The sequence below is a fragment of the Polaribacter sp. KT 15 genome (assembly GCF_900143115.1).
In the GTDB taxonomy this organism is placed as follows: Bacteria; Bacteroidota; Bacteroidia; order Flavobacteriales; family Flavobacteriaceae; genus Polaribacter; species Polaribacter marinaquae.
The window spans coordinates 2,894,558-2,952,228 of sequence record NZ_LT670850.1 but is presented as its reverse complement, the minus strand read 5'-3'; the positions used below and the strand labels follow the sequence as shown (position 1 = coordinate 2,952,228).

53 protein-coding genes (2 of these 53 running past the window's edge) are annotated in these 57,671 nt (G+C 29.0%); 30 read left to right on the top strand and 23 right to left on the bottom strand.

Annotated elements, in window-relative coordinates; genetic code table 11:
- Nucleotides 1-144, bottom strand: the 5' portion of a protein-coding gene (locus B5464_RS13030; RefSeq protein WP_079738728.1) for a uracil-DNA glycosylase. 519 nt of this gene lie to the left of the window's left edge; the window shows 144 of its 663 coding nt (coding positions 1-144); its start codon is at nt 142-144; its stop codon lies beyond the left edge, outside the window.
- Nucleotides 145-333: 189 nt separating this feature from the next.
- Here B5464_RS13030 and B5464_RS13025 point away from each other — a divergent pair, with 189 nt between their 5' ends.
- From B5464_RS13025 to B5464_RS13000, 6 genes are all read left to right on the top strand, one after another.
- A complete protein-coding gene (locus B5464_RS13025; RefSeq protein WP_079738727.1) occupies nt 334-4,047 on the top strand; it encodes an MBG domain-containing protein in 3,714 nt (1,237 codons plus the stop codon).
- 275 nt (nt 4,048-4,322) lie between these two features.
- Complete coding sequence (locus B5464_RS13020) at nt 4,323-6,530, top strand: DNA mismatch repair protein MutS (RefSeq protein ID WP_079738726.1); 2,208 nt, start codon at nt 4,323-4,325, stop codon at nt 6,528-6,530.
- A 179-nt stretch (nt 6,531-6,709) separates the two neighbouring features.
- The gene (locus tag B5464_RS13015; protein WP_079738725.1) at nt 6,710-9,607 is read left to right on the top strand and encodes an FAD-binding and (Fe-S)-binding domain-containing protein; all 2,898 of its coding nucleotides are present in this window, start codon (nt 6,710-6,712) and stop codon (nt 9,605-9,607) included.
- 31 nt (nt 9,608-9,638) lie between these two features.
- Nucleotides 9,639-10,862: a nitrate/nitrite transporter gene (locus B5464_RS13010; RefSeq protein WP_231963606.1), complete on the top strand. Its 1,224-nt coding sequence runs from the start codon at nt 9,639-9,641 to the stop codon at nt 10,860-10,862.
- Entirely contained in the window at nt 10,855-11,859 is a 1,005-nt protein-coding gene (locus B5464_RS13005) for an aldo/keto reductase (RefSeq protein WP_079738723.1), read from the top strand. The genes B5464_RS13010 and B5464_RS13005 overlap by 8 nt, the downstream gene beginning before the upstream one ends.
- 161 nt (nt 11,860-12,020) lie before the next feature.
- Nucleotides 12,021-12,470, top strand: coding sequence for a hypothetical protein (locus tag B5464_RS13000; protein ID WP_079738722.1), 450 nt, complete (start codon nt 12,021-12,023; stop codon nt 12,468-12,470).
- 3 nt (nt 12,471-12,473) lie between these two features.
- Here B5464_RS13000 and B5464_RS12995 read toward each other — a convergent pair whose 3' ends face one another.
- Nucleotides 12,474-13,289: a 1-acyl-sn-glycerol-3-phosphate acyltransferase gene (locus B5464_RS12995; RefSeq protein ID WP_077809151.1), complete on the bottom strand. Its 816-nt coding sequence runs from the start codon at nt 13,287-13,289 to the stop codon at nt 12,474-12,476.
- Nucleotides 13,290-13,346: 57 nt separating this feature from the next.
- Entirely contained in the window at nt 13,347-13,976 is a 630-nt protein-coding gene (locus B5464_RS12990) for a CoA pyrophosphatase (protein WP_079738721.1), read from the bottom strand.
- 83 nt (nt 13,977-14,059) lie between these two features.
- On the opposite strand from B5464_RS12990, the gene B5464_RS12985 reads away from it, so the two are divergent.
- The gene (locus B5464_RS12985) at nt 14,060-14,326 is read left to right on the top strand and encodes a hypothetical protein (protein ID WP_079738720.1); all 267 of its coding nucleotides are present in this window, start codon (nt 14,060-14,062) and stop codon (nt 14,324-14,326) included.
- Here B5464_RS12985 and B5464_RS12980 read toward each other — a convergent pair.
- The 7 genes from B5464_RS12980 to B5464_RS12950 all read right to left on the bottom strand — a co-directional run bounded on the left by B5464_RS12980 (nt 14,323) and on the right by B5464_RS12950 (nt 19,789).
- Complete coding sequence (locus tag B5464_RS12980) at nt 14,323-14,634, bottom strand: DUF6787 family protein (RefSeq protein ID WP_079738719.1); 312 nt, start codon at nt 14,632-14,634, stop codon at nt 14,323-14,325. The two genes, B5464_RS12985 and B5464_RS12980, sit on opposite strands and share 4 nt — an antisense overlap.
- A gap of 8 nt (nt 14,635-14,642) precedes the next feature.
- Nucleotides 14,643-15,476 carry a prolipoprotein diacylglyceryl transferase gene (gene lgt, locus B5464_RS12975; protein ID WP_079738718.1) on the bottom strand — a complete coding sequence of 278 codons (834 nt, stop codon included), beginning with the start codon at nt 15,474-15,476 and terminating at the stop codon, nt 14,643-14,645.
- A 61-nt stretch (nt 15,477-15,537) separates the two neighbouring features.
- Complete coding sequence (gene yidD, locus B5464_RS12970; protein ID WP_077809146.1) at nt 15,538-15,771, bottom strand: membrane protein insertion efficiency factor YidD; 234 nt, start codon at nt 15,769-15,771, stop codon at nt 15,538-15,540.
- Nucleotides 15,772-15,821: 50 nt separating this feature from the next.
- On the bottom strand, nt 15,822-17,300 hold the full coding sequence (gene cysS, locus B5464_RS12965) for a cysteine--tRNA ligase (protein WP_079738717.1): 1,479 nt from the start codon (nt 17,298-17,300) through the stop codon (nt 15,822-15,824).
- A 99-nt stretch (nt 17,301-17,399) separates the two neighbouring features.
- Entirely contained in the window at nt 17,400-18,779 is a 1,380-nt protein-coding gene (locus B5464_RS12960; protein ID WP_079738716.1) for a hypothetical protein, read from the bottom strand.
- Nucleotides 18,760-19,317 (bottom strand): hypothetical protein, encoded by a 558-nt coding sequence (locus tag B5464_RS12955; RefSeq protein WP_079738715.1) that lies wholly within the window; start codon nt 19,315-19,317, stop codon nt 18,760-18,762. The genes B5464_RS12960 and B5464_RS12955 overlap by 20 nt, the downstream gene beginning before the upstream one ends.
- The gene (locus B5464_RS12950; protein WP_231963603.1) at nt 19,301-19,789 is read right to left on the bottom strand and encodes an RNA polymerase sigma factor; all 489 of its coding nucleotides are present in this window, start codon (nt 19,787-19,789) and stop codon (nt 19,301-19,303) included. The genes B5464_RS12955 and B5464_RS12950 overlap by 17 nt, the downstream gene beginning before the upstream one ends.
- Before the next feature lie 164 nt (nt 19,790-19,953).
- Here B5464_RS12950 and B5464_RS12945 point away from each other — a divergent pair, with 164 nt between their 5' ends.
- Genes B5464_RS12945 through B5464_RS12935 form a run of 3 tightly spaced genes read left to right on the top strand, consistent with a single transcriptional unit; the run spans nt 19,954 to nt 22,191 of the window.
- A complete protein-coding gene (locus tag B5464_RS12945; protein ID WP_079738714.1) occupies nt 19,954-20,565 on the top strand; it encodes a hypothetical protein in 612 nt (203 codons plus the stop codon).
- A 37-nt stretch (nt 20,566-20,602) separates the two neighbouring features.
- Nucleotides 20,603-21,670 (top strand): methylmalonyl Co-A mutase-associated GTPase MeaB, encoded by a 1,068-nt coding sequence (gene meaB / locus B5464_RS12940; protein WP_079738713.1) that lies wholly within the window; start codon nt 20,603-20,605, stop codon nt 21,668-21,670.
- Between the two features lie 11 nt (nt 21,671-21,681).
- The gene (locus tag B5464_RS12935) at nt 21,682-22,191 is read left to right on the top strand and encodes a DUF3124 domain-containing protein (protein ID WP_079738712.1); all 510 of its coding nucleotides are present in this window, start codon (nt 21,682-21,684) and stop codon (nt 22,189-22,191) included.
- Between the two features lie 99 nt (nt 22,192-22,290).
- Here B5464_RS12935 and B5464_RS12930 read toward each other — a convergent pair whose 3' ends face one another.
- The 4 genes from B5464_RS12930 to B5464_RS14535 all read right to left on the bottom strand — a co-directional run bounded on the left by B5464_RS12930 (nt 22,291) and on the right by B5464_RS14535 (nt 27,206).
- Nucleotides 22,291-24,516, bottom strand: coding sequence for a TonB-dependent receptor plug domain-containing protein (locus B5464_RS12930; RefSeq protein WP_079738711.1), 2,226 nt, complete (start codon nt 24,514-24,516; stop codon nt 22,291-22,293).
- Nucleotides 24,517-24,535: 19 nt separating this feature from the next.
- Nucleotides 24,536-25,831, bottom strand: a complete 1,296-nt coding sequence (locus tag B5464_RS12925) for a tetratricopeptide repeat protein (RefSeq protein WP_079738710.1) — start codon at nt 25,829-25,831, stop codon at nt 24,536-24,538.
- 131 nt (nt 25,832-25,962) lie between these two features.
- On the bottom strand, nt 25,963-26,523 hold the full coding sequence (locus B5464_RS14540) for a DUF4331 family protein (RefSeq protein ID WP_079738709.1): 561 nt from the start codon (nt 26,521-26,523) through the stop codon (nt 25,963-25,965).
- Between the two features lie 26 nt (nt 26,524-26,549).
- Nucleotides 26,550-27,206, bottom strand: coding sequence for a DUF4331 family protein (locus tag B5464_RS14535; RefSeq protein ID WP_079738708.1), 657 nt, complete (start codon nt 27,204-27,206; stop codon nt 26,550-26,552).
- Between the two features lie 192 nt (nt 27,207-27,398).
- On the opposite strand from B5464_RS14535, the gene B5464_RS12910 reads away from it, so the two are divergent.
- The 4 genes from B5464_RS12910 to B5464_RS12895 are packed head-to-tail and all read left to right on the top strand — an operon-like array spanning nt 27,399 to nt 30,959.
- Entirely contained in the window at nt 27,399-28,223 is an 825-nt protein-coding gene (locus B5464_RS12910; protein WP_079738707.1) for an ion transporter, read from the top strand.
- A complete protein-coding gene (gene miaA / locus B5464_RS12905; protein ID WP_079738706.1) occupies nt 28,224-29,135 on the top strand; it encodes a tRNA (adenosine(37)-N6)-dimethylallyltransferase MiaA in 912 nt (303 codons plus the stop codon).
- Nucleotides 29,136-30,401: a DUF2254 domain-containing protein gene (locus tag B5464_RS12900; RefSeq protein WP_079738705.1), complete on the top strand. Its 1,266-nt coding sequence runs from the start codon at nt 29,136-29,138 to the stop codon at nt 30,399-30,401. It begins immediately after the preceding gene.
- A 36-nt stretch (nt 30,402-30,437) separates the two neighbouring features.
- On the top strand, nt 30,438-30,959 hold the full coding sequence (locus B5464_RS12895) for an OmpH family outer membrane protein (protein ID WP_079738704.1): 522 nt from the start codon (nt 30,438-30,440) through the stop codon (nt 30,957-30,959).
- A 67-nt stretch (nt 30,960-31,026) separates the two neighbouring features.
- Here the strand turns inward: B5464_RS12895 and B5464_RS12890 are convergent, their stop codons facing one another.
- The 3 genes from B5464_RS12890 to B5464_RS12880 form a co-directional block, all read right to left on the bottom strand.
- Nucleotides 31,027-31,251 (bottom strand): hypothetical protein, encoded by a 225-nt coding sequence (locus tag B5464_RS12890; protein ID WP_077809130.1) that lies wholly within the window; start codon nt 31,249-31,251, stop codon nt 31,027-31,029.
- 49 nt (nt 31,252-31,300) lie between these two features.
- Nucleotides 31,301-32,695 (bottom strand): MATE family efflux transporter, encoded by a 1,395-nt coding sequence (locus tag B5464_RS12885; protein WP_172830887.1) that lies wholly within the window; start codon nt 32,693-32,695, stop codon nt 31,301-31,303.
- A gap of 127 nt (nt 32,696-32,822) precedes the next feature.
- Entirely contained in the window at nt 32,823-33,389 is a 567-nt protein-coding gene (locus tag B5464_RS12880) for a fasciclin domain-containing protein (protein ID WP_079738703.1), read from the bottom strand.
- Nucleotides 33,390-33,561: 172 nt separating this feature from the next.
- Between B5464_RS12880 and tpx the strand changes: the two genes are divergently transcribed.
- Genes tpx through ribB form a run of 6 tightly spaced genes read left to right on the top strand, consistent with a single transcriptional unit; the run spans nt 33,562 to nt 40,296 of the window.
- The gene (gene tpx, locus B5464_RS12875) at nt 33,562-34,059 is read left to right on the top strand and encodes a thiol peroxidase (RefSeq protein ID WP_079738702.1); all 498 of its coding nucleotides are present in this window, start codon (nt 33,562-33,564) and stop codon (nt 34,057-34,059) included.
- A 4-nt stretch (nt 34,060-34,063) separates the two neighbouring features.
- Nucleotides 34,064-34,444: a diacylglycerol kinase family protein gene (locus B5464_RS12870; RefSeq protein ID WP_077809127.1), complete on the top strand. Its 381-nt coding sequence runs from the start codon at nt 34,064-34,066 to the stop codon at nt 34,442-34,444.
- Nucleotides 34,445-34,475: 31 nt separating this feature from the next.
- Nucleotides 34,476-36,947: a DNA translocase FtsK gene (locus B5464_RS12865; RefSeq protein WP_079738701.1), complete on the top strand. Its 2,472-nt coding sequence runs from the start codon at nt 34,476-34,478 to the stop codon at nt 36,945-36,947.
- Between the two features lie 30 nt (nt 36,948-36,977).
- Complete coding sequence (locus tag B5464_RS12860; protein ID WP_079738700.1) at nt 36,978-37,634, top strand: outer membrane lipoprotein carrier protein LolA; 657 nt, start codon at nt 36,978-36,980, stop codon at nt 37,632-37,634.
- Between the two features lie 60 nt (nt 37,635-37,694).
- The gene (locus tag B5464_RS12855) at nt 37,695-39,143 is read left to right on the top strand and encodes an LptF/LptG family permease (protein ID WP_077809124.1); all 1,449 of its coding nucleotides are present in this window, start codon (nt 37,695-37,697) and stop codon (nt 39,141-39,143) included.
- Nucleotides 39,144-39,150: 7 nt separating this feature from the next.
- Nucleotides 39,151-40,296, top strand: coding sequence for a 3,4-dihydroxy-2-butanone-4-phosphate synthase (gene ribB, locus B5464_RS12850; RefSeq protein ID WP_079738699.1), 1,146 nt, complete (start codon nt 39,151-39,153; stop codon nt 40,294-40,296).
- A 170-nt stretch (nt 40,297-40,466) separates the two neighbouring features.
- Here ribB and pepE read toward each other — a convergent pair whose 3' ends face one another.
- On the bottom strand, nt 40,467-41,168 hold the full coding sequence (pepE, locus tag B5464_RS12845) for a dipeptidase PepE (protein ID WP_079738698.1): 702 nt from the start codon (nt 41,166-41,168) through the stop codon (nt 40,467-40,469).
- A 98-nt stretch (nt 41,169-41,266) separates the two neighbouring features.
- Between pepE and B5464_RS12840 the strand changes: the two genes are divergently transcribed.
- From B5464_RS12840 to B5464_RS12795, 10 genes are all read left to right on the top strand, one after another.
- Complete coding sequence (locus B5464_RS12840; RefSeq protein ID WP_079738697.1) at nt 41,267-42,052, top strand: hypothetical protein; 786 nt, start codon at nt 41,267-41,269, stop codon at nt 42,050-42,052.
- Between the two features lie 75 nt (nt 42,053-42,127).
- Nucleotides 42,128-42,916: a carboxypeptidase-like regulatory domain-containing protein gene (locus tag B5464_RS12835; RefSeq protein ID WP_079738696.1), complete on the top strand. Its 789-nt coding sequence runs from the start codon at nt 42,128-42,130 to the stop codon at nt 42,914-42,916.
- Between the two features lie 83 nt (nt 42,917-42,999).
- Nucleotides 43,000-43,800, top strand: a complete 801-nt coding sequence (locus B5464_RS12830) for a hypothetical protein (RefSeq protein WP_079738695.1) — start codon at nt 43,000-43,002, stop codon at nt 43,798-43,800.
- A 30-nt stretch (nt 43,801-43,830) separates the two neighbouring features.
- A complete protein-coding gene (locus tag B5464_RS12825) occupies nt 43,831-44,328 on the top strand; it encodes a DUF6702 family protein (protein ID WP_079738694.1) in 498 nt (165 codons plus the stop codon).
- Nucleotides 44,329-44,357: 29 nt separating this feature from the next.
- Nucleotides 44,358-46,487, top strand: a complete 2,130-nt coding sequence (locus B5464_RS12820; protein ID WP_079738693.1) for a M1 family metallopeptidase — start codon at nt 44,358-44,360, stop codon at nt 46,485-46,487.
- Between the two features lie 147 nt (nt 46,488-46,634).
- Nucleotides 46,635-48,839, top strand: a complete 2,205-nt coding sequence (locus B5464_RS12815; RefSeq protein ID WP_079738692.1) for a M1 family metallopeptidase — start codon at nt 46,635-46,637, stop codon at nt 48,837-48,839.
- Between the two features lie 288 nt (nt 48,840-49,127).
- On the top strand, nt 49,128-49,868 hold the full coding sequence (locus B5464_RS12810; RefSeq protein WP_079738691.1) for a fibrobacter succinogenes major paralogous domain-containing protein: 741 nt from the start codon (nt 49,128-49,130) through the stop codon (nt 49,866-49,868).
- A gap of 153 nt (nt 49,869-50,021) precedes the next feature.
- Nucleotides 50,022-50,426 carry a hypothetical protein gene (locus B5464_RS12805; RefSeq protein WP_154066974.1) on the top strand — a complete coding sequence of 135 codons (405 nt, stop codon included), beginning with the start codon at nt 50,022-50,024 and terminating at the stop codon, nt 50,424-50,426.
- A 183-nt stretch (nt 50,427-50,609) separates the two neighbouring features.
- Nucleotides 50,610-51,008: a hypothetical protein gene (locus tag B5464_RS12800; protein ID WP_154066973.1), complete on the top strand. Its 399-nt coding sequence runs from the start codon at nt 50,610-50,612 to the stop codon at nt 51,006-51,008.
- A gap of 131 nt (nt 51,009-51,139) precedes the next feature.
- A complete protein-coding gene (locus B5464_RS12795; RefSeq protein ID WP_079738688.1) occupies nt 51,140-52,495 on the top strand; it encodes a TlpA disulfide reductase family protein in 1,356 nt (451 codons plus the stop codon).
- A 205-nt stretch (nt 52,496-52,700) separates the two neighbouring features.
- Here the strand turns inward: B5464_RS12795 and B5464_RS12790 are convergent, their stop codons facing one another.
- From B5464_RS12790 to B5464_RS12770, 5 genes are all read right to left on the bottom strand, one after another.
- A complete protein-coding gene (locus B5464_RS12790) occupies nt 52,701-53,126 on the bottom strand; it encodes a hypothetical protein (protein WP_079738687.1) in 426 nt (141 codons plus the stop codon).
- A gap of 292 nt (nt 53,127-53,418) precedes the next feature.
- Entirely contained in the window at nt 53,419-54,528 is a 1,110-nt protein-coding gene (locus B5464_RS12785) for an efflux RND transporter periplasmic adaptor subunit (RefSeq protein ID WP_079738686.1), read from the bottom strand.
- 19 nt (nt 54,529-54,547) lie between these two features.
- A complete protein-coding gene (locus tag B5464_RS12780; protein WP_079738685.1) occupies nt 54,548-55,792 on the bottom strand; it encodes an ABC transporter permease in 1,245 nt (414 codons plus the stop codon).
- 2 nt (nt 55,793-55,794) lie between these two features.
- Nucleotides 55,795-57,027, bottom strand: coding sequence for an ABC transporter permease (locus tag B5464_RS12775; protein ID WP_079738684.1), 1,233 nt, complete (start codon nt 57,025-57,027; stop codon nt 55,795-55,797).
- 1 nt (nt 57,028) lies between these two features.
- Nucleotides 57,029-57,671, bottom strand: partial view of an ABC transporter ATP-binding protein gene (locus tag B5464_RS12770; protein WP_079738683.1) — the 3' portion only. It continues 56 nt past the right edge of the window; 643 of the gene's 699 nt are visible here — the last part of the coding sequence; its start codon lies beyond the right edge, outside the window; the stop codon is at nt 57,029-57,031.

The following is a 57,671-nucleotide window of genomic DNA, read 5'->3' as shown; positions in this document are numbered from 1 at the left end:
AGCAGCAAAAATATCTTCTTTTTTAGGAAAACATTGATGATTTTTATATTCTTCATCTACAAAATTGAGCAACTCTTTAAAATAAGTTTTATCAAATTCATTTTGTAAAATATTTTTCCAGCTATCGGCTATTTTTAGTTGCATTCGAAATTTAATTAAGTTAATGATACACTTTCTAAGATTTCAAAATTAATATACTTTATGAAAACATTAAATTTATATAACTAATTATTTTAAACTGAAATTCCAGTTATATCCCAAAAATAAAACAGGTAAAACCCTCATAATTAAAATTATAAAATAAGTAATATTTGTTTAAATAAAACAAAAGCTATGAAATCAAAATTACTATTTTTTGCAATTATTACTTTATTAATATCTAATTATTCACAAAGTCAGAATGTAAATATTCCAGATAACGAATTTAAACAGGCATTACTAAATTACACACCTACTATAGATACAAATAACGATTACCAAATTTCATTATCAGAGGCCCAAGCTGTAACCTCTTTAAATATCTCTTACTTTCAAAGTGTTGAAGATATGGGAGGATTTTGTCCGGATCCAAATGATCCAAACTGTGTTGGTGGTGGTGGAATTATATCATTTGGAATTAGTGATTTTACAGGTATAGAAGCCTTTACAAATTTAACTTCTTTGATCTGTAGTAATAATGAATTAACAAGTTTAGACGTTTCTGCATTAACTAATTTAACATATTTAGATTGTTCTAATAATCAAAATCCGAATGTTACTATTAATTATTACCCCGGAATAAGTAATTTAATTTTTCCGAGTTCTGGTAGTTTAGAAACTTTAATATGTCATACAAACGATTTAGTAACATTAGATGTATCATCTCAAACATCCTTAAGTGTTTTAACTAGTAATTATAACCAAATTAATTCTTTAATACTGCCTACTACAAACACTTTAACTAACTTAGACATTAGTAGAAATCGATTAACAACCTTAGATCTTTCTGCGCAAACAAATTTAATTAATGTAACCTGTAATAATAACTTAATTACTGCTTTTACTTTACCAATTACCAATACAGTAACATCTATAAACTGCCAAAGAAATCAAATTACCTCTTTAGATGCTTCTTCTTACACTTCTTTAACCAGTTTAATTTGCGATAATAATTCAATTAACTCTTTAATATTACCAAACACAAATACTCTTACAACATTAAAATGTTTTGTTAACCAAATATCTAATTTAGATATAACTAACAACACAGGATTAACTCATTTAGATTCTAGAAATAACCCACTAATAAATTTAAATTTATTGCAAAATGCTGCTTTAGAAACATTAAATTGTTCGACCACACAATTAACAAATTTAGACCTAACAAATAATACGCTATTAAAAACATTGGCCTGTGGTAGTAACCAAATTACAAGCTTAGATTTATCTAGACAAACAAGTTTACACACATTATACGCTAACAATAACCAATTAACTAGTTTAAATATTAAGAACGGAAATAATTCTGCAATAACCAACAACAGGTTTAACGTTTTAAATAATCCTAATTTAAAATTAATATGTGTAGATAATTTAGCTTATGCAAATTCAACTTTTACAAATAAAAATGGATCATCATTTTATTCTGATATATGCTCTTTTATTCCAACAAATTCTAATACCATTACAGGTACAGTTTCTTTTGATTTTAATAACAATGGTTGTGATGCATTAGATACTAAATCTATAAACACCAAATTAACAAATACTAGCACTAATTCTGCCAATGTAGCGTTTACAAATTCTAACGGAGAATACATACTTTACACACAAGAGGCAACAAATACAGTTGAAATTTTATTAAATTTACCTAGCTTTTTTTCCGTTACTCCAACAACTCAATCAAAAACATTTACAGGTTCTGGTAATACCGAAGTAATTGATTTTTGTATTACAGCAAATCAAGTTGTAAATGATGTTAAAATAACGGTAATACCTACATCTGAAGCAAGACCTGGTTTTGACACTTCTGTAAGAGTTTTTTATGAAAATATAGGTTCTAGTACTTTATCAGGTTCTGTAGATTTAGAATTTCCAGATAATCAACTAAACTTTTTAAATGCTAGTATTGCTCCTGATTCTCAAACAAATACAATTTTAAGTTGGAATTACAACAATCTACTTCCATTTGAAAAGAAATTTATTGATGTCAATTTCAATATAAATACTCCTGTTGCGACTATAAACCCTGTAAATGGAGGTGACTTAATAACTTATACCAGTAATATTAGTAGTACAGATACAGATGTTAACCCAACAGACAATACAAGTTCGTTTACAGAAACTGTAGTAAATTCTTATGATCCTAATGATATTATTTGCTTTGAAGGAAACTATATAGACGCTATAGAAGTCCCTAATTTTTTAAATTACAGAGTTCGTTTTCAAAATACAGGTACTGCATCCGCTATTAACATTGTAGTTAAAAATGAATTAGATGCAGATTTAGATTGGTCTACCTTTACACCTGTTTCCGCAAGTCATGATTACAGAACATCTATAAAAGAAGGTAATAAGGTAGAATTTATTTTTGAAAACATTCACTTAGCAGATAGTTTATCTAACGAACCAGAAAGTCATGGCTGGATTTTCTTCAAAATAAAACCTAAAAGTAGTTTTAGTATAAATGATATTGCAGAAAATACCTCGTACATTTATTTTGATTATAATGCTCCTATAATAACGAACACAGCTTCAACTCAATTAACTAGAATTGCAACATTAACAACAACAGCAGCAACTAACATTACTCAAAGTAGTGTAAATTTATCAGGTAATATTTCTAACAATGGTGGTGCCTTGGTTACTGATAGAGGAATTGTTTACGCAATAAGTGCAGAAAATAGCAATCCAGAAATTAATGGAAACGATGTTGTAAAAATAAGTGACGGAACTGGAATTGGAACTTTCGGTAAAACTATAACGAACTTAGATACAAATACGCAATATTCATTTAAATCTTACGCAATTAATTCTGCAGGAATTAATTATGGTAATTTAGAAACCTTTACAACCAACGCTCTTTTAGCACCAACTATAACATTTTCGGACATTTACAAAACTTATGGAGATACAGATTTTCAATTAAACGCTACATCAGATTCTTCTGGGGAGATTAGCTATACAATAGAAGGAAACGCAAATGGAACCTCTTTAAGTGGTACAAATAATAACATAATAAATATTGGAGACGCAGCCTTAGTAACCATTAGAGCTAATATTGCGGCAGACAACATTTATAAAGCAGGTTTTAAAGATATTACTTTAACAATTAGCAAAGCTAATTTAAACGTTACAGCAGATGACTACTCAAGAAATTACGGAGATGCAAACCCTACTTTTACATACCAGTATTCAGGTTTTATAAATGGAGAGAATGCGACTATGTTAGATGAAGAACCAAAAATTTCTTCTGTAGCATCACAAAGTTCTAATATTGGATCTTATAGCATAATTTTAACAGAGGGTTCCGACAACAACTATTCTTTAAATTTTATAAACGGAACTTTAAATATTACAAAAAGACCAATTAGCATTTTAGCAGATAATATAACAAAATCTTTAGGAAGTGTAGATCCAGATTTAACGTATCAAATTATCAATGGTAGTTTAATAAATGGCGATGTTTTTACTGGAAACATGACTAGAATTCCTGGAGAAACTATTGGCACATATGCAATACAAAAAGGATCTTTATTTATAAGTAACAACTATCAAGAAAACTTTACAGAAGGTGTTTTTACAATTTCTTCAACGGCAGGTTTAGATTCTAATTTTATTGATAAAAATATAATTATCTATCCAAATCCTGTTGAAGATATACTTTCACTAAAAGTTAACAATAATATTAAAATAAACGAATTTAGCATTTATAACATTCAAGGTAAAGTATTAAAAAACAATCTTAAAAAACAAAGAATCAATATTTCTAACTTGCCAGCAGGTATATATTTCATTAAAATAAATACCGATAAAGGAAGTGGAATAAAAAAAATAATTAAACTTTAAAAAAACACATAAAAACATCAGAAGTTATTGTTTCAAAAACTTATTTTAAAATTGTTAAAAGAGCTTATACTACTACCATTAGTATAAGCTCTTAACAGTATAATTGAGTTTTAATTGAAACTTTTTTATCTATTAAAATTTAAAAATATTAGTTCTTAAAAAACAACTAATTACAAAAAGGTTTTCATATTTAATAGAACTGTAAAAAAGAACGTCATTTTATAAAACCTACCAAAAGAATTTATAAATTTGTTAGATAAATAAAAACACTTTTGTTGAGAACAAATATTTCAGAAAAAACATTACAAGATTTAGAATTTACGACTGTTTTACAGCATGTTTCAGAACATTGTATTAGTGGTCTAGGTAAAGAAAAAGTTTTTAATACAACACCTATAGAAAGTAGAAAGCAATTGTTTAGAGAATTGCATTTGGTAAACGAATATTTATCTTCTTTTGAGAGTGAAAACAGAGTGCCAAATCATGGTTTTGATAATGTTACAGAAAATGTAAAACGTTTGGCAATAGAAAACAGTTTTATAGAAACAGAAGCTTTTTTAAAAATTGCAACGACTTCTTTAACTGTAAATGAATTGATTAAATTTTTTAAAAAATTTAAAGTTCAGTTCCCAACATTTTTTGAAGTTTCTCAAAAAATAGAATTTACAACCTATGTAGATGATGAAATAAAAAAAATTATTGATATTTCTGGTGAAGTAAAAAACAATGCTTCTGCCGCATTAAAACAAATTAGAAGAGACATTAATAACATTAGAGGTAAAATTGGTGCAAGTTTTTCTAGTGCTTTATCAAAAGCAATTTCCGCAGGTTATTTAGATGATATTAAAGAAACAATTGTAGATAATCAGCGAGTATTGGCTGTTTCTGCAATGCACAGAAGAAAAGTTGCTGGTAGTTTATTGGGCGCTTCTAAATCTGGTAATATCGTTTATATAGCGCCACAAGCAACTTTAGCATATAGTAGAGAATATCAAAATTTAGTGTACGAAGAAAAGCAAGAAGTAATTAAAATATTACGTGCTTTAGCAGAAACAATTCGTCCTTTTACGCCACTTCTAGAAGAATATTTAGATTTTTTAGTTCATACAGATGCTGTTGGTGCAAAAGCGAAGTATTCTAGAGAAATGAATGCTGTGTTGCCTAAAATTACGAAAGAAAAAAGAGTTTATTTTAAAAACGCTTATCATCCTATTTTATGGAAAAAAAATAATGCGCAAAACTTAGAAACCATTTCGCAGTCTATAGAATTAAATGAAAAACAGCAAATTATAGTAATTTCTGGACCAAATGCAGGTGGAAAAAGTATCACTCTAAAAACAATAGGTTTGCTACAATTAATGTTGCAAAGCGGTTTATTAATTCCGGTTGATGAAAGAAGTCAAACCTATATTTTTGATACAATTTTAACTGATATTGGAGATAATCAATCCATAGAAAATCAATTAAGTACTTATAGTTATCGCTTAAAAAATATGCGCTATTTTTTAAGAAAATGTAATGAAAACACCTTGTTTTTAATTGATGAATTTGGTACTGGTTCTGATCCAGAGTTAGGTGGTGCTTTAGCAGAAATTTTCTTAGAAGAGTTTTATAATAAAAAAGCATTCGGTATTATAACAACACATTATTCTAATTTAAAAGTTTTAGCAAACGAATTAGACAATGTTATCAATGCAAATATGCAGTTTAACGAGAGAACTTTAGAACCGTTATACAAACTATTTGTAGGACAAGCAGGTAGTTCTTTTACTTTTGAAGTTGCACAAAAAAACGGAATTCCTTTTAGCTTAATTAATAAAGCTAAAAAAAGAGTCGAAACAGAAAAAGTTAGATTAGATAAAACAATTTCTAAACTGCAAAAAGAACGTAGTAGATTGCAAAGAACTTCTGATAATCTTGAAAAACAAAAGTCTAAAGGACAAGAACATTTGGATAGTTTACAAGAAAAAGAAGATAAAATTCAGTCTAAACTAGCTGGTTTTCAAGAGTTATATGATAATAACCAAAGAATGCTTTCTCTTGGTAGAAAAATTAACGAGTTTCTAAACAAATACTTTCAAAATAATAATAAAAAAGAATTAAACACTAGTTTTAATAAATGGGTTGCAGACGAAAAAGTTAAGTACGCAAAGAAAAACCCAATAAAGCCTAAAACCAAATCTCAAAAACAAAAAGCAAAAGTTGTAGAAAAACAAATGCAAGAGGTTATAAAAAAGGTAGAAAAAGAAGTATTAAAAAAGGTTGTTGAAGTTAGAAAAGAGAAAAAAATAGAAGAAATTAAAGTTGCAAAAGAAAAGGCTTCTTACAATTATAAAATTAATGATCGTGTTAGAATTATAGACTCTAATTCTGTAGGAACTATTGATAAAATTGACAAGAAAAATGTTACTATTAATTATGGCGTATTCACTACAAAAACAACTTTAAATAAAATTGAACTTGTAGAAAAAGCTAAAAAATAGAAGCTTCAAAATTTAAAATACTAGAATTAGGCATAAAAAATTAATATAAATTTCAATTCAGTAATAATTTTGAGCCTTTTTTGTAAAATCAATAAAAATATACAAACCACTTCCCTATTCTGTAATTATCATTATTTTATTCAGATATTTGTTTTAACAACACCTATTTAAAAAAGAAAATGATTCAAAATACTGTTTTAAAACAACTTCATAATTCACTTTCTGGAGACGTCTTATTCGACAACTTACATAAAACGTTGTATGCTACAGATGCATCTGTTTATCGAAAAATACCTTTGGCGGTTGCTTTTCCTAAAAATGATAAAGATTTAAAAACATTAATTGAATTTGCAAAAAAAAACAACACCACTTTAATACCAAGAACAGCAGGTACATCTCTTGCAGGCCAATGTGTTGGTGATGGTATTGTAGTTGACGTTTCTAAACATTTTACAAAAATTATTTCTTTTGATGCAGTAAATAAAACTGTTACACTTCAACCTGGTGTTGTTAGAGATTCTTTAAATGTTTATTTAAAAGAATTCGGATTGTTTTTTGGACCAAATACTTCTACCTCTAATCGATGCATGATTGGCGGAATGGTTGGTAACAATTCATCAGGAAGCACTTCTATAAAATATGGTGTAACTAGAGACAAAGTTTTAGAAATTAAAGCCATTTTAAGTGATGGAAGTTCTGCTACTTTTAATGAAATTACTTCTGATGAGTTTCTTGAAAAAATAAAAGAAAATACGCAAGAAGGTAAAATTTATAGAGCAATTTACTCTGAGTTATCTCAAATTGAAAATCAGAAAGAAATAAAAAAAGAATTTCCGAAAGAAACAATTCATAGAAGAAACACTGGTTATGCAGTTGATGAGTTTTTATCTTCAAATTTATTTGGCGGAACTGAATCTACAATTAATATTGCTAAATTTCTAAGTGGTAGCGAAGGCACATTAGCTTTTTCTACCTCGATTACACTTCAATTAGACGATTTACCACCTACTGAAAGTATAATGGTTTGTACGCATTTTAAAAGTATAAACGAAAGCCTAATTGCTACTGTAACTGCAATGAATCATAATTTATACAATTGTGAACTTATGGATAAAACCATATTAGATTGTACTAAAAACAATAGAGATTTGGCAAAAAATCGATTCTTTTTAAAAGGTGATCCAGAAGCTGTTTTAATGTTAGAAGTTTCTGCAAATTCTTTAGATAAAGCAGAGGTTTTAGCTGATAATTTAATTAAAGATTTAGAAAAAAATAATTTAGGTTATCATCACCCCAAAGTTTACGGTAAAGACATTGCAAAAGTTCATTATTTAAGAAAAGCAGGTTTAGGTGCTTTAGGTAATATGATTGGCGATATGAAAGCAGTTGCATGTATAGAAGATACAGCGGTTGCCTTAGAAGATTTACCAAATTATATTGAAGAATTTACCCAAATAATGTCTAAATACAAGCAAAATGCAGTGTATTATGCACATGCTGGCGCTGGTGAATTGCATTTAAGACCAATATTAAATTTAAAAAAGAAAGCAGATGTTGTTTTATTTAGAAAAATAACTACTGAAACTGCAGAATTGGTTAAGAAATACAAAGGTTCGTTTAGCGGCGAACATGGGGATGGTATTGTACGTGCAGAATTTATTCCGTTAATGATTGGTGAAAAAAATTATCAATTGCTAAGAAGAATAAAAAAAGCTTTTGATCCCGATAACATTTTTAACAAAGGTAAAATTACAGATGCTTTTTCCATGGATGAGAATTTGCGTTATGAAATTGATCGTGATGAGCCAGAAATTAAAACAATTCAAGATTTTTCTGATAGTGAAGGGATTTTAAAATTAGCAGAAAAATGTAATGGTTCTGGCGATTGTAGAAAACCCGTAGAAGCTGGCGGAACAATGTGCCCTAGTTATAGAGCAACAAAAGACGAAAAAGATACCACACGTGCAAGAGCAAATACTTTACGTGAATTTCTAACAAATTCTAATGAAGCAAATAAATTCAATCATAAAGAGTTAAAAGAAGTATTTGACTTGTGTTTAAGCTGTAAAGCTTGTGCTTCAGAATGCCCAAGTAATGTTGATATTGCTACTATGAAAGCAGAATTTTTATATCAATATCAAGAAACAAATGGTTATTCTTTTAGAAGTAAATTATTTGCAGAAAATGTAAAATACAATAAGTTGGGTAGCATTGTACCTAGTTTAACAAATGCTATTTTAAGTACACCGTTTGCTAAAGCTGCCATGGGTGTTGCTAAAGAAAGAACAGTACCTAAATTAGCAAAATCAACTTTAAAAAAATGGTATAAAAAACAACCAATTACAAAATATAAAAAAACAGTTTATTTATTTTGTGATGAATTTACTAACTTTTATGATGTAGAAATTGGTAAAGATGCTTATTCCTTATTAGATAAACTTGGCTATAATTTAAAAATTGTAAACCATGAAGAATCTGGAAGAAGCTATATTTCTAAAGGATTTTTAAAACAAGCTAAAGCTGTTTGTAATTTTAATGTAACTACTTTTAAAGATATTATTACAGAGAAAACTCCTTTAATAGGAATAGAACCTTCTGCTATTTTAACTTTTAGAGATGAATATATTCGATTAGCAGATGACAAAAAATCCGCAGAAAAAATTGCAAAAAATGTGTTTACTTTTGAAGAATTTCTTGCAAAAGAATTAGAAAACAAAAAGTTTGATACTAATGTATTTACTAATAAAACTAAAACTTTAAAGGTTCATGGGCATTGTCATCAGAAAGCTTTATCTGGTACACACGCAAGTTTTCAAATTTTAAATATTCCTAAAAATTATAACGTAACAATTATAAACTCTGGTTGTTGTGGTATGGCAGGTTCTTTTGGTTATGAAAAAGAACATTACCAAATTTCTATGCAAGTAGGTGAAGATACTTTATTTCCTAAAATTAGAAATACACCTAAAGAAACAGAAATTGCCGCTGCAGGTACAAGTTGCAGACATCAAATTTACGACGGTACAAAACGAATTGCCAAACACCCAATAACTATTCTAAAAGAAGCATTATCTTAGTAAAATGCAAAACAAAAATAAAATAGCTTCTATGCTTACGCTAATTATTGCAGGCGAAGCTATTTTTTTACTTCCGTTTATCTTAATGCGTGTTTTTAAACCAATTATTAGAGATGTATTTGTAATTTCTGATGCTCAAATTGGTGAAGCCCAAGCATTATATGGCTTAACAGCTGTTATTTCTTATTTTATTGGTGGCTTTCTAGCAGACAAATGGCAAGCAAGAAAACTACTTACGTTATCTTTAATTTTAACTGCTTTTGGTGGATTTTGGATGACTATGATTCCGTCTATAAATAGCTTGAAAATATTATATGCATTTTGGGGAGTTTCTACAATATTATTATTTTGGGCATCGCTTATAAAAGCAACTAGACAATGGGGAAATAAGAAAAATCAAGGATTATCATTTGGTTTATTGGATGGTGGTAGAGGCTTTTTTGCAGCTTCCATCGCTTTGTTTGGCGCAAGTATTCTTACATCCTTTTTTCCTAAAAATGCCCTTGAAATTAGCCAAGAAACTAAAATAGAAACTTTACAATACATAATTGGAGCAATAACCTGTATTGTTTTTTTAATTGCCTTTTTAGTTTGGAAATTCTTACCAAAAGATGATGTTAAAAATTTAAATACAGAAGCTAAATTCAATTTTAAAAAAGCTTTCTCTTTACTAAAACAGAAAAAAATAATTTATCATTCATTAATTATTTTTTGTGCATATTGTGCTTATAAGCTTACAGGAGTTTATGGCACTTATGCAAAAGATGTGTGGAATTTCAGTTTGCAAGAAGCTACATATTTTGCTGTTTTTATTCAGTATATAAGACCATTATCAGCAATTTCGATTGGGTATGTTGCTGATAAACTAATACCTTCAAAAATTTTAATCCCTAGCTTTATACTATTAATTTTCTGCTCTTTACTATTAGGTTCTGGTGTTTTTAAAAACCAAATAATTGCATTTTCTTTTACAAGTTTTATTTTAATGGCTTTTGGTACTTATGCACTAAGAGGTTTATATTTTGCAATCATAGAAGAAACCAACACGCCTATACAGTTTACAGGTACTTTAGTTGGTATTATATCTGTAGTTGGTTTTACACCAGATATTTTTATGTCTCTTTTTAACGGTTATATGTTGGGTGAAAATCCGACAATTAACGAATATGAAAATTTATTTTTAACATTTACCATAATCCCTATTATAGGCTTAATTGCAGCTTTGGGATTTAGAAAATCTATACAAAATGAGTAAAAAACAAAAGTATGCTCCTTCTAAAGAAAGGTATGACAAAATGAATTATAGAAGAACTGGAAATAGCGGATTATTACTACCGGAAATTTCTTTAGGTTTATGGCATAATTTCGGAGAAAATGACGATTTTAAAAATGCTAGAAATTTAATTAAATGTGCCTTTGACCACGGAATTACTCATTTTGATTTGGCTAATAATTATGGTCCACCATACGGTTCTGCAGAAACTACTTTTGGAAAAATCCTTAAAAAAGATTTTAAAAACTATAGAGATGAAATGATTATTTCATCTAAAGCAGGTTACGATATGTGGGAAGGACCTTACGGGAATAATGGTTCAAAGAAATATTTAATTTCTAGTTTAGACCAAAGTTTACAACGGTTAAATCTTGATTATGTTGATATATTTTATCATCACAGACCAGATTACAATACGCCTTTAGAAGAAACAATGGGCGCCTTAGATTTAATGGTTAAACAAGGTAAAGCTTTGTATGTTGGTTTATCTAATTACAAACCAAAAGAGGCAAAAAAAGCATTTGAAATTTTAAAAGAGTTAGGTACACCTTGTTTAATACATCAACCACGTTATAGTCTGTTTGACCGTTGGGTAGAAGATGGTTTATTAAATTTATTAGAAGAATCTAAAGTTGGTGCCATTTGTTTTTCTCCGTTAGCACAAGGTATGTTAACTGATAAATATATTAATGGTTTACCAAAAGATTCTAGAGCTATAAAAGATGGTAGATATTTAAAAACAGATATGGTTTTAGAAAATTTATCAAAGATTAAAGCATTAAATGAAATTGCAATAAATAGAAACCAAAATTTGGCTCAAATGGCTATTTCTTGGATTTTAAAAGATGAAAGAATTACATCTGTATTGATTGGAGCAAGTAAAACTTCTCAAATTTCTGATAGTTTAAAAGCTTTAGAAAACATCATTTTTGATAATGAGGAATTAGAACAAATTAAAAAAGTTTTAAAAATGAAATAATTTTTTAAACCAAATCAAAAAAAATAGTACCTTTATGTGCATAATAAAGTAAAAATATGATTCTGAAAAAGATAACCCCCATCTTATTTTTAGCTATATCTATAGCTAGTTGCTCAATATTAAAAGCACAAAATTCTGTAAATCTTTCTTTACATCAAGATATGAAACTTCTTATTTGGGGTGATGAACTTGGTAACCGAGCGGGAACTTTAAATTATAACTTTAGATTAAAACACGAAACCCAAGACAAAAAATACGGATATTTTATGTACGGTTTAGAGTTTGAGCAAGCTCTTTTAGATGATATTTATACTCGATTTGGCGCTTTTGGCGGATTTTCTTTTATGGAAGTTTTAGATGATTACAATTTTCATGTAACCCCAAGTATTGGCGCTGGTATTATCAACCGAACAGGTAAAAATTTATTTAGTTTATCTGCAGGTTTGCAATTTGAATACTTTTTAGGAGACAGATTTAGATTAAGCGTATTAAATCAAATAACTCAGAGAACAGATTTAGAATATTTATACGATGATTTAAAATATCGATATAGTTTCTTTATCGGTTTTGAATACACTTTATTTGAAGTGAAAAGAAAAAGAAGGCCTTAATTTTTAAGACCAAAACTCTCTTTGCTTATTTAACTCTTCTTCTTCCTTTGTTAATTGCTCTATCTGCTCTACAGTTAAAACTTTTAAAAATGAAGGATGTTGTTCGATCGCATATTCAATTTTAGTTACAATTTCTGCAACCGTTTCGTTATCATAATCAATATCTAAAGGCTCTTTAATAACCATAGATTGTAAAACATTTCGCTTTTTTATAGACAAGCCTTTTTTATCAAAAGAACGTCTAAAACCATCAATAACAATAGGTACAACAACTGGTTTACAAGTTTTAATAATGTGTGCTGTTCCTCTTCTAATTGGTTTAAAAGGAGTTGTTGTTCCTTGCGGAAATGTTATAACCCAACCATCTTTAATGGCTTTTTGAATATTAGAAATATCAGAGTTTTTAACTTGCCTGTTTACATTTTTACCAGCACTTCGCCATGTTCTATCAATAGAAACAGAACCAGCATAAGCAAATAATTTAGGTAAAATACCAGATTTCATAGTTTCTCCGGCAGCAACAAAGTAAATATTTAACTTCGGATTCCAAATGTAACCTACATTTTTAATCGAATCATCTCTACCTTTTAAGGCTGCATTAAAAACATGAAACATTGCAGCAACATCTGCAAAATACGTTTGATGGTTCGAAATAAATAAAACATTTCTATCTGGTAAATTTCTTAATATTTCAGATCCTTCAATTTGTAAATTATTAAACTTACGATATCTTCCATGAGAAATTACACCAAAAATTCTAATAATCATTTTTTTTAAAAACAAAATATGACCAAAAGGATTTCTTTTAAATAAAGGCATTATAGATTAATTTTTAATACTTGGTTAACTGCAAATTTACAAAACAATTTACAAACCTTATTGTTTTAAAAGTTCTTTAATTTCTGATAACATCATTGCTGTTGCACCCCAAACAACATAACCATTTAGTTTAAAGCAAGGTACATCTGTATTTTTCATGTATGAGGTGCTTAAATTGACCGTTGTTAGCGATGTATCATTTAATAAATCTTCTAATAAAACCTCTATGGTAGTTTCTACTTCGTAATTTGTAATAAATTTTGGTCTTTTAGATAGATAACCTATAAATGGTGTTGCTAAAAAATTACTTGGCGGAATGTAAACATCTGTAAGTTCTCTTATAATTTCTACCGATGCTGTTTTTATACCAATCTCTTCATTTGCTTCTCTTATTGCTGTAGCTTCTAAATTTTTATCAGAAACATCAATTTTTCCACCAGGAAAACTTATTTGTGCAGAATGTGTGCCTTTATAACTAGCTCTTTCTGTTAAAATAAATGTAGTTTCATTATTTTCATTAGGGTAAAATAATGCCAAAACTGCAGCTTTCTTTGGATTACTCGCTTTTATTTTATCTGCATCATATCTTAATCTAAGTTCTGGCGCTAATTTAAACTGAGCATCTAAACCACCTAATTTGCTTGTTTTAAAAGAGTTTATATTTGATTTAAATTGATTAAATTTCACTTTAAAATGTATTTTAGAATTAAACTAATGCCTTTTAAATATAATAATTATTTTTTGGCAAGAATTTTGAATAGATATTAAATATGAATAATAAATACAAAAAATTAATAGCAAGTATTGCATTAGATGCTTTTGGCTTAATACCAGTACCTTTTTTAGATTTTCTTTGGGCGCCAATATCTGGTTATATAATGACTAAGATGTACAAAGGTAAAGAAGGTAAAGTTGCCGGTATAGTTTCTTTTTTAGAAGAGATTTTACCTTTAGATATAATACCAACTTTTACCATTATGTGGGTTTATAGCTACATCATAAATAAGAGAAAAAATGAAGAATTAATAGAAAATTAATCTTCTTTTTTAAATAAAAATCCTAAACCCAATCTACTTAAAAACTTTTTTTCGAAAGCCCAAAAGAATTTAAATTGCCCAAAAATCCAACCAACTATTGGTAACGTTAATTGGTAAACCGGAAAAATAAGTAATATTCTTAATGGCCAGTATATAAAACCTGATATTGTTTCTCTGTCTAATCCTAAAAAAGCAGTAATTGGTTTTGCAACCCAAGCGGCAAAAGAACCGTTTATTGCAAAAACAATAAAAATAGCAACTACAGACCAGTTACTTTCTATATTCCAACGTTTTTTTAATTTCTCCATAAAAATAATTAAGCTTTAGTTTTAGATTTCCTAAACATTAGCCAAACACCTATTAAAACCAAAGGTATACTTAAAACTTGTCCTGTATTTAAAGGACTAAATATCCATTCTTCTCCTCTTTGTTGAACTTGTGGTTCTTTTAAAAATTCTATTATAAATCTTAAAGACCATAAAACAACCATAAACAAACCAAATAAAAATCCTGTTTGTTGTTTTTTATCAGTTTTCCAGTACAAATACCACATCACAAAAAATAGAGCCAAATAACTAAAAGCTTCGTATAATTGCGTAGGATGTCTTGGTGTAGTTTCTCCTGCTGCTTTAAAAATTACACCAAAATTACTTCCTGTTTCTTTTCCATAAATCTCTGAATTAAAAAAGTTACCAAAACGAATAAAAAATCCTGCTAAAGCAACCATTATTGCCAATCTATCTAAAATAAACAACCAAGGTTTTTGTAAATGTTTTTTTGCATAAAAATACATCGCAATTGGAATACCAATGGCAGCACCATGACTAGCAAAACCTGTAAAACCTGTAAACTTCCACCCTTCTGCAGATTTTTTAAATGGTAAAAATATTTCTAATAAATTATGCTGATAATAATCCCAACTGTAAAAGAAAACGTCTCCTAAACGCATTCCTATTAACATCGATAGAAAAACATACATAAACAATGGATCCATTTTTTCTACAGGAATTTTGTCTTCGATATATATTTTTTTCATAAAACGCAAGCCTAGTAAAAATGCTGCTACAAACATTAAACTATACCAACGAACTGTAAAAAAACCTAAATCTATTCCTATAGACGGATTCCATTCTATTGCTAAAAAACTCATATTTTTATTTTTTCTAAGTGCGAAAGTAATAAAGCAATCGCTGTTTTAAATAAATTAATTGTTATTCTTTCTTTTCTGGCACAGGATCATAACCACTACCGCCCCAAGGATGGCAACTAAATATTCTTTTTAAGGCTAACCAACCACCAGAAAACAAACCATGTTTTTGCAACGCTTCTATTGTATAATGAGAACACGTTGGACTATATCTACATGTTGCTGGTGTAAATGGAGAAATAGCCGTTTGATAAAAACGGACTAAAAGAATAAATGGATATGAAAGGATTTTTTTCAATATTAAATTTTAAAAAGCACTTTAATTTTATAGACCAAAATCTAAAAAAATTAATTTAAACTAAAAGTTGTACCATCCTTACCGTCTTTTAATTGAATTCCTAATGCAATTAATTCATCTCTAATTTGGTCTGATAATGCCCAATCTTTATTTTCTCTTGCTTCTTTTCTTAATTTTATAAGCAACTCTACAACACCATTTATTTTTTCTGAACTATCTTGTGAATTTTCATTCATCAATCCTAAAACATCAAAAACAAATGCATTTATAGTTGCTGTAAATGTTGCTAAATCATCCGCAGTTAAACTTGCTTTATTTTCTTTAATTTGATTGATCACTTTTACAGCTTCAAATAAATGTGAAATTAAAATTGGTGTATTAAAATCATCATTCATGGCTGCGTAGCAATCTTTTTTCCAAGAATCAACATTAAAAGTAGATGTTTTTTTAGCTTCTATTTTATCTAAAAAAGTAACGGCCTCCATTAATTTAGCGTGTCCTTTTTCCGAAGCTTCTAAAGCTTCACCAGAAAAATCTAAAATACTTCTGTAATTTGCTTGCATGTTAAAAAAACGAACAACACTTGCAGAAAATGCTTTTGGTAAAATATCGTTCTCTCCTGATAAAATTTCATTCGGAAGAATAAAATTACCCGTAGATTTAGACATTCTTTGGCTATTTAATAAAAGCATATTTGTGTGCATCCAATAATTAACAGGAGTTACACCACTACATGTTTGAGATTGTGCAATTTCACATTCGTGATGTGGGAATTTTAAATCCATTCCGCCACCGTGAATGTCAAAATTTTCTCCTAAATACTTTGTACTCATCACAGAACACTCTAAATGCCAACCAGGAAAACCATCTGACCAAGGAGAAGGCCAACGCATAATATGTTTTTCATCAGCTTTTTTCCAAAGTGCAAAATCTTGCGGATTTTTTTTGTCTGATTGTCCGTCTAAAGTTCTTGTATTATTTAATAGATCTTCTACTTTTCTACCAGATAAAATTCCGTAATTTTCTTTTTTATTGTATTCGTGTACATCAAAATACACAGAACCATTTACCTCATACGCAAATCCTTTTTCTATGATTTCTTTAATCATTTCTATTTGCTCTACAATATGCCCTGTTGCAGTTGGCTCTATACTTGGTGGTAAAAAGTTGTAATTTTTTAAAACATCATGAAAATCTACAGTATAACGCTGTACAACTTCCATAGGTTCTATTTGTTCTAAACGTGCTTTTACAGCAATTTTATCTTCACCTTCATCTGCATCATTTTCTAAATGACCAGCATCTGTTATGTTACGTACATAACGTACTTTATAACCTAAGTGTAATAAATATCTATACACAACATCAAAAAACATAAAGGTTCTTACGTTACCTAAATGGGCGTTGCTATATACGGTTGGTCCGCAGACATACATGCCTACGTATCCTTCTGTTATCGATTTAAAATCCTCTTTCTTTTTAGTAAGAGAATTGTATACTTTCAATTGATTTTCTTTGTAGAGTTCCATTAAAAAAAGTGACTAATTACAGCGGATAAAGATAGGCACTTTATTAAGAATAGAGAAATGGAATTTGAGTGAAGTTTACTTAATTATGTGTTTCTAATTTTACTTGATTGTAATAGCACTAAATTGCCCATTTACTTTTAACAAGTTATTAGTTGTTGCATCATTTTTAAAATATTTTACTCTTTCGTTTTTCAAATTAACCTTATTTACTTGATATTTATATTTAGAGTGCACGTTACCAAAGTTTAAGATTGCTTCTGAGTTACTTAAATCTAAAACAAACTCTTCGAAATTTGCATCAAAACCTTTAATAGTAATTTCGCCAAATTTATCTGTTACTGCGACTTTTTTATTGATTTTATCGATTTCTAATTTCGAAAAATTATTAAAAATATTAGTATTTGTAACCGATGCTATTTTTGCATCGGTTACATTGTTTAAAAATAAAGTACAAGCGTTTAAACTGTTTATGTTAACTGGTGATGAATCTATATTTAGCTTACCTCCTATTAAGTTATTTGCATTGAAAGTTCCATATTTTAAGCTACCAGAAGCAACAGAGTTAGGTAAATTTACTTTACAATGACGAGTATTTAATTTAAAAGTAGCAGCTTTGGGTACTCTTATTTCTATCGTTTTTTTAATTTTTACATTTTTACCATTTACTTCTTTCTCATCAGCATTAAAATTGAAATTAAATTTCATGTTTTTTAAACTTTCTTGTGCTTTTAACAAACCTTGTTTAATCTGCTCTTTATCAATATTTTTGATTTGGAGTTTAGCCTCATTTAAAGCTTCTTTTAACTTTTGCTTATCGATGTTTTTTAAATGATTTTTAGAATTTCTTAATTCAGCTCTAATTCTTTTGCCAGAATTGTTAAGTTCTTCTTCAATTTCTTTAAATCGTTTTGTTTTTTTGAATTCTTCCCATTCTTTTTTAGACTTAATAATGATGTGTTCGTTATCATTATGATATTCGAAAGAGTATTTATTTTCTCTTATCATTCTTTTTTCAATATCTTCTAAAGAATCAAAGTCAAAGTCAAAATCGAAGTCCATTTCTGGAATTTCAATATCTTCAATTTCTGGAATTTTGATATCAGCAATATTAATATCAGGAATGTTTATATCCATATTTTCAAAAAAGACAATATTATTTAAGCCTAAAGATTTGCCAGAATTCGAAACAACACTTACTTTTTTCTTGTTTCCGAGTGCTTCAAAATTCCATTTTTTAAAGTACTCTTCTGCTTTTTCCTTAGAAATTCCTTCTACTTCTATCGTTGCAATTACAGAAACTTCATTTTTATTCCAAGTAGTTACGTTTATTGTAGAATTAGATGCATTAATATCTAATTGTACATCTTTATTTACGGTAAAAGATTCTGTATATTTTTTGTCGAATTTTTGCGCATAAATAGTACCGAGTAATAGAAATGCAACTAAAAAACTGAATGTATTATATAATTTGATTTTCATTTTGTGTTTTATTTAAATTTTTAAGTTGTTGTAATTGCTTTTTCAAGCGTTGTAACAGCTGTAATCGTAATTTTAAATTACTTATTAATGCATTTATGGTAACATCATTAACCCCTTTTGTATTGAGCTCTTGGGTTAATAATTTATATTCTTTTGTTAATTCTGATATTTTAGATAAATAATCATCTATAACCTCTTTATTCTCTTCTGTTAATTCTAATTGACTAATTTCTAAACTAATACTACTTTTATAGTATTTTTCTATGGTTTCAAATTCTGGCGATATACTTCCTAAACTTATTTCTTTAGTTATTTTTTTTGTTTCGTTAATAGATTTTGAAGGATAAAACTGCACACAAATACTAACTAATAAAGCTACAGTTGCAGCAATACTTAACCATTTATAATTAATTTTAGTTTTCTTTTTACCATGCAATTCTTTTTCTAATAAAGCTTCAAATTTATTTACGTGATTTGCTGATAAATCAACCTTTTCTTCTTTGTATTTCTTTACAGAATCTCTAATATCTTGCGGCATACATCGTGTTTTTTAGTTTTTCTTTTAATACTTTTTTACCTCTTAACAATTGTGTTCTAGACGTGTTTTCTGTAATATTTAATATTTCAGAAATTTCTTGATGATCGTAACCTTCTAGCAAGTACAAAGTTAAAACCAGTCTGTATTTTTCTTTTAACGAGTTTATATTCGTTACAATTTCATCTACGGAAATTGTGTTTTCTACTTGCCAATCTTCTTCTTCTACTTTTGTAATAACATCGTTATTTATGGCTATTAATTCTAATTTATTTTTCTTTAATAAATCGATACTTTGATTGATTACAATTCTTTTTAACCAAGCACCAAAAGCAACTTCATTTTTGTAATTTTTAATATTTTTAAAAGCCTTAATAAAAGCATCTTGCATTACATCTTCTGCCAAAAACCTATCTTTAACATATCTATTTGCAACCATAAACATAGCGTTGCAATATAAATTATACAATTGCATTTGCGACTTTGCGCAATTGTTTTTGCATTTATTAATTATAGGTTGATGTAATTGTTTGGTTGATGTCATTACTTCTTTCTTACTCTAAAGACGATACATTTTTTGAAGTGTTGCAAAATTTGTAATTAATTATCTTTAAATTTACATAAAAGTGATTTAACTTAATGAAAAAGAAGGTTATTAGTGTCTTAAAACAGCAAGAGAATGTCTACATTTTTTGTTTGTTTTTATTATTCTTTCCATTAAAAACTCAATTACAAAATGGAATTATGTTTCTTTTTGATGTTGTTTTTCGAAACGGAATTACAACCGAAAACTTTACTTATAATTATAAAGGAATTTTTATTGGATGTGATAAAATAGCTCTTTTTAGAAAAACAAGTCTTAATTTTAATTGGTTTCAAAAAGATGGAATATATTGGATACAATTTATTCCATCACTTTTAGCGTTCTTATTACTTTATAGAGGAACCAAAAAAAATACTTCAATTTTGCTATTAGATTGGATTTGGATTGTTATTTCGTGTTTTAGTATTTTAACTTCATTAAATAATATACAATCCATAATAATCAATTTTCATAGTTATAGTAGTTCTCAAATCATAAGAACATTGCCAATTACAGTATTTTTTTTGTTAATTGGAATATATATACTTATTAGAATATTTACATTTAAAGAACGTATACAAGCAATTACATTTGGTCTTTTAGGATTTTATTGTAGTTTCTTCCTTTGGATGAAATATTTAGGTCCAATTATTCTTCCTATTATTTAATAAATAACTTATTTTTACTTTAAAGTTTACTCTTAAAATGAACAAAAACTCTTCTGCTTTATACGAAAAAGATGGTGTTTCACAACCAGAAACTACTTGTAGATCTTCTGCGGAAAAAATTAAACTAAATAGAGTAAAACAAAACTCTGTTAATGAGTTTGTTGCTAAAATTTTGGAAGGAAATATCACTTTTTTAAGTAAAGCAATCACGTTAGTAGAAAGTGCTAATTCGAAACATCAAGAAAAGGCAAACCAAATTTTAGAAAAATGTTTACCACACGCAAATAAATCTGTAAGAATTGGTATTACTGGTGTTCCAGGTGTTGGTAAAAGTACATTTATAGAGGCTTACGGTAAATATTTAACTTCTAAAGGTAATAAAGTTGCTGTTTTGGCAGTAGACCCAAGTAGCTCTGTAAATAAAGGTTCTATTTTAGGCGATAAAACAAGAATGGAACAGCTTGTAACAGATAAAAATGCTTTTATTAGGCCTTCGCCTTCAGGTACGTCTTTAGGTGGTGTTGCTCAAAAAACAAGAGAAAGCATTATTTTATGTGAAGCTGCCGGTTATGATACTATTATTATAGAAACCGTTGGTGTTGGGCAATCGGAAACCGTTGTGCATTCTATGGTAGATTTCTTTTTATTATTAAAATTAGCCGGTGCTGGAGATGAATTGCAAGGTATAAAAAGAGGAATTATTGAAATGGCAGATGCAATTGTTATTAATAAAGCCGATGGAGAAAATGAAAGAAATACAAAAATTGCAAAAGTTGAATTTAATAGAGCTTTGCATTTATATCCTTTAAAAGAAAGTAAATGGCAACCAAAAGTATTAACTGCTAGCGCACTTCATAACAAAGGTATTGATAAAATTAATCAAATGATTTTAGAATACATTTCTTTAACAAAAGAAAACAAGTATTTTACACAAAAACGAAACGAACAAAATAAATATTGGTTGTTATCTACTATCGATCAGCAATTAAAAGCAAATTTTTATAATAATCCACAAGTTAAAAATGCCTTACAAAACGAGATTAATAATTTAGAAAACGGTATTACAACGCCTTTTAATGCTGCAAAAAAATTATTGAATCTATAAAGCTTATCATTATGACCAAATACTACATTTTTTTTACGTTAATTTTATTGATAACTAGTTGTACTCAAAAAAAAGAACTGAGTTCTATAAATCCAGAAAACTGGACAAAGAGAGCAATTAACATCTCGACTAAAGATTCTCTAGAATATGGAAAATCTTACCTTTCTATTTATTCTCAAATCTACAGTTTGTCTGAGCACAAAAAGCATAACTTAACGGCAATGGTTAGTTTAAGAAATACAAGCGACAAAGATTCTATTTATATTTTAAGTGCTAAATATTACGACACGCACGGTAAAACAATAAGAACTTACTTTGATTATCCTATTTATTTGGCGCCAATGGAAACTACCGAAATTATTATTGATGAAATTGATATAACTGGTGGCACAGGTTCTAATTTTTTGTTTGAATGGAAATTACCTAAAAATAGTTCTGAACCACTTTTTGAAGGTATTATGACTTCTACAATGGGACAACAAGGATTATCGTTTACAACACAAGCAAAAAGAATTGACTAATATCTTACAATTAAAAATGCCTGCTACTAAAAAAGTAACAGGCATCTATCCAACTAAAATCAACCAAAACAAACATGGTCAAAATCTTAACATCATTTTTTAGAAAGTATAAGTAATACTTGCTTTTGCAAAAAATGGTGTACCTGGTGTAAAATGAATTTCTTCTACAGGGTTTTGTTCGTTTTGTAATCTAGATTCTGTAGCAAACTGAGTTTCGTTCCAAGCTACATCAAAAATATTTTCGATTGCCAAACCTAATGTTACGTCTTTCATTTTATAATTTACATTAAAATCTGCAACAAAATAACCTTCTGCAACAATAGAATTATCTTCTGTTGCTGGTCTATCATCTATATATCTATATTGAAATCCTCCAGAAAAATTACCTAAATTATTAACAGACAATCCACCTACTGCGGTAAAATCTGGTGCTAAAGGAATGTAATCTTCTCCTGATATGTTTTCTAAACTTCTAGCTTTTGTAAATGTTACATCTGTATTAAAATATAACCAATCTGTAAATTGATATCTTACACCTAAATCTAAACCATAACGCTCAGATTCTCCAGAAGGTTCTACAATACCAGCATCACCCACATAAACAAATTCTTCTTCGGATAATAAATACCAAACCGCCGTATTAACGACCATATTTTTTGTTGGTTTCCAGATATTACCAAAATCTAAACCATATGCTTTTGGTAAAACTTTATCTGCATTTTGCTGTAAAACAACTCTTGTATCATTACTATGAAATCCAATTCCAGATTTTAAAAACCATTGTAAGTTATCGTTTTGAGAATACAAGAAATTTAATTTTGGTGTTACAATAGCTTTGTTTTTTGTTAACGTATTGTAGTTCGTTTGCAAAGCATCGTTGTAAATAAATTTAAAATAATCTAATCGAACTGCTGGTGATATTTTAAATTTTCCTATTTCAAATTCTGAATTAAAAAATGCATACATATTTGTTTGTCTTACATCTCCTAATTGAATTCTATCGATAATTTCTTGTCTATTTTTTGTGTGAGACAATTCTATATCATTTATAATATCATAGCGTAAACCTGCACCTTTTGTAAATTTAGCTTCAACGTCACCAAATAATTTATTTGAAATTATTTGTGCATTAGCACCAAAAATATCTCTGTTTTCAAATTGTCTAATTTGATCTCCGTTAACAGGATCTTCTAAAAAGAACGTAAAATTAGAAAATAGTTCGAAATTGTATTTAGAATAAAACACATTCGATTTTAAAATACTTTCTTCTGACAAGGTTTTATTTAACTCAACATTAAAATTTGTTCTAGATGTTGTACCTCCTTCTGTATCGTCTATTGCACCAAAACGAGTAATATTACCATTATTTACTTCTCTTTCTGGTATTTGACCTGATGCATCCCAAGTACTTGTAAAGTGAGAGGCTGTTACACTAACTCTGTCTTTACCGTTTAAAAAGGTATTGTATTTACCAAATAAATTTAATCTGTTAAAATTCTGAGGAGATTCGAACGGACCGTCTGTAGCAATATATTCTACAGCAACATAAGCATCATCTTTTTTATTACCTTCTAAAAGGTCGAACATACCTAAAAAACGTTGTGAGTTAAACTGCCCAACTTCCATAGAAATCATGCTGTTTTGTATGCTTTTTTTTGTAGAAAAGTTAACATAACCAGCCGTATTAAAGTCGCCTTGTTTTGCATAATAAGGTCCTTTACCAAAATCAATTTTTTGAATTGTTTCTGGTATTACAAAGTGTAAATCACTATAACCTTGACCATGTGCGTGCGAAACCATGTTTATTGGCATACCATCTACAGAAAGTGTAACATCTGTACCATGATCAATATCAAAACCACGTAAAAATATTTGTTCTGCTTTTCCGCCACCGGCATGTTGCCCAATAATTAAACCTGGTACTTTTCTTAAAATTTCTTGTGAATTGTTAACAGGATTAACTTCTAAATCTATTTTAGATATCGTTTGTAAAGCATTAATTTCTTTTCTTAAAACCAACTCTTCTAATTGAAATACCTTAGTTTTTAAAACAACTTTAAAATCATTAAAATTTTCTGCTGTTAATACAACTTCTTGTTTCTGAAATCCTAAAATACCTATTTGAATTGTGTCACCAATATTGGTATTTAATACTTTAAAATTTCCGTTTAAATCTGAATGTGTATGCGCATTAGAGCTAACATTAAACACATATGCATTTTCTACAGGATTATTATAAGTATCTATAATTTTACCCTTTAATTCTTGTGCCTTTGTTTGTAAACAAGTTGCAAGAAAAATAAATGCGAATAGTAAATTTCTCATTTTTATATTTTTTGCAAACTTATATATTTAAAATATCTTTTTCAGCTAAAGGTCCCAATTCGTAGATACTTTCTACCAATTCTTCTTTTAACATAATGGCTTCTTGCATTTTACCATTTGCTTTTAAAATATATGCGGCATGTAATAACGCTTCTGGTTCGTAAGTTTTATTTAAAACAAATTTTTCTGTAATTTCTAAAGCCCTTTCTATTTGTCCGTTTTTAAAATAAGACCACGCTAATAAATCATAAGATTGTGCTGTTGGTCTATCTCTTACTTCTTGAGCGGCTATGTTTAAAGCTTTCGATTTTAAATCTTTGTTATCTGCGTATAATAAAACGTCGTATTTATGATACATAACTCCGTAATTAGAGTCTGATACTTGAGTAATGTACTTTTCGATTTGTTGTTTTTTTTCTACTGAGTTTTCCATAAAATCTAAAATTTCTGCTTTTAATAAGTGGTAATCTGGGGATTTGTTTTCTTGAGTTACTGTTTCTAAAATTCTTAAAGCTTCTTTAGGGTTTCGCTCGTAAGAATACACAATCCATGCAATTCCTTTTTTAGCGTAACTATCTTTAGGGTTTAGTTCTAAAGCTTTTAAATAAGCATTATAAGAGTCTTTTATTCTACCTGCATGACCATAATAATCTGCTAGGTTTGTATAATTCCACTGAATTAAAGTTTTGTTATTTGAAGATTTTGCTATTTCTAAAGATGCTTCTAAATATGCTATTGCTTTATCTAAATTACCAATATGATCGTTGTATTTAGAAAGTCTTATTAAATAATCGAAACTCTTAAAGTTTTTAACTTTAGATAAGTATTTTTCAGTTTCTTTAAGATTGCCTAATTCTAGGTTAACATCTATTAACATAAACTGAGTTTGTTGAAGTTTTTCTCCGTTTTTTTCTGCTTTTTTTAATAAAAGCAACGCCTCGTTAAACCTGTGCTGAGAAATATAGTTTCTTGCCAAACCTCTTAAATAACCTGCGTTATTATAAAATGTTTTTTCATTGGCAATGGTTAAGTTTTTTTCTGCACTTTTTAAAGATTCAATTTCTCCTGTTAACTTAAACATTGCATTGTTTGCTGATGCTAATTTTGCGTAATAAGGAAATTGATTCGGAGTCTTTTCTAACTTTTGAGACCAAAAATTAGAATCTGATTGTATGTTTTCTAAAGAGTTATTTTCTGTAGGTTTTAAATAGGCATTATAATCTTTAGTATTTGTTATTTGTTTGTCTGTTGAATTACTGCAACTCGTTGCGATTGAAAAAGTTACAAATAATAAAATTAGTTGGATATATTTCATTGTTTGTATTTTATGTTGATTAAAAATATCTGATGTATTATTAGGGAAAATACATAGAGATATTAGAGAGTTAACTTTTTAATAAAATGACACATGCTCCCTTAAACATGTGTCATTTCTAAAAGCTTCTACTACCAAGGAGAAGCTAAATATGGAAAACTTGTTAAAAAGTCTTTGTCATTTGCATCTACATTATCATTTGATAAAGTTGGATTTTCCATAAAATCTTCTCCACCAAAAATCAATAATAATTCAACAGTAATTACATCATCTGCTAAAGCTCTACCTGTTAAAACGTTTTCTCCGTCGTAAAAAGTAGTTGTACCGTCTAAAGAAACATTTAAAACATCTGTTGCTAATAAACCAGTAAAAGCTGCAGCATCTAAACCTAAAGCATTTGTATCTCCTTCATTTGCATACGCAGGACTTAATCCTTTTAAATTAGCCTCAAACATAGATTGAAACTTTGCATTTTGTTCTGACGGAATTGTGTTATTAAATTCATCTTTATTATCCGAAGAAACAAAAACAGTATTTACTGCTGGTCTTCCCATTTGGTCTTTTTGCATAAAAGTTCCAGAAAAATCTGTTGCTACAACTGCAACCACATCATCGTCGTTATTATTACAGCTAATGAATACTATAGAAGACATTAATAAAGCTGCTGTATATTTTATAAAATTAAATTTCATGATATTTTGTTTTTAAATTTTGTTAATTATTGTTTTACTTTAGCTTCTACCCAAGTATTAATTGTACCAGAAGTACCAACCATACTTTTAGGAACTTCTACAACGATAGAAAGTACATTTGAACCTGCAAAAGTATCAGAACCCGGGTTATTAAAACCAGGAGCAGTTCCGCCAACAACTTCATTATATCTAGCAAAATCCATAAAGAAAGGATCATCTCTTGGTCCTGCAAACATTTTCATTCCTGCACTATTTTCTGCAATAATTGCTGATGAACCATACGCCGTAATATCTACTTCTCCTTTTACAGAAGACATTGTAGCAATATCACTTGTTAATCCTGTAGAAGAAGGTGCTACTGGCCCAAAGAAATACATTTTACCATCTCTAGGAATTGCTTGAATTACCAAATCTTCTACAGCGTCACGATCTGTATCAATATTAAACTCTATCAAAACATTTTCATCAAAAGATGTTGTTGATGTGGCAGAGGGACTTAAAAGACCTTGAACATTTGCTACAAATACTAAATTATCTGTGTTTTCTCCTTCGAAAGCATAAAAATCTGTAATATCTGCAGATGTTCCTTGAGCTGCAGGTGCATCAATATGATCTGCCGCTACTGTTATTAAACCAATAATTGCAACAATTACGGTTCCTATTAAAATTTTACTTTTTTTCATTGTGTGAGTTTTATAGTTAATATTTAATTGAATCTCACACTACTTACGAGGTTATTAGATATACGGTTTTTTAAAATGTAACTTTTTTTCATATTTTTTTCTAATCCCTTATAAACACTGCTAAAAATAGTTGTAAAAATTTTTTAAACATGGTAAATAATCGTAGTATTGTATTAGAAAATTATAATTATTTTGAATAAAAACGAAAAAAAATCTTCTTGGAAAGAAAAACTTCATGAAATTATTTATGAAGCAGACACCAAACAAGGAAAGCTTTTTGACGTTGCATTACTTATTGCCATAATTGCCAGTATTTTATTGGTAATGCTAGAAAGTGTAGAGAGTTTTGATAATGAATATCATGATTTTTTAAACATTGGCGAATGGATTATTACAATTTTCTTTACAATTGAATATATTATTAGAATTATATCGATAAGAAAACCATTTAAATACGTCTTTAGCTTTTATGGTGTTATTGATTTACTTTCTACCATTCCTAAATATTTATCATTTATATTAATAGGCTCGCAAAGTTTAGTGGCTTTAAGAGCTTTAAGATTGTTAAGAGTTTTTAGAATTTTAAAATTAGCAAGATATATTGGCGCTTCAAACAAATTATTATTAGCATTAAAATCTAGTAGAGCAAAAATTGCTGTGTTTTTATTTTTCGTTTTAATAGTTTGTGTAATTTTAGGTACAGTTATGTATATGATAGAAGGTGCCGAAAATGGTTTTACAAATATTCCTAAAAGTATTTATTGGGCAATTGTAACGTTAACTACAGTTGGTTTTGGTGATATTGCACCGCAAACACCATTAGGCCAATTAATTGCAAGTGTAATTATGATTTTAGGGTATTCTATTATTGCAATTCCAACCGGAATTGTTAGTTCTGAAATGACAAAAGCAGATGAAGATATAGACACAAATACACAATCTTGCCCAACGTGTTTAAAAGAAAAACATAAAAAAAACGCAACATTCTGTTACAATTGCGGTAGCATTTTAAATTAAATGAACAAATACAAAAACACTTTAATAACAATTGTTGGTCCTACCGCAATTGGTAAAACTGCTTTAAGTATTAAACTTGCCAAAGCATATAATGCGAGCATTATTTCTTGTGATTCTAGACAGTTTTATAAAGAAATGACTATTGGTACAGCAGTACCAGAACCAAAAGAATTAGCCGCAGCAAAACATTATTTTATTCAAGATAGAAGCATTTTTGACACTTATAATGTTGGTGAGTTCGAAAGAGATGCTTTACAAACTTTAGACAATTTATTTCAAGAAAACCCAATACAGATAATGGTTGGCGGTAGTGGTTTGTATGTAGATGCTGTTTTAAAAGGATTGGATTATTTTCCGGAAGTAGATGCTAATATTAGAAAAAAGCTAACACAACAATTAGAGTCTGAAGGAATCGAAGTTTTACAACAACAATTAAAAGAGTTAGATATTGCTACTTATAATACTATCGAAATTGAAAATCCGCATAGAATAATGAGGGCTTTAGAAATTTGTATTGGTACAGGAACGCCTTATTCTACTTTTAAAAATAAACCTAAAAAAACCAGGAATTTTAATAGCATTAAAGTAGGTTTAAATGCAGAAAGAGAATTAATTTATAATAGAATTAATTTAAGAGTAGATTTGATGATAAAAAATGGCTTAATTGAAGAAGCCGAAAAACTTTTTCAGTTTAAACATTTAAACGCGCTACAAACTGTTGGTTACAGAGAACTTTTTAATTATTTTGAAGGCAACTTTACTAAAGATTTTGCAATATCAGAAATAAAGAAAAACACCAGAAGATTTGCAAAAAGACAACTAACTTGGTTTAAAAAAGATACTGATACCTTGTGGTTTGATTATTTAACAGACATTAATAGTATTCAAAAAGAAATTGATTCGAAACTTTAAATGAAAGATAAAATTTTTACATTATTAAGTAAGGTTTACAATTTAAAAAACAAAATTGCCTTCTACCCTTCTATTATTGCTTTGGGCGGAGTTTTTTTTGCTTATTTAATGATGTTTTTAGAAAATCTAGGAATTTCTGATTATTTTCAAGAAATATTACCAGAATTAGTAGTTAATGACGAAGAAACTGCAAGAACTATTCTTTCTACTTTTATTGCAGGATTAACATCAATAATGGTTTTTAGCTTTTCTATGGTTATGATTTTACTTAACCAAGCGTCTAGTAATTTTTCTCCTAGATTATTACCTGGTCTAATTTCTAACAGAAGACATCAAATTGTTTTAGGCTGCTATTTATTTACCATTATTTACTGTATTTTAATTTTAGTTTTTATAGAACCAAATGGTAAAGATTATCAATTACCAGGTTTTTCTGTGGTACTTTCTATCGTTTTCATGATAAATTCTCTTGGCGCTTTTATATATTTTATCCATTCAATTTCACAAGAAATTCAGATTAACAATATTTTACTTAAAATTTATAGAAAAGCAGAAAAAAGCTTAAAAAAGTTAATCGAAATTGAAAAAGAAGTCAAAGATAAATCCGACACAAAAAACTGGATTGAACACAAGACGAAAAAGTCGGGTTATTTTAAAACTGTGTCTACAGATATTTTAGTTGATATGGCTTGCAAACATAAATTTGAATTAGAAATTTTATCAAACCAAGGCTCTTATTGCAGTGAAGGTGATGTATTGTTTAAATCGAATATCAAATTAAGTGAAGAAATTTTAGAAAAAATATACAATAATTTTGAATTTTCTAAAGGAGAGTTAATTGATAACAATTATCTTTTAGCTTTCAAACAAATTACAGAAGTAGCAGTAAAATCAATGTCACCAGGAATAAATGATCCTGGAACAGCTATAAATGCAATAGATTATTTATCTGAATTATTGGCGCTTAGAGCACAACTTACCAATTTTGAAATTAAACAAAAAGAAAACACAGATGCTTTAATAATAAATACGTTAAATTTTAAAGATTTAATTTATAATATTATGGCGCCTTTAAGAACCTATTGCTCGCATGACATAATTATAGTTAAGAAATTACTTATCTCTTTATTAAGAACAAAAAACAAAACGAATATTACATCGTACAAAACAATTCTTTCTTCTGAAATAGAACTGTTAATTACAGATGCCAAAATAAATATTAAAAACACCGAAGATCTTAAAAATTTAGAGGCTTATTTAAATTAATAATCTTTTATACATTTGTTATCCTAAAATTAAATTATGAAATTAAAAATCACATTATTGTTTATCGCTTTTATAAGCACAATTTCTTTTGCTCAAACCAAAGTTGGATCTATCGATAGCGATTACATTATTAGCCTTATGCCAGAAAATAAAGTTATCTTAAAAATGGCTCAAAAATATGGTGCGAAACTAGATTCTTCTTTTACTGTGAAAGTCGAAGATTTTAGAGCGAGATTAAAAGATTATCAAGCCAAAGAAAAAGAAATGGGCGATTTAGAGAAAAAGACAGTTCAAAAAGAATTGGCTTCTTTAGAACAAGACATCAACCAATATCAAAAAAATGGTAACACATTAATGGGCTTAAAAAGAGACGAATTAATGCGTCCGCTTTATAAAAAACTTTCTAATGTTATTGCAGAAGTTTCTAAAGCAAATGGTTATACTCAAATTCTTACAACTACCGGAAATCAATTTGCATACTTAGATCCTAAATTTGATATTACAGATTTAGTCATTAAAAAATTAGGAATTACAGTTCCTAAACCAACTAAACAATAAGAAATAGATAAATAAAAAGCCTCATAATTATTCATTATGAGGCTTTTTTTATAATCAGAATATACTATTACTCGTACTGCTTCATTTCTTCATCATAAAACATACCTGCTTTATCCATTAAATCTGCTAATTCTGTAGCAATATCTTCTTCATTTTCTCCTGTTAAATCTTCAAACCACTCAATTTCATCATCTTTTAAATTAATTATAAAACGTGGGAATTCTGTGTGCAACACAAAAATATCTTCTGGTGCGTTGCTATTATCTGCAAGTAAAAACTTTGGTAAATCCATTATTTATTTTTTAATATTTTAAAACTTATGTATCAATGTTACTTTAAATTTAAGCAACAATTATTTTTTCGTCTTTCTCTTTAATCAACTTTAAAGTTAAGGAATTAAACCTTATAAATAGTAAAACAGATGCTGTTGTTAAACCTGCCAACAAACCTAACCAAATACCAAAACTGCCGTACATGCTTTCTTGCCCTAAATAATAAGAAACCGGAAAACCAACAACCCAATAAGATATAAAGGTTAACAACGTAGGAATTTTCACATCTTGTAATCCTCTTAAAGCTCCTAAAACAACAACTTGTATACTATCTGATATTTGAAAAAATGCTGCCGCCAATAATAAATTTGCTGCAATAGATAGTACTTCTTTATTATCTACATAATTTGCTGTATCGCTTAAATCTACATATAAATTTGGTAAACTTTTATGAAAAATAAAGAATAATAGCGCAAAGAATGTGGCTAGCAAAACTCCTAATAAAAATATAGAGAAAGCTATTCTGCGCAACTCTCTGTAATTTTGTAATCCTTTTTGATTACCAACTCTAATCATAGAAGCCACACTTAAACCCATGGCAACCATAAATGTCATAGAAGATAAGTTTAATGCTATTTGGTTTGCTGCTTGCGGATTTTTACCCAACAAACCACTTAACCAAATGGCAGCAGTAAAAATTGCTACTTCAAAAAACATTTGCATTGCACTTAAAGAACCTAAGTTTATAATCTTTTTAATCATTAAAAAATCTAAAACAAAAAACTGAATATTTTTTACAATTCTTTTAGATCTTTCTTTAAAACGTAAAAGAACCCATAAATAGATAACCATTATTATTCTTGAAGCTAAAGTACCATAGGCTGCACCAACAATTCCCATTTCTGGAAAACCAAACTTACCAAATATTAGTAGATAGTTTAAAAGCACATTTACAATATTTGCTAATAAAGTAGCGTACATAGGATATCTTGTCATCGACATACCATCACTAAATTGTTTAATTGCCTGAAAAATTATTAACGGAATTAGTGAAAAAGCTACCAAATCTAAATACGGTATTGCCAATGCTACAACTTCTTCGGGCTGTTTCATTAAATACATAAGTGGCTTAGAAAAATAGACTAATAAAAACAATAAAATACCTAAAGTAGTGCATAAAAACAAACCATGTTTATAGGTAGATCTTGCTTGTTTTAAGTTGTTAGAAGAATCTGCTTCTGCAATTAATGGTGTTATGGCTGTAGAAAAACCAATACCAATAGACATTGCAATAAACATAAAACTATTACCCAAAGAAACCGCAGCTAACTCTGCAGTACCTAATTGACCAACCATAATGTTGTCTATAAAACTAACAAATGTATGCCCAAGCATACCTAACATAACTGGTGCTGCTAATTTTAGGTTGTAATTAAATTCTGAAGTGTATTGAGATAGATTCAACTTTCTTTGTTTTTCGGACAACAAAAGTACAATTAGTTCATAAATTATATATATGTGCGAACAGAAGTTATACACAAAAAAAAGCTACCATAAAAAGGTAGCTTTTTTATTTAAGAATTATTTTTAATTACATTTTGGCTTTAGGCAATAATACGGCATCAATCACATGTATTACTCCGTTAGATTGATTTACATCTGCAATTGTAACTTTTGCTTTTCCTCCATTTTCATCAGAAATATAAACATCTTTTCCTTTCATCCAAGCAGTAATTTCTGCACCACTTACTGTTTTAATTACAGCTTTACCATTTCTTTTTTTAATAAGGTTTATAATTTCTGTTGCACTCCAGTTACCAGCAACAACATGATATTTTAAAACAGACTGTAATTTCATTTTGTTTTCTGCCATTAACAAAGCATCTACAGTTCCTTTTGGCAACATACCAAAAGCTTTGTTTGTTGGCGCAAAAACTGTAAACGGACCATCGCTAGATAAAACACTAACTAAATCTGCAGCTTTAACTGCCGCAACTAATGTTGTATGGTCTTTAGAATTAACAGCATTTTCTACGATGTTTTTAGAAGGATACATTGCTGCACCACCAACCATTTTCGTTTTTTGTGCCATAAAAGATTGACCTAAAAACATTGCAAAAATAAATACTGAGGCTTTGATAAAATTTAATTTTTTCATAATTTGTAAATTGAGTTATTAATTTTTTGTTCTCAAAAGCACTTACGATATTCATTTACTTTTGGTTTTGTTAAAAAAATCCCAAAACAAATATTTCTTAGGTTTCCATCTATATAATTACTCGAATAATTTAATTATTATTACTTTTGATTTCTAATTAAAAAAACAAATAATGGCAGATATATCTTTAAAAGGAAACGCAATAAATACAATAGGAAATTTACCAAAAATTGGTTCTAAAGCTTCTAATTTTTCTTTAAAAACAGTAGATTTATCAGAAAAAACGTTAGAAGATTTTAAAGGTAAAAAAGTAGTTCTTAATATTTTTCCTTCTATAGATACTGGTACTTGTGCTACTTCTGTAAGAGAATTCAATAAAAAAGCATCAGAATTAGAAAACACTGTTGTTTTATGTATTTCTAAAGATTTACCATTTGCGCAAGCTCGCTTTTGTGGTGCAGAAGGTATTGATAATGTTGTTATGTTATCTGACTTTGCAAATGGAAGTTTTGGTAAAGATTATGAACTTGATATTGCTAACGGACCTTTAGCTAACTTACACTCTAGAGCAGTTGTAATTTTAGATGAAGAAGGTAAAGTTATTTATACTGAACAAGTTTCTGAAATAGCAGATGAACCAAATTATGAAGCTGCATTAAAAGCAATATAATTTAATGAAAAACCCAAACGACGGCTTTGTTAAAGGTAGATTACGCAGTTTAAAATTTGCTTTTAGAGGTACTTGGTTGCTTATTACAACAGAAGATAGTATCAAGGCGCAAATTGCAATCGCAATAATTGCAACTATTTTAGGCTTTTATTTTAACATCTCTAATATAGAATGGATGTTTCAATTTATGGTAATAGGAATGGTTTTAGTTGCCGAATCTTTAAATACCGCTGTAGAAAAAATTGCAGACTTTATTCATCCAGATTTTCATGTTAAAATCGGATTTATAAAAGATATTGCTGCTGGAGCACCTACTTTTGCAGCTATAATATCTTTAATTATCTCTGGGTTCATTTATATTCCAAAAATCATTTTACTATTTTAGCATAACTCACTTATAATAATTCATTTACTTAATGGCTAAAAGAAAACCTAGCGTAAAAAAAAACACGAAAACATTAGAAAATAAACCTCCTATTTTTGCTTTTTTAAAAACAAAACAGGCACAAACAATTTTTGGTTTTTTTTTAATATCGTTTTCTGTTTTTTTATGCATTGCTTTTATATCATTCTTTTTTAATTGGCAAGAAGACCAAAGCACATTAGATCAATTAACAAATAGAGCCGTTAAAAGCAGTAATTTATTAGGTAAAATTGGCGCAAATTTAAGTCACTTTTTTATATACAAAGGCTTCGGAATTGCTTCTTTTATAATCGCAATTCAGTTATTTTTAATGGGTTTAGATGTATTGTTTAAAAGAAAACTTTCTAAAATTATTCTTGCTTGGAACTGGAGCTTAGTTGCGATGGTTTTAATATCGATTTCACTTGGTTTTCTACATGTAAAGTTTGCACTATTATCTGGTATCGTTGGTTTTGAAATCAACCAATATTTACAAGATTTTATTGGTAAAACTGGTTTGGCTATTGCATTAATCTTTCTATTTGCTGCCTATATTGTAGTTCGATACAAGGTTACTTTTGACCTTTTTATTGAAAAGTTAAAACAAAAAAGAGCGGCTAAAGAACAAGAAGAATCTTTAATTGTTCAAGAAAACATTTCTAATGCAATAGAAGATGAAAAGACTATTGAAAAGGAAAAAACAAATGAAGTTGTAAAGAAAACGGTCGAAGAATCATCCGAAGATAAAGAAAAGTCTAATTTCGAAAAATCTGTAATCGATTTAAAACCAACAATTTCTAAACATTCTGATGTTGAAACAAAAAAAGAAGAGTTAACTTTAACTGTTGCGCATGAACCAGAAGCAAATGTTGAAGAAACTGTAGAAGATTTAAACGACGTAGGCATCGATGTTGCAATTGGTAGAGAAGAAGAATCTTCGACTCAGAATTTATCTGATAAATTAGTAAAAGATTTTGGTGAATTTGACCCAACCTTAGAACTTGCTAATTTTAAGTTTCCTACTTTTAATTTATTAAAACAATACAACGAAACAATATCTATAGATCCGGAAGAATTAGAAGCTAACAAAGACCGAATTGTAGAAACTCTAAAAAATTATAAAATTGGTATTGCAGAAATTAAAGCTACTGTAGGACCAACAATTACCTTATACGAAATTGTACCAGAAGCTGGAATTAGAATTTCTAAAATTAAAAATTTAGAAGACGACATTGCACTTTCTTTATCTGCATTGGGTATTCGTATTATTGCCCCAATTCCTGGAAAAGGTACAATTGGTATCGAAGTACCAAATAAAAAATCTACAATAGTTTCTATGCATTCTGTAATTTCATCAAAGAAATTTCAAGAATCGCCAATGGAATTGCCAGTTGCCTTAGGTAAAACCATTTCTAATGAAACATTTGTAGTCGATCTTGCAAAGATGCCACACTTATTAATGGCGGGTGCAACAGGTCAAGGTAAATCTGTAGGTTTAAATGCTGTTTTAACTTCCTTACTTTATAAAAAACATCCGGCAGAAGTAAAATTTATTCTAGTTGATCCTAAAAAGGTAGAATTAACGCTTTTTAATAAAATTGAAAGACATTACTTAGCAAAATTACCAGATGTTGAAGAAGCTATTATTACTGATACGACAAAAGTTGTACATACTTTAAATTCTTTATGTATCGAAATGGATAACCGTTACGATTTGCTAAAAGCTGCAATGGTTAGAAATATTAAAGAGTACAATGCTAAATTTAAAGCTCGAAAACTAAATCCTAACGACGGACATCAATTTTTACCCTATATTGTTTTAGTTATTGATGAATTTGCAGATTTAATTATGACTGCTGGTAAAGAAGTAGAAACACCAATTGCGCGTTTAGCACAACTTGCTAGAGCTATTGGTATTCATTTAATTGTTGCAACACAAAGACCTTCTGTAAACGTAATTACAGGTATTATAAAAGCCAATTTCCCTGCAAGAATTGCTTTTAGAGTAACATCAAAAATAGATTCTAGAACAATTTTAGATGCTGGTGGTGCAGATCAATTAATTGGTAGAGGAGATTTATTATACACCGCTGGTAATGATATCAATAGAATACAATGTGCTTTTGTAGACACACCAGAAGTAGAAAAAATCACCGATTTTATTGGTTCTCAAAAAGCGTATTCAGAAGCATTTTTACTGCCAGAATATGTTGATGATGAAAGTGGCACAACTGTTGATATAGACATTGCAGACAGAGATAAACTGTTTAGAGATGCCGCAGAAATTATTGTTACAGCACAACAAGGTTCTGCCTCTCTACTACAAAGAAAGTTAAAACTTGGTTACAATAGAGCTGGTAGATTAATAGATCAATTAGAAGCGGCAGGAATTGTAGGTGGTTTTGAAGGTAGTAAGGCCAGACAAGTTTTAGTACCAGATTTTGTAGCACTAGATCAATTATTAGAAAACGAAAAAAAAGTATAATCTCATAGAAGAGTTTACAATTATTAAATTATGAAGAAATTAGGAATCTTATTTTTAAGTCTTTTTATTACAACTATTACATTTGCTCAAAACGATGCAAAAGCAAAATCTTTATTAGACGAAGTTTCTACTAAAATGGGCGCATATAAAAATATGTACATTGGTTTTAGCCAAACGTTAAGTAATGAAGATGCCGGAATTAAAGAAGGAGATGAACCACCAATTAGAGGTGAAATTAATTTACAAGGAGAAAAATATAGCTTAAATTATTTAGGCAATCAGTTTATATATGATGGTAAAAAATTATATGTAATTAATCATGAAGAAAAAGAAATTTTGATTTCTGATAGCGATTTAAGTGGAGACGACGGCTTTATTTATCCTTCTAAACTATTAACTTTTTATAAAGAAGGATACAATTTACAATGGGGTAAATTACAAAATATTAAAGGTAGAAAAATACAATTTGTTACTTTAAATCCTATAGATAGTGCTTCAGAAATTGTAAAAGTAGAGTTGGGTATCGATGCTAAAACAAAGCACATTTACAAGCTTATTCAAACAGGAGCAAATACTTCTAAAACAACTTTTACAATCACAAAATTTAGAAAAAACGAAGAATTATCTAAAAACTTCTTTTCTTTTAACAAAGCAAAGTTTTTAAGTAAAAACTACACAATAGACTAATTTTATCGATTAATACAAAATTAGTAGCATATTTATATTTAAGAAACTACTTTTGCTACAATGAAAATTTTAGATAAATACATCTTAAAAACCTTTCTAAAACCTTTTGCTGCAACATTTTTAATTGTATTGTTTGTTTTAGTAATGCAATTATTATGGCAAACCTTCGAAAACATTGCAGGTAAAGGTATTAGTGTTGTGTTTATTTTAAAGTTTTTATACTATACATCATTAAGTATTGTGCCACAGGCATTGCCAATAGCAGTTTTACTTTCTTCGATTATGGCTTTGGGTAGTTTAGGTGAAAACTACGAATTTGCCGCCGCTAAATCAGCAGGAATTTCTTTGCAAAGATTGGTTAGACCTCTTGTATTTTTAACACTAATATTAAGTGGTGTTAACTTCTTATTTTTGAATAATATTTTTCCTTATGCTATTTTAAAACAACAAAATTTATATTACAATATAAAAAAGAAAAAACCCGCACTAGCATTAGTTCCGGGAAGTTTTAATAGCGATTTACCAAATTATCAAATTAAGTTTGAAGAAAAATATGGTGAAGAAAAAAATCTCTTAAAAAAAGTTTTAATTTATGATTTAAGTTCTAGACAAGGCAATCAAAAAGTAATTACTGCAGAAAGAGGTAAAATTATTTCTGAAGAAGGTTCTAGATACATGACTTTTATATTGTACGACGGTTATTATTATGAAGACCATACCAAGTCTCAAAGATCACCAGACAAAAAAGCAAAAATGCCTGCTTCTCAAGCAACATTTAAAGAATATGAATTCAATATTGATATTTCTGATTTAGTTGGTGATGGACAATTGGATGAACAAAGGTTTAAAAATAGCTTTAAAATGCTAAAATTAAACCAATTACAAGACACCATACCTGTTATTAAAGATTCTTACAACACAATTCTTTCGTTAAGAGCCAAAAGTATTGCTACAATTTCTAAATCTAAAGAACTTTATAAATATTCCGATACACTAAAAATTAAATACTTAGATTCAACAAAAATATTAAACAACTTTTCACTTAAAGATAAAATAGGTATTTTAAATGGTGCAAAAACCAAAATGAATAGTGCCTTAACCAATGTGAAAAATAATATGACGACTATAAAAAGGAAAAGAAAAACTCTTAACTTTTTTGATTCTGAATATTACGGCAGAATTGCATTATCTTTCTCTTGCTTAATTTTATTTTTTATCGGTGCACCATTAGGTTCTATTATTAGAAAAGGTGGTTTTGGTTTACCCATGATTTTAGCAATTTCTATTTATGTATTATATTTCTTTGGTAACACCTTTGGTAAAAATTTAGCAGAAGAAAGTTCTATATCTTCTTTATTAGGTTCTTGGGTTTCTGCAATGATAATGGTTCCTTTTGGTATCTTATTAACCAGAAGAGCAACCAAAGATAAAGGCTTGTTTAATGTAGATGCAATTACACAACCTATTAAAAATTTCTTTTTAAAATTTAAGTCTAAAAAAGACAACTAAAATAAATATGACTTCAATATCAAATAAAAATAACACACAACTAGATAGTATTGCAGCAGCAATAGAAGATGTAAGAAACGGTAAAGTTATTATAGTTGTAGATGACGAAAACCGAGAAAATGAAGGTGATTTTTTAGCAGCCGCAGAAAAAGCAACTCCAGAAATGATTAATTTTATGGCTACTCATGGTCGTGGGTTAATCTGTGCTCCTTTAACAGAAAAAAGATGTAAAGAGTTAGAATTGGGAATGATGGTGAATAATAACACAGACCCAATGGAAACAGCTTTTACAGTTTCTGTAGATTTAAGAGGAAAAGGAGTTACTACAGGTATTTCTGCATCTGATAGAGCTTTAACAATGCAAGCGTTGGTAGATAAAGAAACGAAACCTTTCGATTTAGCAAGACCCGGACATATTTTTCCGTTAAGAGCAAAAGAAGGTGGTGTTTTAAGAAGAACCGGGCACACAGAAGCGGCAATAGATTTTGCACGTTTAGCCGGTTTAGAACCTGCAGGTGTTATTGTAGAAATCATGAACGAAGATGGTACAATGGCACGTTTGCCACAACTTTTAGAAGTTGCCAAAAAGTTTGACATCAAAATTGTTTCTATCGAAGATTTAGTTGCTTACAGAATGGAGCACGATTCTTTAATCGAAAAGAAAGAAGATTTTGATATTATAACGCGTTTTGGTGAATTTAGATTAAGAGCTTATGAGCAAACAACTAATAATCAAATTCATATTGCATTAACAAAGGGTTCTTGGTCTAAAGAAGAAGGTGTTTTAACTAGAGTAAATTCTACCTTAGTTAATAACGATATTTTAGGTACCTTAACTAATAATGCAGATAAGAAATTAGACCAAATGTTTCAAGTGATTAATGATGAAGGAAAAGGTGCAATCCTTTTTGTGAATCAACAAAATCAATCGCAAAACTTGTTAACTAGATTAAAAATATTAAAAGAAAATCAAGAGCATGGCGAAATAAAAGCACCAGACATTAAATTAGATAATAAAGATTTCGGAATTGGTGCACAGATTTTACATGATCTAAATATTAGTAAATTAAAATTAATTACCAATTCGCAACAAACAAAAAGAGTTGGTATGATTGGTTATGGTTTAGAAATTGTAGATTATGTAACCTATTAATCTATGCTTTGGATATCTTTATTAATTATTATTTTAATGATTTTGAAATTCTTTAATAAAAGTAAACCCAGCAATTCTAAAAGAAAATCTTTTTATTTTAAAAGAAAACTATAGAAATAAAAAAACTCCCAATTCATGGGAGTTTTTTTATGTTTGATGCTATCTAATTTTTAAACAACTACTTCTACTCCACTTTCCAATTCTATTGCAGCATTATCTTTAGTAAATAACCTTGCTGTATGTGTACCTTTTAAAGTAATTTCATCATTTTTAACTGCTAACCAACTACCTTCTCTTAACCCTAAAACAGGCGTATCATTAAAAACATGAAACTCTTTTATTCTTGTTTCTCTTGTTTCGCCCATGTGTGTAGAACCTTCTTCTGGATCTAAATAATGTGCGTTTATGTTAAAAGGAATACAACTTAAAGTTTTAAAACTTGGCGGATACACAATTGGCATATCATTGGTGTTTTTCATGTTAACACCACATATATTACTACCGGCACTTGTACCTAAATAAGGCGTTCCGTTTTCTAATACCGCTTTTAAAGTTTGTAAAATATCATGTTTGTAAATTTGATTTACCAGCTCAAACGTATTTCCACCTCCTGTAAAAATTCCTTCAGCATTTTGTAAAGCTTCTTTTTTATTTTCGAACTCATGCAACCCTTTTACGGCAATATTAATGGTAGCAAATGCTTTATTTACTATTGCAGTATAGGCGTCATACGTGATTCCGCCTGGTCTTGCGAAAGGTATAAAAACTATGGTTTTTACATTTTTAAAATGCGTTTTTAATGTTGGTAATAAATATTCTAAATATGTACTTCCAAAAACTGTAGAAGTACTTGCTATAATCATGTTTTTCATACATCAAAAATAATAAAATTGTACTAGAATTTAGGTTTAACAAAAATTTACAATTGCATTAATACAATTTTAAGACGATTACTAATTTTCTTTGTAGCATGAGAAATTGTATCCTTTTCATTCTTCTTATTACTTTTATCAGTAAAACTTATACACAAAGTAATCGATTAGAAATTGCCGGAATTGTAAGCTTAGATAGCTTACCAATTAAAGATGTACATATTATAAATTTAAATACCAATATTGGTACTATCTCTAATGATTTAGGCGAATTTATTATTCCTGTAAAATTAGGTGATAGCTTATCTTTTTCTCATATCAATTTAAAAAATAGCGTAATTAACATCACAAAAAAGGATTTAAAGAGTTTAAAAATAGATATCAATTTAACACAGCAAATTGTTAGTTTAGAAGAATTTACTTTAGAAAAACCACGTAGTATTTTCGAACAAGACAAAGATATTTTTGTGTATAAAGGTCCGGTAATAAATGCAGCAACATTAAATTTACCATATGCCAATACTGTTGCAAAAGAAGACAAAGCTATTTTTAAATTTAGTAGTGGTGGCGTTGTAAATTTAGATAATTTAATAAATGCTTTAAATGGCAATAATCGAAGTGCTAAGCTTTTAAAGAAAATTCAATTAGAAGATAGCAGATTGTCTAAAATTAGAAAGTATTTTTCTGATGATTTTTTTATAACAGATTTGCAGATTAAAGAAGAACAAATTAACCCTTTTTTAAATTATTGTATTCAGCAAAATATTATTTATCATTTTAATAAAAAAGAAAATTTAAAAGTAATGGCAATACTTTTAAAGCAAAGTAAATCTTTTCCTTTAAAAGAGGCATCTGATATTAAAGTGACTCTAAAAAAGGATTAATTTTAACATGCTTTTACAATTGCTTTAATAGATTTTTAAGACTGGTTTCTACTTACTTTGTAGAAAATCAACCACATGCCTAAAAAATTACTTTACATTTTTATTTTAATTCCTCTATCAATTTACTCACAAAAACAAGCTTCTATATTTAAAGGCAAAACTATTGATTCTACTGCCGCAGTAAAAGATGTACACATTATCAATTTAAATACTAAAGCAGGAACATTTTCTCTAGAGAACGGAAAATTTCAAATAAAAGCTAAAGTTAACGACACTTTACAATTGAGTTCTATAGGTTATCAAACAAAAAAAATGATTGTAAAAGCCTATCATTTTATAGAAAAAGAAAATTTGATCGAAGTAAAAGAAGCGATGTATAATTTAGATGAAATTGTATACAAAAGAACCAATTTAACAGGTTTTCTAGCAGCAGATATTAAACAAACACCTAAAAAGAATTATAAAGAAAAAGCCGTTGCCGATTTATTGATAGGTATTAAAAATTTAGATTTAAAAGAAATTGCAAATATGAAAATAGGTTTGGGTGAAGCTCATTTAATAAAACCAACTAAGGTAAGATTACCAAATACTTTTGAAGGCGTTGGTTTCTCTTTTGCTGCTGGTAATTCTAAAAAGAAAAATTTTAGTGATGTACTAGATGAAGAAGATAAAATAGTTAAGAAAATTTACAACCTATTGGGTGAAGATTTTTTTAAAAATGATTTAAATATTAAAAAAGAACAACATATTCTTTTTATAAATTATTGCTTAAACAAAAACATTATAACAGTTTATAAAAATAATAATGTGCTAAAATTAATAGAAATATTAAAAAAAGAGCGCGTTAATTTCACCAAACAATAGTATCTTTTAACAGAAGTTTATAAAAATAAACAGTAATTTTAATCAATGTAATTCCGTAATTTGTAAACAACCAACTTTATTAAATGGCAAAAAAAATACTTTTCCTCTTTTTATGCTTTAGTAGTTTCTTCAATTTTGCTCAAGATAGAAGAACAATAATCAACGGAAAAGTTACCGATTCTTTAAAGTTTGTAAAAAATGCCAATATTATCAATCTTAAAACAAATCAAGGTACTTTTTCTGCAGATGATGGTACTTTTAGCCTTTTTGTAAAACAAGGAGATTCTTTAAGAGTTTCGTCGATACAACACATTACCAAAATAATTACTATTACAGAGCAAATTATTAGCACAAAAAAAATGGCTGTTAAATTAGCTTACAATACAGTAGTTTTAGATACATTCGAGCTTAAAAGACATAATTTACTTGGCAGTTTAGAGGCCGATTCTAAATCTGTTCCAATAGATAAAAAAGAAAAAGCACTAAAAAGTATTTTAGATTTTTCTGATATCGATATGTCTATCGTAGCACCAGATGACCTTATAGATAAAATGAAACCCGATTTGGTTACCACAGACCCAACTGCAAGATTTGCCGGCGCGGGTGCTGGTTTTAGCATGCCTTTTAAAGATTCTGAACGTTTGTGGGCATTGCGAAAAAAGTTAGCGAGACAAAAAGCTTTTCCGTATAAAATATTATCAGAGTTAGGTGATAAATTCTTTTTTGATGAATTAAAAATTCCAATCGATCGCTATTTTCATTTTCTTGAATATTGCAATCCTTTAGGGATAGAAGATTTACACAAAGAAAAAAAGATCTTAGAACTCATTAAAATTTTACAATCAGAAAGTAAATCTTACTTATTAATTATAAAAAAAGAGTAATTTGGCTCAGTAATTGTTTTTTAAAACTATATGAAATTAAAAAAATATATTTTATTACTATTCGTAATAACCCTAAGTTCTTTTTCTGTACACAAATATTATTTAAGCTTAACTCAAATAAAATACAACGAAGAAGGTAAATCTGTACAGGTAATTATAAATGTTTTTATGGATGATATTGAAACTGCTCTAAATAAAGACAACAATATCGATTTGCAGCTTACCACCAAAAAAGAACTAAAAAATAACGATATTTATTTTGAAAACTATTTAAAAGATAAATTGCATTTTAAAATTAATAACAACGCTAAAAACTTTAATTATATTGGCAAAGAATACGAAGGCGATTTGGTTTTTTTCTATTTAGAAATAGAAGATGTAAACGCTGTTTCTTCTATAGAAATTAGCAACAAAATACTAATGAAACACTTTCCAGAACAACAAAACTTAATAAAATCTAAAGTTGGTAAAAAAAATAAAAGCGTTTTATTAGAAAAAGATAATTACACAGAAATACTAACATATTAACTATTATTAATCAATTCAAATTTCAAATTATGAGAAAAATAGGGCTACTAATCCTTTCTTTTGTATTTGTAATTGGCGCAACTTTTGCACAAGAATCTGTAACAAAAGAAGGCCATACAAATCAAAACAAATTTAGACAGTTAAAAGAAATTTTACCAACTCCTAATTTACAAAGAACTGCTTCTGGTGCACCAGGAATAAAATATACGCAGCAAAAAGTAGATTACAATATGGATATTGTTTTAGATGATGAAAACGCAAGAATTTATGGTGAAGAAACAATTACATATCATAACAATTCTGATGACACGTTGCAATATTTATGGGTGCAATTAGATCAAAATATGCGTGCTGCAGATTCTAAAACTCCAGATATTCAATCAAGTAGAATTCCAGGTAAAACTTCAACAGCAAGATTTAATAAATCTTATATCGATGCACCTTTTGATGGTGGTTTTAAAATTGAACACGTTAAAAATATAGATAATAGCAATTTATCTTATACGATTAACCAAACAATGATGCGTATCAATTTAGCGCAACCATTGGCTTCTGGAGAAAAGTTTCAGTTTAAAATAAAATGGTGGTACAACATCAACAACCACAGAACAGATGGTGGTAGATCTGGTTACGAGCATTTTAAAGAAAACGGTAATAATAATTATGTGATTGCACAGTTTTACCCAAGAATGTGTGTATATGACAATGTAGAAGGATGGCAAAACGACCAATTTTGGGGAAGAAGTGAATTTGCTTTAGAATTTGGAGATTTTACAGTAAACATTACTACGCCAGACGACCATATGTTAGGGGCAACTGGTGTTTTAAAAAACCCAGAAGATGTATTCTCTAAAAAAGAATTAAAAAGAATTGAAAAAGCTAGAAAAACTTTTGACAATCCTGTAGTTATTAGAACACAAGAAGAAGCAGAAAAAATTGAAAAAAAGAAGTCTAAAAAAACAAAGACTTGGCAATTTTATGCAGAAAACGTAAGAGATTACGCATTTGCAACTTCAAGAAAATTTATTTTTGATGCAATGGCTGTAAATATTAATGGCAAAACCGTAATGGCAGAATCTTTATATTCTAAAGAAGCAAATCCGTTATATGGCGACCATTCTACTAGAGCAGTTGCACAAACTTTAAAAACGTATTCTAGATATACTTTTGATTATCCTTATCACAAAGCTATTTCTGTAGACGGACAAATGGGTATGGAGTATCCGCAAATTTGTTTCAATCCTGGAAGACCAAACCCTGATGGAACTTATTCTGATAGAGTAAAGTATAGAATGATTAAAGTTACTATTCACGAAGTTGGACACAACTTTTTTCCTATGATTGTTAATTCTGATGAAAGACAATGGACTTGGATGGACGAAGGTTTAAATTCTTACATGGAAATGCTTGCAGAATTAGACTACGATAAAGACTTTCCTATTACAAGAGGTTATCCTAAAAACATAGTTCGTTATATGGCCGGAGATCAATCTAGAATTGCGCCAATTATGTCTAAAGGAGATAATGTGTACAGTTTTGGTAACAATGCTTATGGTAAACCAGCAACTGCTTTATGGATTTTAAGAGAAACAATTATGGGTAAAGAATTATTTGACCATGCTTTTAAAACCTATGCAAAAAGATGGAAATTTAAGCACCCAACGCCTGCAGATTTCTTTAGAACAATGGAAGATGCATCTGGTGTAGATTTAGATTGGTTCTGGAGAGGATGGTTTTACACAACAGATGTTACAGACATCGGTATCGAAGGTGTTAAAAAGTTTTATGCAGAAGAATCTAACAACGAAAGTGTTAATTTTGTTGAAGATAAAAGTGCTGGTTTAACAATTAAAAAACCAAAATCTGCTAAACCAAAGTATTTCTATGAAGTTACTTATAACAAACCAGGTGGTTTAGTAATGCCAATTATAGTAGAATTAACTTATGCAGATGGTACTAAAGAAAAGAAAACGTATCCTGCACAAATTTGGAGATACAATGACAAGCAAGTAACAAAAGCAATACATTCAGATAAGCAAATTACTAAGATTGTAATCGATCCAGATTTAGAAACTGCAGATGTAGATGTATCTAACAACAGCTTTCCTAGAGAAAAGAAAGATCAATTTAGTAAGTTTAAAAAGAAAATGAAGAACTAATTTTTAGCTATTCAATTACTATAAGCGGTGTAAATTAATATTTACACCGCTTTTTTTTATAAAGGTTTGTTAAAATTTTAACAATATTTAACAGAACTGCACTTATATGCTTAATTTAGGCGACATAATTAATTCAATTCAAACAAAATGAAAAAACTTTCTTTACTAATGTTTTCTCTTTTCTTTGTTAGTTTTGCAACAATAGCACAACAGAAAACAACAGAAAAAAAGAAAACTCAGCAAGGGCACACAGACGAAAACAAATTCAGACAAATGAAAGATGTTTTCGCGACTCCAAACGATCAACATACTGCATCTGGTGCTCCAGGACATCAGTACTCGCAACAAAAAGTAGATTATATAATGGATATTCGTTTAGACGAAAATGCAAATAAAATCTATGGTGACGAAAACATTACTTACCACAATAATTCTAAAGACCATTTAGAATATTTATGGGTACAGTTAGACCAAAACATGCGTGCAGATGATTCTAAAACACCGTTAGCAAAATCTAACAGTGCTGCTGCCTTTGTTACTCCAGACAACTTTATGAGCTCTTACATGGGCGAAAAGAAAGGTTTTGGATATAATATTACAAAAGTAGAAAGTAATGGTAAGCCATTGTCTCATACAATTAACAGAACAATGATGCGAATTAATTTACCACAAGCATTAGCACCTGGTAAAACTTTCGAATTTAGAATTGAATGGAATTACTTAATCAACGATATCAACAAAGATGGTGGTCGTTCTGGTTTAGAATCTTTTCCTGATGGAAACAAAAATTATACAATTGCTCAGTTTTTTCCAAGATTAGCAGTTTACAATAACGTAGAAGGATGGCAAAACATGCAATTCTGGGGTCGTTCTGAATTTGCTTTAGAATTTGGAGATTACGAAGTAAACTTAACAGTACCAGCAGACCATATTGTAGAAGCTACAGGTTCTTTACAAAATGAAAAAGATGTTTTATCAAAAACACAACGTAAGCGTTTTGAAAAAGCTAGAAAAAGTTTTGACAAGCCAGTTCTAATTGTAACTCAAAAAGAAGCAGAGAAAAACGAAAAAGGACGTGCTACAGGTACAAAAACTTGGAAATTTAAAGCAAACAAAGTTCGTGACTTTGCTTTTGCTACGTCAAGAAAATATATTTGGGATGCAATGGCAGTTAACATTAACGGTAAAACTGTTATGGCTACTTCTTTATATCCAAAAGAAGGAAACCCGTTATGGGAAGAGCACTCTACTAGAGCTGTTGCAACAACTTTAATTGAGTATTCTAAATTAACTTTCGATTACCCTTACCCAAAAGCTGTTTCTGTACACTCAGAAAGACAAGGTATGGAGTACCCAATGATCTGTTTTAACTTTGGTAGACCAAATGAAGACGGAACATACTCTGACAGAACTAAAAAAGGAATGTTAGGAGTAATTATTCATGAAGTTGGTCACAACTTTTTTCCAATGATTGTAAATTCTGATGAAAGACAATGGACTTGGATGGATGAAGGTTTAAACTCTTTCGTAGAAATTTTAGCTGAAGATGTATATGACCCAGAATTATTTGCTTCTAATCCTGCTAAAAACATTACACGTTATATGGGCGGAGACCAAGCAAACATCTCTCCTATTATGTCTCAAGGAGATTATGTAAAGCAATTTGGTCCTAATGCATATTCTAAGCCAGCTGCTGGTTTATATATCTTAAGAAAAACAATTATGGGTCCAGAATTGTTTGACCATGCATTTAGAACTTATTCTCAAAGATGGATGTTTAAACACCCAACTCCAGAAGATTTCTTTAGAACTATGCAAGATGCATCTGGTATGGATTTAGATTGGTTCTTTAGAGGATGGTTTTACACTACAGATGTTACAGATATCGGTATTAAAGCTGTTAAGCCTTTATATTTAACAGATAAGCCAAGTGAAAGAGTAACTAAGCTAAAAGAACAATACAAGCAGTATTTTGACAACTTAGGTGACTTAGTGTATATTACAGACAAAAAAGAAGATGCAAATGCAAATGCAATGAATAAATATGCAAATGGTAAAGAAGTACCTGCGTATATTTACTCTGTAGAATTTGAAAAGCCAGGTGGTTTAGTAATGCCAATTATCGTTGAATTAACGTATGCAGATGGTACTACAAAAAGAGAAACTTTTCCTGCACAAATTTGGATGCGTAGCGATACAACTGCAAGAAGAGTATTTTCTTCTACAAAAGAAATTACAAGTATAGTAGTAGATCCTGATTTTGAAACTGCTGATGTTGATACTTCTAACAACAGCTGGCCTAAAAAAGAAGGTAATAAATTTGAAGACTTTAAAAAGAAACAAAAGAACTAAAACTTCTATTGTTTGTACTTTATAAACAAGTACTATTTAAATTATAAGAAAATCCAGAGAAATTATTCTCTGGATTTTTTATTTTTAAGAACCATAAAATCTCTCAAAACACTTAAATACATCATCTTATATTTTACATAAACACTCAAAATTTATATCATAGGTATGTTACTGTTAATTAAATCGTTATTTTTATCATAAATACACTGTATTACCTAATAATTTGTATACAAACAATTAGCAAAGATTAAAAAGTAAGTTTATAAACCTTCATTTAAAATCTATTAAATGAAGTTATTAAATAATAAAAAAATGAAATCACTTATCCGCCTTAACTTTATCTTTTTATTTTTATTAATATTTGGATGTTCTAAAGATAGCATCAACACCAATCAATTATCTGACTTAACGGTTACGGATATAGATGGTAATATTTATAACACTATTACTATTGGAAATCAAGTTTGGATGCTTGAAAACTTAAAGACCACAACTTATAATGATGGCTCACCAATCAATAAATATGAATTCGGGAATGATTGGCATAATGGAAATACACAAATAGATTATTATCAATGGGCAGATACCTTTGATTTAAACAGACAATTTGATGAAGAATTACCGTTTGATTATTACGGAGCAATGTATAATCATTTTGCAATAGAATCTGGGAAATTAGCACCTAAAGGATGGAGAATTCCTACGGTTGCAGATTTTATAGAATTAGAACGCCATCTCTCAAACAACGGACAATTAGGAACGGAAGGTAAAGCGCTTAAAACGACAACAGGATGGTTAAACTTGTCAGGAAACGGAACAGATGCTATTGGTTTTAAGGGGTTACCAAATGGATATATAAATGCTTTTGGTGGTCCAACATTGGGTGGCGGAATCTGTACTTGGGCTACAAACACTGTTAACACACAAAATGGCACTAGAGCTACTATTAACCTTTTTGATAAAACGACGATACTTTATGCTAATAATGCAATTCAAATTGGTGCAGGAATAAGATGTATAAAAAAATAACGTATGTATACATCGTGTATAAAAAATTAAGGAATCAAAACAAATTACTTAAATATTGAAAGTAATTATACGCAACATTTCTATAGTTTGCGCATCTAATAAATATAGAAACACTAAAACTTTAAATTCATGAAAAAAAAGATTTTATTATTAATGATAATCGGTACCTTATTCTCATGTTCTAAAAATGCTGAAAATGACACTGAAAATATATTAGTCGGTAATTGGACTCTAATACAAATGACCGGTAGCATACCAAATTCAGAAACTTCTGGTACTGAAATGGACTGGCAAGAAACCTATTTATTAAACGCTGACGGAACATTTTTAAAATCAAGAGATAAAGATGGAACTACAATCGAAGTTTCTGGAACTTATAATTTTATTAATAATTCGAACGAAACTTTAGTAGAATTAAACTTTGATTCTGAAAGTGCTATTATTGGATCATGTAATTCGAATAGTAAAGAAACTATGAAACTTGAGTCTGAAACCATTTTTATTAACACTTGGAATGCTTGTGATGGCCCTGAGTTGAAATACGAAAAAACCAATTAGAACTACTTATCCTAATAATTAATTACTAACTTAACGCTTAATTTCTAAAGGTTTAAAGTACTTTATTGGCTAGTTAAAAAACTAGATTAACAACATTTAGACCTTGCTTGCAATTACGAAACAGCACCAAGCACCTAAATTTTTAAATTAACGTCTACGAACTCTATACAAATGAAAAAACTTTTGACATTACTAGCATTAATTGTGTTGAGTTGTTGTTCTAAAGAAGTAAATGAATATGACATCATTTTAAAAAAAATAGATAAAAGTTATCAAGTAAAACTAGATTCAGGGAAATTTATGCTTAAAACTGAACGTGAATATTCTATTCGATTAGATAGTTTAATGCAAATAGTTTACAGTGATCTATTAACAACTAAAAAGGCTAAAAAACATCTTATCGAAATTGAACAAAATAAGTGGATTCTGCAGCGTAAATTAAAAATCGAAAATATCAGGAAACATAACAATAAATTAATTGAAGAAATTGGTTTTATTCCGAATGATGTAAAGTTATTACTATATAATGAAAAGTCAGAAGCTACTAGAAAGAGAGTTTTAGAGTTGATTCATCAATTTTAGAAATAATAAGATACAAAAGCAGTCCTTACCTATTCTAGAAAGTTAGTGTTACTTTACATTTATAAAATAAGTATCTAAAACACACAACAAAATAAATATACAACGTGTAACAAATTACTAAAACCGACTAAATGAAATTAAAACCCCTAATATTAATTACAATTTTAGGTCTATGCTATCAATGCAAAGAAAAAAGTGCTGGTTTTACAATGAGTCTAAGTTCAGCAACTAAATTAGATACACTCTATGTTTCAGAATTGATTACGAAAAAACCAATTGCAAAAATTTACGAAAATAATAAAGTTAAAAATATAGCATTAGAGTATCCTACAGTTGCAAGCATACATAACAAAAAGAAGAACATCGAATATTTAACAATATTAGAGCAGCACAAAAATTTAGATATTTCTATACTAAACGATGCTACATTAACAACCAATAATTTAAGTGATTCTTTAATTAATTATCTATGGAAAAGCAATACAAAATACATTCAAGAAAATAGTTCTTTCTTATTTACAACTCAAAATACAGATACTATCCCTGTTATGTTTGAAAAATTCAGAGTAAAAAGAGAAAATGAAATCAATAAATTTAAAAACAAAATCAGTTCTAAAAGCCTAGAGATACTTTACTTTCAAAATAATGCACGCATATATTCATTTTTGTTTTGGCTAGGTAGAGTTGTAAAGCAGTTAAAGCCTAATGATAGATATTTTAACTTTATTAAGAATATAGATAGTCCAAACCAATTATTAAAATCTCTTCCCGATATTTATCTTTATAAATACGAAGTTGAATATTTAAGGGAAAATAAATCAATAGAAAGCATCACCGATTTTTTGAGATTTATTGAAGAGAAAACAAATAATAAAGATGTAGCGGATTTTTTAAAAGCAAACTATATTAAATCATTGATAGAAGTGCCTTCTTATTGGGAAAAACACGAAAAATTATTCAATACAGAGGTTTTAACTCAAACTTTAAATTCTGAAAAAAACAATATTTATTACAGTTTAATAGAACAGCCTTCCTCTTCTTTTTATGCCTCACAAAAGGGCGAAATGGCATATTTATTTCAAGCAGAAGATTCACTTGGAAATCAGTTTAATTTAGATAGCGTATTAGGAAAGGTTATTTTTATTGATACTTGGGCTACTTGGTGCGGACCTTGTATCAAGCATAGACCTAAAGTTCTAAAACTCGCCGAAAAATATAAAGACAACAACGATGTTGAAATTTTACTTGTTTCTGTAGATACTTCAAAAGACGGATGGTTATCTTTTCTAGCAAAAGAACATAAACAATTTGGTAGAAATCTATTTATAGAAAATGGTATGCGAACTAAGTTTGGAAATAATTATAACATTAAATCCATTCCGAGATATATTCTTATTGGAAAAGATGGAAAAATAATTAATTCGAATATTACCGAACCTTCTATAGCTATAGAAAGGGAAATCGAAAACGAATTGAAAACTAAATAACGAATTGCTTTTATTATAAGATTAATTGATAATTTGGACTAATTACAGCACTATTACAGTATACTGAATAGCTTTTTTTACTAAATTATGCTTAGAAGTTTAAGAGCTTGTTTAAACTAAATCTCAAATTCTTAAAATAAAAAAACTTTTAGCACTACTAACTATTACTTAAAAGTTATTATTTATACTTCCTATAAAATAGGTGCTATTTGACTGTAAAATTTCGAGATACAGAATTTTCAATATTACCATTTAAATCAATCGCAGTAAATACCAAACTGTAAGTTCCTATTTCTGTTGGTGTATAGCTTGCATAAATTACAAGTTCTGTTTGTGTATTTGTAACACTATTAACTGTTTTTTCAAAGACGATAGTTCTGCTCTCATTTAAAACTGTCAGTTTTATTGATTCAATTTTTGTATCATCGACACCTAAGGCTTTTATAATTACTTTATCAGCTTCTGGCCATGCACCACCCCAATACCCTACATAAGTTTGATTAACACTAGGGCTTTCTATTAAAACTTGTGGTGCCGTCGTATCTATATCTACCTCTTCTGTGGTTGAACAACTTGTATATATTACTGCAACTGTTAATAAAGTAATTAATTTTATAAAATTATTTTTCATTTGTTTGTTTTATACATTATTGTATGAATAAGAAATAGCCTATTTCTCGATAAGTACCACTACAAAGCTATGGTATTTTGATTACATATATTATGTTGTTTATTATTAAATTGTTATCAAAAGAGCTCATTAGGTTTCGTTAAGAATTTTACTATTTTAAAATTATTGGCAACAACAATTATTATAGCCATCATAAATGTTTTTAATGCTAAAACCTCGAACTATTACAAATAAAAAAAGGATACATGCTTTTACATGTATCCTTATTTATATTTAAACGAATTGCTAAACCTTAGTTTTTAGGTGTATCGCTTTTAGATGCTTTGTTCCAAATTTTAATTTCATCATCTTTTGTAACACCTTCCAATACCTCAACATTCACACCGTCTGATGTTCCTAATTTTAGGGTTCTTTTTTCGTAAGTATCTTCACCTGTTTTAACCTCTACATAAGGCTCTTCAGTTTTTTTATCAAACTTTAACAAACCTTCTTTTATAGATAAAACACTATCTTTTTTTACTAAAACGATATCTGCATTTGCACTATACCCTGCTCTAATAAAAAAGTTATCATCTAAAGAAACATCTGCTTTAATCTTAAATTGCACAGCACCACCTTCTTCTGTTCCTTTTGGTGCAATAAAGTTTAATTTCGCCGGAAATTTCTTTCCTTCAATAGCTCCAATAGAAACTTCTATATCTGAATTCTTTACTAATTTTCCTACTTCAGATTCGTCTACTTTTCCTTCAAAAATCATTTTACTCATATCTGCAATAGACGCAATTGTTGTACCTGCGTTAAAGTTGTTAGACTGAATAACTTGGTCTCCTTCTTTCACAGGAATCTCTAAGATTGTACCAGACATTTGTGCAATAATATTAGTATTTGCTGCACCACCAGAACCTGCAGAACCTCTTTTAATAATTAAATAATCGTTCTGAGCATTTTTTAAATCTTGTTTTGCTTGGTTGTATGTAAGCTCTACACCTTCATACTCTGCTCTAGCAATTACGCCTTTATCAAATAAATTTTTAGTTCTTTTGTAAGAAATTGCGGCATTGTTAACACGTAACTTTGCATTGTCTACTCTACCTCTTGCACTAATTAAAGATTGCTCGTTAGGTACAACTCTTACAGTTGCAATTAAATCTCCTTTTTTTACTTTAGAGCCTTCTAACAACATTATTTTATCAATAATTCCTGTTATTTGAGGTTTAATCTCAATTTCTTCTAAAGGTGTTACTTTACCTGTAGCCACAGTTTTTTTAACAATTGTGGTTCTAAAAGGTGTTTCCGTTTCATATGCTACAATACTTTTCTTGTTCTTTTTACCGAACCAAACAAGTGCTGCAATAAAACATACTGCGATAATTATTAAAATAATTTTAGATCTTTTACTCATGATTTGTTGTTAATTGATTTTATTCTTCTCTTAATGCTTCTATTGGTTTTACTACTGTTGCCATATGTGCCGGAATTAATCCTATTAATGTTCCTAGAAAAATTAATGTGGCAAAGGCAATTAAAATTATGGGGATGTTTACTGTTGGGTTTATCAACGGAATATCTTCATTACTACTTGCTGCTGAATCTATCAAAAACAGCACAAAACTTCCTAAAATAATACCTAACATACCTGCTGTTGTTGTTAAAAAAACAGACTCTAATATAATTTGCTGACGTATACTCTTTGGTGTTGCACCTAAGGCTCTACGTATCCCTATTTCTTTGGTACGTTCTTTTACTGTAATTAATAAGATATTACCAATAGCAAATACACCTGCTATTAACGTTGCAATACCTACAAACCAAGTTAAAAACTGCAGACCAGTTATAAAATTGGTAACCTTAGCTATTTCTTTACCTAAGTTTACACTACCAAATGCTCTTTCGTCTTCTGGATGTACTTTGTGCAAACCTTTTAAAGTTAACAGTATATCACTTTCCATTTGTTCGATGTTTGTACCTTCATTAGCAGTAATCATCATCCAATCTACTTTATCGGCAGTATTGTATACTTTTCTAAAAGTTGTAAACGGTATGTATGCACAATCTCCATCAAAATTTATTGTATTAGAGGGTTTGTAAACACCAATAACCAAATAATTAATACTATTTATTTTTACATATTGGCCAATAGGCATTTCATCTTTATCAAATAATTGCTTGTACATATCTTCTGATATGACAGTAACTTTTGCGGTTGATAAAATATCATTCTCATTTAAAAAACGACCATATAACAATTGTTTTTTCTGAATTTGATCTAAAACAGGATAATCTCCGCTTACCTGAAAATTACCAGATTTAAAATCTTTTACTATTAAATTACTAGTTTGATTTCTTGGTGCTAATAATTTAATCTCATCACTATATTCAGTTTTTAAAACCTCAATATCATTCATTGTTAAAGAAAACCTTCTTCCTTCTTGAAAACCTTTAAAAGGTGTATCTGTAGCTTGTGTCCAAACAAAAACACTATTGGTAGCAAAATTACCAAACAGTTTGTTAAAGCCATTTTCTACTCCTCTAGCAGCTCCTAACAAAACTACTAATAAGAAAATACCCCATAAAACTCCAATTATAGTAATTGCTGTTCTAATTCTATTTTTACGGATGCTTCCGTAAATTTCTTGCCAAGTATCTGAATCGAATAAAAATTTCATAATTAATCTGCTCTTAATGCTTCTATTGGTTTAATATTTGCGGCCTTTTTTGCAGGCACATACGCCGCTATTAATCCAGATAGAACTAAAACTATCGTTGCACCTATTACAATACCTGGGCTTACACTTGGGTCTTTTATAAAATAATCTTCTTCTAAAGTGTCGCCAATTAAACTTAATATGTACGTACCTAAAGTAAGTCCTAGATAACCTGCAAGCGTGGTAATTAATACAGATTCTTGTACAACCATACCAACAATAGACGCAGGTTTGGCTCCTAGTGCTTTTCTAATACCAAATTCTTTTGTTCTTTCTTTGATTACAAAAATCATAATATTAGAAATACCAATAATACCTGCCACTAAAGTACCAGAACCAATTAAAATTACAATGGCATATAAAACGCCCATAAATTGGCCAATACCTTTGTTAGCTTCTGCCATATTTCTAACAGAAAGCGCACTTTGGTCGTCTGGATGAATATCCATCTTTTTTCTCAAGTCGCGTTCCATTCGATTTCCAAAAGCAACAGCTGCATCTAAACTTAAATTAGGATCGTAACCTAGAGCAATCTGACTAATGTAATCGTTATTACCATACATCATTTGTGCAGTAGTTAATGGTATAAATGCTTTTCTTTCTTCGTTATCTCCGCCTTCATCAGAAAAAATACCAATTACTAAATACGAACTTCCGTTTACATTTACTCTTTTTCTTAACGCAGGTCTTTCGCCAAATAAATCTTTTTTAAGCAACCTACCAATTACAATTACTTTCGATTTTTCTTTTAAATCTCTTTCGTTTAAATACCTACCCTCGTCTATAATTGTTTTTTCTAAATATTGATGGTCTGGGTTTACAGCCATTACACTGTAATTACTTGCCTCACTTTTATACTTGATGGTAAAGTTTTTATAAATTCTAGAAGATTTGTACTGAATCTTGTCTCCGTACTCTTCAGAAATATAATCGTAGTCTTTATTTTTTAATTGAACGGTTCTACCTGTTTGCAAACCTTTGTAGGGTTTAGACGTTTTCCAGACTCTAACAAACATGGCATTTTGTGCATCATCTGCAAAAGCACCTTTAAAAGAATTGCTTAATCCGCTAACAATACCAAACAATAAAGTAAATAGTAAAATTGCAAAAGCTACAGTAAAACCAGACATTACAGAACGCAATCTGTTTTTATTTATACTCTGAAAAATTTCTCTCCAACGATCTAAATCAAACATATTAAACGGCTTTAGCTTTTCCTACAGAAGTAATTTCATCACTAATAATTAAACCGTCTTTTAAACGTACCACTCTTTTGGTTTGTTCTGCCACCTCTTCTTCGTGTGTAATTACAAAAACCGTCATTCCTTCATCATTAATATCCTTTAACAAATCCATTACAGAATCTGTTGTGGTAGAATCTAAGGCTCCTGTTGGCTCATCGGCTAAAACAACTTTAGGTTTGGTAACCAAAGCTCTTGCAATGGCAACACGTTGTTTTTGTCCACCAGACAATTCGTTTGGTAAATGATTTGCCCAATCTTTTAAACCAACTTTTTCTAAATAATCTAATGCTATTTGCAAACGCTCTTTTCTTGCCATACCTTTATAATATAATGGCAAAGCAACGTTTTCTACAGCTGTTTTATATGATATTAAATTAAACGATTGAAAAATAAAGCCTAAGAATTTATTACGTAAAATTGCGGCTTTTTTCTCGTTCATGTTTTTTATCAACTGCCCATTTAGGTGGTAAGTACCTTCGTCATGCACATCTAATAAACCAACAATATTTAGTAAGGTAGATTTTCCAGAACCAGAAGATCCCATAATAGAAACAAATTCGCCTTCTTTAATATGTAAATCGATTCCTTTTAAAACG

What these genes read in the sequence shown, in the direction of transcription:
- B5464_RS13025 (WP_079738727.1), top strand. Translation starts at nt 334, where the DNA reads ATGAAATCAAAATTACTATTTTTTGCAATTATTACTTTATTAATATCT.
- B5464_RS13015 (WP_079738725.1), top strand. Translation starts at nt 6,710, where the DNA reads ATGATTCAAAATACTGTTTTAAAACAACTTCATAATTCACTTTCTGGA.
- B5464_RS13010 (WP_231963606.1), top strand. Translation starts at nt 9,639, where the DNA reads ATGCTTACGCTAATTATTGCAGGCGAAGCTATTTTTTTACTTCCGTTT.
- B5464_RS13005 (WP_079738723.1), top strand. Translation starts at nt 10,855, where the DNA reads ATGAGTAAAAAACAAAAGTATGCTCCTTCTAAAGAAAGGTATGACAAA.
- B5464_RS13000 (WP_079738722.1), top strand. Translation starts at nt 12,021, where the DNA reads ATGAAACTTCTTATTTGGGGTGATGAACTTGGTAACCGAGCGGGAACT.
- B5464_RS12995 (WP_077809151.1), bottom strand. Translation starts at nt 13,289, where the DNA reads ATGCCTTTATTTAAAAGAAATCCTTTTGGTCATATTTTGTTTTTAAAA.
- B5464_RS12985 (WP_079738720.1), top strand. Translation starts at nt 14,060, where the DNA reads ATGAATAATAAATACAAAAAATTAATAGCAAGTATTGCATTAGATGCT.
- B5464_RS12980 (WP_079738719.1), bottom strand. Translation starts at nt 14,634, where the DNA reads ATGGAGAAATTAAAAAAACGTTGGAATATAGAAAGTAACTGGTCTGTA.
- lgt (WP_079738718.1), bottom strand. Translation starts at nt 15,476, where the DNA reads ATGAGTTTTTTAGCAATAGAATGGAATCCGTCTATAGGAATAGATTTA.
- cysS (WP_079738717.1), bottom strand. Translation starts at nt 17,300, where the DNA reads ATGGAACTCTACAAAGAAAATCAATTGAAAGTATACAATTCTCTTACT.
- B5464_RS12960 (WP_079738716.1), bottom strand. Translation starts at nt 18,779, where the DNA reads ATGAAAATCAAATTATATAATACATTCAGTTTTTTAGTTGCATTTCTA.
- B5464_RS12955 (WP_079738715.1), bottom strand. Translation starts at nt 19,317, where the DNA reads ATGCCGCAAGATATTAGAGATTCTGTAAAGAAATACAAAGAAGAAAAG.
- B5464_RS12950 (WP_231963603.1), bottom strand. Translation starts at nt 19,789, where the DNA reads ATGCAATTGTATAATTTATATTGCAACGCTATGTTTATGGTTGCAAAT.
- B5464_RS12945 (WP_079738714.1), top strand. Translation starts at nt 19,954, where the DNA reads ATGAAAAAGAAGGTTATTAGTGTCTTAAAACAGCAAGAGAATGTCTAC.
- meaB (WP_079738713.1), top strand. Translation starts at nt 20,603, where the DNA reads ATGAACAAAAACTCTTCTGCTTTATACGAAAAAGATGGTGTTTCACAA.
- B5464_RS12935 (WP_079738712.1), top strand. Translation starts at nt 21,682, where the DNA reads ATGACCAAATACTACATTTTTTTTACGTTAATTTTATTGATAACTAGT.
- B5464_RS12930 (WP_079738711.1), bottom strand. Translation starts at nt 24,516, where the DNA reads ATGAGAAATTTACTATTCGCATTTATTTTTCTTGCAACTTGTTTACAA.
- B5464_RS12925 (WP_079738710.1), bottom strand. Translation starts at nt 25,831, where the DNA reads ATGAAATATATCCAACTAATTTTATTATTTGTAACTTTTTCAATCGCA.
- B5464_RS14540 (WP_079738709.1), bottom strand. Translation starts at nt 26,523, where the DNA reads ATGAAATTTAATTTTATAAAATATACAGCAGCTTTATTAATGTCTTCT.
- B5464_RS14535 (WP_079738708.1), bottom strand. Translation starts at nt 27,206, where the DNA reads ATGAAAAAAAGTAAAATTTTAATAGGAACCGTAATTGTTGCAATTATT.
- miaA (WP_079738706.1), top strand. Translation starts at nt 28,224, where the DNA reads ATGAACAAATACAAAAACACTTTAATAACAATTGTTGGTCCTACCGCA.
- B5464_RS12900 (WP_079738705.1), top strand. Translation starts at nt 29,136, where the DNA reads ATGAAAGATAAAATTTTTACATTATTAAGTAAGGTTTACAATTTAAAA.
- B5464_RS12895 (WP_079738704.1), top strand. Translation starts at nt 30,438, where the DNA reads ATGAAATTAAAAATCACATTATTGTTTATCGCTTTTATAAGCACAATT.
- B5464_RS12890 (WP_077809130.1), bottom strand. Translation starts at nt 31,251, where the DNA reads ATGGATTTACCAAAGTTTTTACTTGCAGATAATAGCAACGCACCAGAA.
- B5464_RS12880 (WP_079738703.1), bottom strand. Translation starts at nt 33,389, where the DNA reads ATGAAAAAATTAAATTTTATCAAAGCCTCAGTATTTATTTTTGCAATG.
- tpx (WP_079738702.1), top strand. Translation starts at nt 33,562, where the DNA reads ATGGCAGATATATCTTTAAAAGGAAACGCAATAAATACAATAGGAAAT.
- B5464_RS12870 (WP_077809127.1), top strand. Translation starts at nt 34,064, where the DNA reads ATGAAAAACCCAAACGACGGCTTTGTTAAAGGTAGATTACGCAGTTTA.
- B5464_RS12865 (WP_079738701.1), top strand. Translation starts at nt 34,476, where the DNA reads ATGGCTAAAAGAAAACCTAGCGTAAAAAAAAACACGAAAACATTAGAA.
- B5464_RS12860 (WP_079738700.1), top strand. Translation starts at nt 36,978, where the DNA reads ATGAAGAAATTAGGAATCTTATTTTTAAGTCTTTTTATTACAACTATT.
- B5464_RS12855 (WP_077809124.1), top strand. Translation starts at nt 37,695, where the DNA reads ATGAAAATTTTAGATAAATACATCTTAAAAACCTTTCTAAAACCTTTT.
- ribB (WP_079738699.1), top strand. Translation starts at nt 39,151, where the DNA reads ATGACTTCAATATCAAATAAAAATAACACACAACTAGATAGTATTGCA.
- pepE (WP_079738698.1), bottom strand. Translation starts at nt 41,168, where the DNA reads ATGAAAAACATGATTATAGCAAGTACTTCTACAGTTTTTGGAAGTACA.
- B5464_RS12840 (WP_079738697.1), top strand. Translation starts at nt 41,267, where the DNA reads ATGAGAAATTGTATCCTTTTCATTCTTCTTATTACTTTTATCAGTAAA.
- B5464_RS12835 (WP_079738696.1), top strand. Translation starts at nt 42,128, where the DNA reads ATGCCTAAAAAATTACTTTACATTTTTATTTTAATTCCTCTATCAATT.
- B5464_RS12830 (WP_079738695.1), top strand. Translation starts at nt 43,000, where the DNA reads ATGGCAAAAAAAATACTTTTCCTCTTTTTATGCTTTAGTAGTTTCTTC.
- B5464_RS12825 (WP_079738694.1), top strand. Translation starts at nt 43,831, where the DNA reads ATGAAATTAAAAAAATATATTTTATTACTATTCGTAATAACCCTAAGT.
- B5464_RS12820 (WP_079738693.1), top strand. Translation starts at nt 44,358, where the DNA reads ATGAGAAAAATAGGGCTACTAATCCTTTCTTTTGTATTTGTAATTGGC.
- B5464_RS12815 (WP_079738692.1), top strand. Translation starts at nt 46,635, where the DNA reads ATGAAAAAACTTTCTTTACTAATGTTTTCTCTTTTCTTTGTTAGTTTT.
- B5464_RS12810 (WP_079738691.1), top strand. Translation starts at nt 49,128, where the DNA reads ATGAAGTTATTAAATAATAAAAAAATGAAATCACTTATCCGCCTTAAC.
- B5464_RS12805 (WP_154066974.1), top strand. Translation starts at nt 50,022, where the DNA reads ATGATAATCGGTACCTTATTCTCATGTTCTAAAAATGCTGAAAATGAC.
- B5464_RS12795 (WP_079738688.1), top strand. Translation starts at nt 51,140, where the DNA reads ATGAAATTAAAACCCCTAATATTAATTACAATTTTAGGTCTATGCTAT.
- B5464_RS12790 (WP_079738687.1), bottom strand. Translation starts at nt 53,126, where the DNA reads ATGAAAAATAATTTTATAAAATTAATTACTTTATTAACAGTTGCAGTA.
- B5464_RS12785 (WP_079738686.1), bottom strand. Translation starts at nt 54,528, where the DNA reads ATGAGTAAAAGATCTAAAATTATTTTAATAATTATCGCAGTATGTTTT.
- B5464_RS12780 (WP_079738685.1), bottom strand. Translation starts at nt 55,792, where the DNA reads ATGAAATTTTTATTCGATTCAGATACTTGGCAAGAAATTTACGGAAGC.
- B5464_RS12775 (WP_079738684.1), bottom strand. Translation starts at nt 57,027, where the DNA reads ATGTTTGATTTAGATCGTTGGAGAGAAATTTTTCAGAGTATAAATAAA.